This window comes from Jiangella asiatica, from assembly GCF_004349065.1.
GTDB classification, from domain to species: domain Bacteria; phylum Actinomycetota; class Actinomycetes; order Jiangellales; family Jiangellaceae; genus Jiangella; species Jiangella asiatica.
Map to the genome: position 1 here is coordinate 1 of NZ_SMKZ01000051.1, position 48,433 is coordinate 48,433.

A 48,433-nucleotide genomic window follows, 5' to 3' on the forward strand; every position below is an offset into this window, starting at 1 on the left:
GGGTCGGGGTCGGGGTCGGCTGCCCGGTCGGCGTCGGCTCGGGCGTGGGTTCGGGCGTGGGTTCGACGGTGACCGTGGGGTCGTCGGCGACCGGCTGCTCGGGCTGCTGCGCCTCCTGCTCGGCTTCGAGACCCTCCTGACGCTGCCGCTCCAGCTCCACCGTCGTGCCGCGGGCGGCGGCGAGCTGCGCCAGCGCCGTCGACCGCTCGGCCTCGACCGCCGCGAGCGCCTGCTCCTGCCCGGCGACGGCGGCCTCCGCGGCGTCGCGGGCGGCCTCGGCCTCCTGGGCGGCCCCCTCCCGGACGGCTCGCGCCTGCGCCGCGTCGGCGGCCGCCTCGTCCGCGGCAGCTGTAGCGTCCTTGGCGCGCTCGACGATGGTGGCCTGGGAGCGGGTCACCGCGCGCAGAGCGCCGACACCGTCGTACAGTGCCTCCCCGTCCTCGGCGCCGAGCACCAGGCCGACGGTGGCCAGCTGGCCGCCCTGGCTGTACGACTCCGCCGCCATCCGGCCGAGGTCGATCCGGGCCCGCTCGGCCTCGGCGGCCCTCCGGTCGGCGCTCTCCTGTGCCGCCTGCTCGGCCGCCTGGGCCTCCTCGAGCAGGACTCGGGCGCCGTTGTAGGCCTCGACGGCCTTGGCGGCCTGGATGTAGAGCGCGTCGACCTCGGCCGCGAGGCTCGCGAGCCGGGCCTCCAGCGCCGCGACACTGCCGGCGGCGGCCGCCTCGGCGTCGCGAGCCTCCTCGATGTCACTCTCACTGGGATAGGTCGGGTCGGCGAACGCCGGCCCGACCACGCCCCCGGCTGCCAAGGCGGTGGCCATCACACTCGCGACGATCCCCGTTCGCACTCCTGGCAACCTCCCCCGTATCAGGCGTCCCAATGAGCAGACTAGCCACGAAAATCACGCTGAGGAACAGGAATCACAGGAATTTCAGGAGTCACACGGCGTGTCGCCTTGACCAACCACATTGTTGTAATTTTGCAAGGATCCTGGTCACACCGGCGTGTTGGCCCCGGGCTCCGGTTCGGTCCGCGGCGACTGGATGCGTCGCAGGAGGGGCGACAGGACCAGCACGCTCCGGGTGCGCGCCACGAACGGCTCCGCCGAGATCTCGGTCAGCACCCGCTCGAAGTGCTGCATGCTCCCGGCGAACACGTGCAGCAGGGCGTCGGCGTCGCCGGTGACCATGAACGCCTCCACCACCTCCGGATACGTGCGAATGCGGCGGGCGATATCGGCGCCGGAGGTGCGTGGGTTGCAGAACACCTCGACGTAGGCCTCGGTGCCCCAGCCGACCTCCGCCGGCTCCACCCGCACGGTGAACCCCGTCACCACGCCGCGGGCGCGCAGCCGGTCCACCCGGCGCTTCACCGCCGGCGCCGACAGGTTGACCTTCGCACCGATGGAGCCGTAGCTGGCCCGGCCGTCGGCCATCAGCGCCCGGATGATCTGTTCGTCGATGGCGTCGAGAGTCATGTGAGGGATCGTCCCGGCTGGACCGTGTCTGACGCAACGAATCGCCGAGCATACGAGATACGACGCAACGTTTCGCACACATACGCGCAATGGAACGGTCTGGATCGCCACTCATCGCCGGCCCTACCTTCTGAGATGTGACCGTGAACGACGCCACGGAGCTCACCCGGCTCCCTCCCACCGGCCCCCGCGCCGCGACGACCCGCGACTACGTGATGTGCCGGCCCGATCACTTCGCCGTGCGCTACTCCATCAACGTCTGGATGGACCCGGACCAACCCGTCGACCGCGACCTGGCTCTCGCGCAGTGGGAGACCCTGCGCGCCACCTACGAACGGCTCGGCCACCGCGTGCACCTGCTGCACCCGCTCACCGGCCTGCCGGACATGGTCTTCGCGGCGAACGGCGCGTTCGTCGTCGGCGACCACGCCCTCGGCGCACGGTTCCGCGAGCGGGTTCGCGCCGACGAGGCGCCCGCCCATCGCGCCTGGCTGGAAGGCGTCGGCATCGGCGTCCACGAGCCCAGCGCCGTCAACGAGGGCGAGGGCGACTTCGCGTGGGCCGGCGGCCGCATCCTGGCCGGCGCCGGCTTTCGGTCCGACCCGGCCGCGCACGACGAGCTGGCCGCTGTCTTCGACGCTCCGGTGGTGCCGTTGGAGCTGGTCGACCCACGCTTCTACCACCTCGACACGGCACTGGCCGTGCTTGACCGCGACACCATCGCCTACTACCCGCCCGCGTTCGCGCCGGCCAGCCGGGACCTGCTGGCCCGGATGTACCCGGAGGCGATCGTGGCCACCGAGGCCGACGCACTGGTACTCGGCCTCAACGCCGTCAGCGACGGCCGGCACGTAGTGCTCGCCGCGCAGGCGGTCGAGCTCGCGGTCGCCGTCGCGCGCGCCGGGTTCGAGCCGATCCCCGTCGACGTCTGCGAGCTGTTGAAGGCCGGCGGCGGCGTCAAGTGCGCCACTCTTGAACTGCACCACCCGAACACTGCCGAGGAGCAGCCGTGACCACCCACGCCACTCGAACCGACGACGCGATCGCGCTCGCCGAGCGCAGCACCGCGCACAACTACCATCCGCTCCCCGTCGTCGTCACCGAGGCCGAGGGCGCGTGGGTGACCGACGTCGAAGGCCGCCGGTACCTCGACTTCCTCGCCGCCTACTCCGCGGTCAACTTCGGTCACCGCAACCCGGAGATCGTGGCCGCGGTCAAGGCGCAGCTCGACCGCGTGACGCTGACCAGCCGGGCGTTCCACCATGACCTGCTCGGGCCGTTCGCGCGCGAGCTCGCCGACCTGGCCGGGAAGCACCTGGTGCTGCCGATGAACACCGGCGCCGAGGCCGTCGAGACCGGGCTGAAGGTCGCCCGCAAGTGGGGCTACGAGGTCAAGGGCGTCCCCGCGGACCGGGCCACCGTCATCGTGGCCGAGGGCAACTTCCACGGCCGCACCATCAGCGTCGTCAGCTTCTCCACCGACCCGGTCGCGCGCACCCACTTCGGGCCGTTCACACCCGGCTTCGAGGTCGTCCCCTACGGCGACGCCACCGCGATCGCCGACGCCATCGACGAGACGACGGTCGCGGTGCTCGTCGAGCCGATCCAGGGCGAGTCCGGCGTCGTCGTACCGCCGGCCGGCTACCTGTCGCAGGTGCGTCAGCTGTGCGACGCGCGGCAGGTGCTGTTCGTCGCCGACGAGATCCAGTCCGGGCTGGGCCGCACCGGCACCACGTTCGCGTGCGAGCACGAGGGTGTCGTGCCGGACCTCTATCTGCTCGGCAAGGCGCTGGGCGGCGGCGTCGTGCCGGTGTCGGCCGTGGTGGGCAACCGCGACGTCCTCGGTGTCATCCACCCGGGCGAGCACGGCAGCACCTTCGGCGGCAACCCGCTGGCCTGCGCGGCCGGTCGCGCCGTCGTGGCCATGCTGTCCACCGGCCACTGGCAGCGGGCCGCCGCCGAGCTCGGCGAGCACCTGCACAGCCGGCTGTCGGAGCTGGTCGGACGGGGCGTCGTCGGCGTCCGCGGCCGCGGGTTGTGGGCCGGTGTCGATATCGACCCGGCCCTGATGACCGGCCGGGAGGCCTCCGAGGCGCTGATCGGCGAAGGCATCCTGGTCAAGGACACCCACGGGTCGACGATCCGGCTGGCGCCGCCGCTCGTGGTCACCCGCGACGAGATCGATCTCGCGGTCGACGCTCTGGGCCGGGTGCTGTCAGCGCGTGGCGCGTGACCTTCCGGACATCTGGCGGGCGTACGGTGACCGGGTGGCCAACAAGTCCGATGACGACGTCACCGTCCTGCGCGTCGACCCGACCGTCTGGGCCCACGCCCTGAAAGCGGCCGACGGCGACGCCAGGCGCATCGAGATCCGCGGCGAATTCGACGTCGTCGTGCACAACGACCCACTACCGCCGGGCCAGCGGGTCAACGTGACCTAAGTCTGACCCCCGGCCCACATGAGGCCCCAAATGATCACGTTCGGCACGATATTTCGTGTCACACCATGCCTGTACGCCTCGTGATGCACGAGCAGTCCTGGTGATGTGCGTGTCACAGCGTGGCCGCGTGCCCCACCTTCATCGTCGGGGACGACGGCGAAGGGTGCGGCCATGGTGGTGAGCGACGGCGGCCGGGCCGACGCCGGCGCTGGGGCGCGAGCGGCCGGAGCGGGCGGCGCGGGCGGAATCCGCCGCGCGGTGGAAGAGCTGCTTCGGGTCGAGGCGGAGGTGTCGCGCCTGGTCGACGGGGCCGCCCGAGACGCCGGCCGGCAAGGCGCCCGGGTCGCCGACGTGCTACGCCAGGCTCGGCACCCGCCCGTACGAAACACCGCCGACGAGGTCGCCGGCCTCTCCGCCACGCTGCCCGGCGCGATCGAGCCGATCGCGCAGACGAGCTCGGCTGCGCTGGCGACCGAGGTCCACGCACTCCTGGGTCTGCTCGCCGTCGACCACCACCACCTCGACCCGCTTCCGCCGCTGAACACCGGCGCGCCGAGGACGTCTGGCGGGATGGCCGGCGCCTTCCCGGAGGGCTTCGCCCGCGACTACGTCCAGACCGTCCTCGACGACCTCCGTCGCGGCCGCGCCACCACCAAGGACCAAGCCGGCGCCCACCCTGACGCGGACCAAGCGCTCGTCGACGCCGCCCGCGGCGCCATCGTCGCCGCCGTGTCGCCGCAGCACCGGCGGCAGGTGGACGACTGGCTGAGCCACCCCGACTGTCACGCGGTCGAGCTGCACGGGCCCCAGGTCAGTGACCGCGAGCTGGAACTGCGGGCCGGCTGGACCCGCCCACCCGACCGCGGAATCGGCAACGCCGACCCGTGGCGCCTCCGCGACGACGGCAAGGTCGTCTCCAAACACAGGGCCGGCACCGAGGCAACCCGCTTCACCTCAGCCGAAGCCTTCGCCCGTCCCCTGGAGATGTTCCTCGACATCGCCGACCGCCACCCGGGCGGCCTGGAGCATCTCCTCGACGAGAACTTCCCTGCCGGGATTGCGCCGGTCTTCATCGATGCGGCGTCCGCCGGAGTCAGACCTGATGACCTGACCGGGTTCCGCGGTACTGGCACCGGGACGGCCGCGGCGGCCAAGGACTGGCGCAAGATGCGCACCGCCGCGATGAAGAAGGAAGGGGAATGCCTGCCACCGGTACGCACGGTTGCCTACGATCCGACCGTGGAAGGATCGGTTCCGGGCGTGCGGCTGATCTTCACCAGGAACGCCGAGGGCTGGGTCATGACCACGTACTATCCGGCCGGCGAGCCCTCGTACGACAACGTTCGGTTGGAGGAGTTGACGTGATCCCGCGCTCCAAGAACTTCCGGAGCTGGTTCGCCTGGTTCAGCGATACCTCTCAGGAGCCGCGCCACTACATCGATGGCTGTGAGCGGGTTCTGCAATGGCTCGCCGAGGACGCCGAGGGTTTTTCCCAGTTTCGCGAGGAGCTGGCTGCGCACATCCGCGACTCCTCGTTGCCCCCGCCACGCCGCGAGACGCAATGGACGACGGATGAGTGGCTGCGCGGCGTCTGGTTCGACGCGTTCGGGCCCGAGCCGCCGCCGGACGACCCGTATCCCGTGCCGGCTGAGCAGTGGGGCCGAGTCCGCTTCACCGACTACATGCTGCACGCCGTCGACGAGGACGAAGAGGGAAGCAGCGACGGCGCCGCGGAGTGGCTGGCGCGACACGGGCTGACAGCACAGGGAATCCACGACGCCCCGACCGACGGCATGATGAACGTCCGGCCGCAGCCGGAGGACTACCTGGACCGTCTGAAGCGGCTCACCGAGGCCGGGTTACGCGAGCCGCAGCCCGGCGAGCCCTGGTACTCATCGCCCGCCTGAGCGTTACGGCGCCACGGCCTCCAGGTAGCGCGACGCGATCAGGTCGGCCACCAGCGGGTGCGGCCCGATCGGGGGCGCCACGACGTCCGCGCCCACCGACGCCAGGCGCTCCTGGAACAGCCCGGGCGCCAGCAGGTACGACGCCACGGCGATCCGGGAGTGTCCGGCCGCCCGCAGGCCCGCGACGGCATCGGGCACGGCGGGGGCGGCCGTCGTCACGTACGCCGGCACCACCTCGACGCCCAGCTCCGCGGCCAGCCGGCCGGCCGCCACGGCGACCTCGCCCAGCGCGGCCTGGTCCGACGACCCGGCGGCGGCGATCACGACGGCGTCGGCCACCGGCACGGCGTCGGTCGCCGCGCGCAGCCGCGATGCCACGGCCGCCACCACCGCCGGGTCCGGGCCGAGTGCGGGCGTCACCGTCACCGCTGCGCCGGTCGCCGCGACGGCGGCCGGCACGTCCACCCGCACGTGGTAGCCGGAGGCGAGGAACATCGGCACCACGACCGCCCGTCCGTCGAGCTCGGCCAGCACCTCCTCCAGCGTCGGGCCGATCACGTCGACGTAGGCGATCCGCACCTGCACGCCGGGCAGCCGCTCCCGGACCAGATCCAGCAGCTCCTCCAGCACCACAGGGCCCGCGGGCGCCCGGGTGCCGTGCGCCACCGCCACCAGCACATCGTGATCGCTCATGGCACCCATCTTGCTCGACGTGACGACGCCCACGTCCGTACTGTCGAAACGTGACGAGCCCAGTCGATCCCGACCAGCCGGCTCCGCGGCCAGAACGGCCCGAGCGGCCCGAACGGCAGCTGCGTCAGCGGGCCCGCCGGGTCGTCCGCCCGGAAGGTCCGCCGACGGTGCCGATCGCCATCCGCGGCAGCCTGAGCGGCCTCACCGCGGACGAGGAGCGCCGCGTACTCGACATGGTGCTGCGCACCGGCGAGGCGATGGTGGCCACCGGCGCTCCTGTCGCGGACGTCACGGCCGCGCTGCTGCGTCTCGCCGCCGGTTTCGGCGTCACCCGCTGCCAGGTCGACATCACGTTCATCTCGATCATCGCCTCGATCGATCGCGACGACGACCCCATCACGAAGGTCCGCGTCATCAATGTCCGGACCTCCGACTACAGCCGTCTCGCCGATCTGTTCGACCTGGTGGACGCGGCCCACGAGCGCAAGGTCACGCTGGAGGAGGCGGAGCGGCGGCTGGACGAGGTACTCGATGCGCCGCACCCGTACCGGCGGTGGATCGTCACGCTCGCGCTCGGCCTGATGGCCGCCGGGGTGGCGCTGCTGCTCAACGGCGGCTGGCTGGTGGCGCTGGTGGCCGCCGCGACCACCATGCTCATCGACCGGATCCTGCGGATGCTGCGGCGCAAGGGCCTGCCGTACCTGTTCCAGCAGGTCATCGGCGCCGCCATCGCCACCGTCGTCGGGCTGGCGGCGCTGTGGGCGGCGGACCGGTTCGGATGGTCGCCGACGCTGCTGCCGCCGTCGCTGATCGTCGCCTCCGGCATCGTGGTGCTGCTGGCCGGGCTGTCGTTGGTCGGCTCGGCGGAGGACGCGATCGCGGGGTATCCGCTGACCGCGGCCGCCCGCACCTACGAGGTCGTGCTGCACACCATCGGCCTGGTGGTCGGCATCGGTGTCATGCTCGACCTCGGCCAGCGCGTCGGCATCCCGCTTACCATCGCTGACCCGGACACCCTCAGCATCCCGACCACCATCCAGATCATCAGCGGCGGCATGATCGCCGGCGCGTGGGGCCTGGCGTCGTACACCCGGGCGCGGACCGTGCCGGTGGTCGTCGTTGCGGGGATGGTGGCCGCGGGCGTGCTGCTGCTCGCGCGCGACCTGCTCGAGCTCGGGACGGTGGCGTCGTCGTTCCTGGCCGCACTGGTGGTCGGCCTGTTCGCCGGTGGGATCAGCGAGCGGCTGCGCACGCCCAACCTGGTCATCTCGGTGTGCGGCATCACGCCGCTGCTGCCCGGCCTGGCGATCTACAAAGCGATGTTCGCCATGGTGGACTCCGACGACATCGTCGGCGGCACCGGGATGCTCATCGGCGCGTTCGCCACCGCGCTCGCGCTGGCCGCCGGCGTGACGCTCGGCGAGTACCTGGCCACGCCGCTGCGCTCGGAGATGGACCGCTGGCAGCGTCGCGTCAACCGGCGCGCCCGCGGTGCCCGCACCTGACCCCCGTCCCACCACCCCTCTCCCCCTCGCGTGTCATCCGGCCAGCAGCTGATCGCGGAGGGCGACCACCTCGCCGACGACGGTGACAGCGGGCGGCCGCACGTCCCGGGCCGCCGACGCCACCGTCGCCAGGGTCGCCGTCACCACCCGCGCCGCCGGGCCCGCGCCGTCCTGGATCACCGCAACCGGTGTCGTGTCCGGGCGGCCGCCGCGCATCAGCCGCGCCGCGATGGCCCCGAGGTGCGTCACGCCCATCAACACGACGACGGTGCCGGTGCCGGCGCCGAGGCGTTCCCAGTCGACGGTGCTCGCGGGGTCGTCGGGGTGCGCGTGGCCGCTGACGATCGACGCCTCCTGCGTCACGCCGCGGTGGGTCACCGGGATGCCGGCCAGCGCCGGTACGGAGACCGCGCTGGTCACTCCCGGCACGACCGCGTAGGGTACGCCGGCCGCGGCGCACGCCAGCGCCTCTTCGCCGCCGCGGCCGAAGACGTAGGGGTCGCCGCCCTTCAGCCGGACCACGCGCAGGCCGCGCCGGGCCCGGTCGATCATCAGCTCCTCGATCTCACGCTGGCCGCGGCGGTGCCGGTGTGGCTCCTTCCCGACGTCGACGACTTCGACGTCCGGCCGCAGCCCGTCCAGCAGGGCGTGCGGGGCGAGCCGGTCCACCAGCACCACGTCGGCCTGCTTCAGCAGCTCGAAGCCGCGCAGCGTCAGCAGCCCCGGGTCGCCCGGGCCGCCGCCGACGATGGCCACGTGTCCGGTCATGTCGGCCCCCCGTACTTCACCGCACCGGCCGCCTCCGGCTCGTAGGCCAGCCGGTAGCCGCGCTTCACGACGGTCTGCACCACCCTGGCGCCGACCGCGCCGCGCAGCCGGGTCACCGCCATCTCGACGGCGTGCTCGTCGCTGCCGCCGCCGGGCAGTACCGCCAGCAGCTCCGCCCGCGGCACCACCACGCCCGGGCGCCGGGCCAGCTCCGTCATCACCGCCATCGGACCGGGTGCGAGCTCTCGTGCGATGCCGTCGACCACCACCGCGTGCCCACGCACCTGGATCGTGTGACCGGCCACCCGCAGGGTGCGGCACCGCGCCGGCAGCTCGGCGACGATCTCGCGCACGAGCGCTCCCAGCCGCGACCGCGCCGGCTGCACCGTCGCCACCCCGAGACGCTCCAGCCGGGCCGCCGTCACCGGACCCACGCACGCCGGGACGACGGGACCCCGGAACGCGGCCTCCACCTCCGCCGTGAAGCCCGCCGACGCCGCGAGCCGCAGCAGGCTCACGACGGCCGGAGCGCTGGTGAACACGACGCAGTCGACCTGCCGTGTGACGATGGCCTCGACCAGCCGGCTCAGCGGGGCCACGTCCTGCGGCGGCACCCAGCGATAGACCGGGACGATCACCACCTCGGCACCGGCCGCGGTCAGCGCGTCGGTGAAGTCCGGCAGCGCCTCGCCGTGCAGCTGCACCGCCACCCGTTGGCCGGACAGGTCCTGAGCCAGCAGGTGCTCCAGGACCTCTGCGGACGACTCCGACGGCGGCGACCAGTGATCGGTCAGCCCGGCCGCCCGGATGGCACCGCGCGCCTTGGGGCCGCGAGCCAGCAGGGTGGCCGCGCCGAGCCGGTCCAGCAAGGGCTCGCCGAGCCCCCAGCCGTCGGCGGCCTCCATCCAGCCGCGGAAGCCGATCCCCGTCGTCGCCACCGCGATGTCCAGCGGCTGCTCGACACAGGCGCGGGTCGCGGCCAGCAGCTCGGCGTCGTCGTCGAGCGGGACGATCCGGATGGCCGGGGCGTAGACGACCCGGGCGCCGCGGCGCTCGAGCAGCGCGCCGAGCTCCTCCCGGCGGCGCGCCGCCGTCACCCCGACGGTGAACCCCGCCAGCGGCAGCATGCCGTTCGCGGCAGACACAGCCGGGCCGGCCTGCTGGACCGCCGTCACGGGCTCGACACCTCGACGACGCCGTCGCGCACCCGGACGCCGAACACCGCGACCGCTGTGTCCGGCTCGTCCAGGCACACCCCGGTACGCAGGTCGAACACCTGCTTGTGCATCGGTGACGCGACCGTGGGCACGTCGCCCCGGGTGCCGACGATGCCGCGGGAGAGCACCTGGGCACCGGAGAACGGGTCGCGGTTGGACAGCGCGTGCACCGCACCGTCGTGGGTGCGGAACAGTGCCACCTGCACGTCGCCGACGAGCGCCGCCGCGCCGCGCTCGGGCTGCAGCAGGTCGTACCGGCACACCGCGGTCCAGGTGCGGACATCGAGCATGGTCATCAGCGAACCACCTCCAGAGTCGGCCCGGCGACGACGGGCGGCCCGTCGCCGGAGACGGGTGTCGCGGGCCGGATCTGGCCGCGCTCGGTGACGAATCGGATACTCGGGTCGGGAGCGTCCGGTGCGTTGACGAAGGAGACGAACCGGCCCAGCTTCTCCTCGTCGGCGAGGACCGCGGCCCACTCGTCGGTGTAGGAGCCGACGTGCCGTTCCAGCGCCGCATCCAGATCGGCGCAGATGCCCAGCTCGTCGTCGACCAGCACGCGGCGCAGGTACGCCAGCCCGTCGCCGTGCTCGTCGGTCAGCGCCTCGATCCACGCCGCGGTGCGCTGTAGCCGGTCGGCGGTGCGGACGTAGAACATCATGAACCGATCGACCAGCCGCACGAGCTCCTGGGTCGACAGGTCCGACGCGAACAGCTCGGCGTGGCGCGGCCGGAACCCGCCGTTGCCTCCGACGTAGAGATTCCACCCGTTCTCCGAGGCGATGACGCCGAAATCCTTGCCGCGGGCCTCGGCGCACTCGCGGGCGCAGCCGGAAACCCCGCACTTGATCTTGTGGGGCGCGCGCAGGCCGCGGTAGCGCAGCTCCATCATGATGGCCAACGACGTCGAGTCCTGGACGCCGTAGCGGCACCACGTCGAGCCGACGCACGACTTCACCGTCCGCAGCGCCTTGCCGTAGGCGTGGCCCGACTCGAACCCGGCGTCCACCAGCCGTCGCCAGATGGCCGGCAGCTGCTCCACCCGGGCGCCGAGCAGGTCGATGCGCTGCCCGCCGGTGATCTTCGTGTAGAGGCCGAAGTCGCGCGCCACCTCGCCGATCACGATCAGCTTCTCCGGGGTCAGCTCGCCGCCCGGCACCCGCGGCACCACCGAGTACGTGCCGTCGCGCTGGATGTTGGCCAGGAACTGGTCGTTGGTGTCCTGCAGCGTGGCCTGCTCGCCGTCCAGGATGTGGCCAGCGCCGAGGCTGGCCAGGATGGACGCGATGGCCGGCTTGCAGATGTCGCAGCCGCGGCCCCGACCGTGCCCGGCGATGATCTCGCTGAACGTCCGCAGCTCGGTGGCGCGGACGACGTCGAAGAGCTCGGCTCGGCTCAGGTCGAAGTGCTCGCACAGCGCGGTGCTGGCGACCACGCCCGACTGGGTCAGCAGCGTCTTGATCAGGGGCACGCAGCTGCCGCAGACGGTGCCGGCCCGGGTGCATGCCTTGATCCCGGCGACGTCGGCGCACCCCTGGTCGCGGATCGCGCCGCGGATCGACCCGGCGGTGACGTTCTGGCAGGAGCAGACCTGCGCGTCGTCGCCGAGATCCGACGTCGCGGGACCGGCCATCAGCAGCCGCTCCGGGGTGTCGGTGAGCGGCCGGCCCACCATCGTGCGCAGCGCCGCGTAGGCCGACGCGTCGCCCACCAGGACGCCACCGAGCAGCTCGGCGGCGTCGTCGGTGACCACGAGCTTCTTGTAGACGCCTGCCACCGGGTCGGCGTACACCACCTCAAGCGCGTCCGGCGTGGCGCCGTGCGCGTCGCCGAAGCTGGCGACGTCGACGCCGAGCAGCTTGAGCTTCGTGGAGGTGTCGGCCTCGGCGAACACCGCGTCGCCGCCGACCAGCCGGTCCGCCACCACCTCGGCCATGTCGTAGCCGGGTGCCACCAGCCCGTACACCCGGCCGCGGACGAGTGCGCACTCGCCGATCGCCCAGATCGCCGGGTCCGCCGTCCGGCAGCCGTCGTCGACGACGATGCCACCGCGCTCGCCGACCTCCAGGCCACTCGATCGCGCCAGCTCGTCGCGCGGGCGGATGCCGGCCGAGAACACCACCAGCCCGGTGTCCAGCGACGATCCGTCGGCGAACACCATCCGCAGCCCGCCGTCGGCTGCCTCGATCCGCTCGGTCGCGGTGGCGAGCCGCGCCTCCAGGCCCAGCTCCTGGATCTTCCGGCGCAGCACCTCACCGCCACCCTGGTCGACCTGGGCCGGCATCAGGCGCGGCGCGAACTCCACCACGCTGGTCCGCACGCCCAGCGAGAGCAGCGCGTTAGCCGCCTCCAGGCCGAGCAGCCCGCCACCGACCACGACGCCGCTGCCGGTGTCCGCGGCCCGGTCCCGGATCGCGTCCAGGTCCTCGATGGTGCGGTAGACGAAGCAGCCATCCAGGTCCGCGCCCGGCACCGGCGGGACGAACGGTACCGACCCGGTGGCCACCACTAGCGCGTCGTAGGCGACGACCCGTCCGGACGCGGTGGTGACGGTGCGCGCATCGCGGTCGAGGTGGTCGACCGGGTCGGCCAGGTGCAGCACGCAGTCGTCGTCGTAGCAGCCGTCCGGCACGACGCTCAGGTCCGCGGCGCTGGTGCCGGTGAGGTACGACGTGAGAGCGACGCGGTCGTAGGCGGGGCGCGGCTCCTCGGCCAGGACGGTGATGCGCCACCGCCGCTGCGGGTCGCGCTGCCGGAGCGCCTCGACGAGCCGCTGCCCGACCATGCCGTTGCCGACGACGACGAGGGTGCGCTGGTGGTTGGTGCTCATGCGGGAACCTCCACGGTTGCCTCGACGGCACGGTCGGCGGGCCGAGCCGCGGCGAGCACTGCGGCGACGTCGGCTCGGCAGCCGCCGCAGCCGGTGGTGGCACGGGTGGTGGCGGCGACGTCGGCGACGGAGCGCGCGCCGGCCTCGGCGGCCTCACGGACCCGGCCACAGCTGACGCCGTTGCAGCGACAGACGGTGTGGTCGTCGGGGAGGTCGGCGGGGTCCGATGGACCGCCGGCATCCGACACACCGGGGAAGATCAGCGCCCGGCGGTCCAGCGGCACCAGCGCCGCCCGGTCGAACAGCTGGGTGACCGTGCCGACCGTCTCCGGGCCGCCGAGCATGATGGCGCCGGTCACGCGCTCGTCGCGGATGACGATCTTCTGGTAGGTCCCGCGCGCCGGGTCGGCGAACCGCAGCACCTCCAGCTCCTCGTCCAGATCGTCCACGTCGGTGTCGCCCATCGCGGCCAGGTCGACGTCGGCGGCCTTCAACCGGGTGACCACCTGCGACCCGGCGTACCGCGCCGTCCCGTCCGTCAGCACGTCGGCCAGCACCGCCGCCTGTTCCCATGCCGGTGCTACCAGCCCGTACACCTGCTCGGCGTGCTGGGCGCACTCGCCGATCGCGTGGATGAGCGGATCGGTGACCGACGTGAGACGGTCGTCGACGACGATGGCCCGGCCGATCTTCAGCCGGGCCGCCGCGGCAAGCCCCGTGTTGGGCCGGACGCCGCAGGCGACCACCAGCAGGTCCGCCGGAACCCTGGCGCCGTCGTCCAGCACCAGCCCGCGGCCGCAGGGGCCTTCGTCGTAGCTGACCGCCTGGGCGCCGAGCCGGACCCGTACGCCCAGCGAGCGCAGCGTGCGCGCCAGCACCCGGCCCGCGTCGAGGTCCAGCTGCCGCTCCATCAGCCGGTCGGCGGGATGCACGACCTCCACCTCGACGCCCCGGCCGGCCAGCCCGCGGGCCGCCTCCAGCCCGAGCAGACCGCCGCCGAGCACCACCGCCCGGCGCACCCGACCGAGCCGGGCCAGCATCGCGCGGCAGTCGCTCAGCGTCCGGAAGACGACGACGTCCTCGTCCAGCTCGCCGTCATCGCGGACCAGCCCGTCGATCGGTGGGACCCAGGCCCGGCTGCCGGTCGCCAACACCAGCCGGTCGTAGCCGATGTGCTCGCCGCCGCTGGTCAGCACGCGGCGACGGCGACGGTCGACCATCGCAACCTCGATGCCGGTGCGCAGCTCGACGTCCTCGGCGGCGTACCAGGCCGACGGGACCGTCTCGATCTCCGCCGGCGTCAGCGACCCCGCGAGCACCGACGAGAGCAGCACCCGGTTGTACGCGGCCTCCCGCTCCGCACCCAGCACTGTGATCTCGAACCGGCGGCGCGGGTCCCGCGCCCGCAGCTCCTGGACGAACCGGGCGCCAGCCATGCCATGGCCCACCACGACGACACGCGTCACGACACCACCCTCTCCAGCCGGACAGCACAGACCTTGAACTCGGGCATCCGCGACACGGGGTCCAGCGCCGGGTTGGTCACCCTGTTGACCGCCTGCTCGCCGCCCCAGTGGAACGGCATGAAGACGGTGTCGGCGCGGATGGCGGTGGTGAGCCGGACCCGCCCGACGGCGTCGCCGCGCCGGCTGACCACCCGGACCAGGTCGCCGTCGGAGAGACCGCTGCGCCCGGCCAGGTCGGGGTGGATCTCGACGTGCGGCTCGGCGGCCGCCGCGGCCAGCGACGGGACCCGGCGGGTCTGCGCGCCGCTCTGGTACTGCTGGAGCACGCGGCCGGTGGTCAGGTAGACGGGGTGGTCGGCGTCGACGTCCTCCGCGACCGGCCGGTGGTCGACAGTGACGAAACGGGCCCGCCCGTCCGGGGTCGGGAAGCCGTCGGCGAACAACCGCGGCGTCCCGGGGTGCCCCGGCCCCGGGCAGGGCCAGAACACGCCACCGTCGGCGTCGATGCGCTCCCAGGTGATGCCGGAGTAGTCGGCGACGCCGCCGGCACTGGCCCGGCGCAGCTCGTCGAAGACCTGCTCCGGGTCGGTGCCGAACCTCTCGCCGTGGCCGAGCCGCTCGGCCAGTCCGGCCAGCACCTCCAGCTCGGTGCGGACCCCGGGCGGCGGCTCGACGGCCTTGCGGCGGCGGATCACCCGGCCCTCGAGGTTGGTCATGGTGCCGTCCTCCTCGGCCCACTGGGTGACCGGAAGGACGACGTCGGCCAGCTCAGCGGTCTCCGACGGCACGAGGTCGCAGACGACCACCAGGTCGAGCGCCGCCAGCCGTTCCATGACTCTGCGCCCGCGCGGCGAGGACACCACGACGTTCGTCCCGTGCACCAGCAGCGCCCGCGGCCCGCCGTCGGTGCCCAAGCTCTCGATCAGCTCGTACGCCGACGGACCCGGCCCGGGGAGGTCGTCGGCGTCCACGCCCCAGACGCTTGCCACGTGCGCGCGGGATGCTGGGTCGTCGATCCTCCGGTAGCCCGGCAGCTGGTCGGCCTTCTGGCCGTGCTCGCGCCCGCCCTGGCCGTTGCCCTGGCCGGTGATGCAGCCGAACCCGCTGTTCGGCCGCCCGGGCAGCCCGAGCGCCAGCGCCAGGTTGATCAGCGCGGTGACGGTGTCGGTGCCCTTGCTCTGCTGCTCGGCGCCGCGGGCGGTGAGGATGACGGCGCCGTCGCCGCGGGCGCCGTCGGCCAGCGCCCGGACCGCGGCTCGCTGCGCCGTCACGGGGACGCCGGTCACCCGCTCCACGCGCTCCGGCCACCACTGGGCGGCCGCCCGCCAGGCCGCCTCGAACCCCGTCGTGCGGTCGGCGACGTAGGCCCTGTCGACGTGGCCGTCGGTCACCGCAAGGTGGAACAGGCCGAGCGCCAGCGCCAGGTCCGTGCCGGGCATGACCGGCAGGTGCAGCGTCGCCTGGTCGACGGTGGCGGTCCGGCGCGGGTCCGCGACCACGAGGGCTCCGCCGCGGTCGCGGACGGCGGCCAGGTGCTGCATGAACGGCGGCATCGTCTCGGCCACGTTGCCGCCGGCGATGAGCACGGCGCCGGTGCGGGCCAGGTCGGTTAGCGGGAACGGCAGGCCGCGGTCGATGCCGAACGCGCGGTTCGACGCGGCCGCCGCCGACGACATGCAGTACCGGCCGTTGTAGTCGATGTTCTTCGTGCGCAGCGCGACGCGGGCGAACTTGCCCAGCTGGTAGGCCTTCTCGTTCGTGAGCCCTCCGCCGCCGAGGACGGCGACCGCGTCGGCCCCGTGTGCGCGCCGCGTGGCGCGGACGCCGTCGGCGACGATGTCCAGCGCCTCGTCCCAGCTCGCCGGGCGGAGATCCTTGGCGCGGCCGTCGCGCACCAGCGGCGTGGTCAGCCGCTGCGGCGAGGTCAGCAGGTCCGCGGCCGTCCAGCCCTTCTGGCACAGGCCGCCACGGTTGGTCGGGAAGTCCCGCGGCCGCACCGTCACCGTCCCGTCGACCGACGGCGACAGCGTCATCCCGCACTGCAGCGCGCAGTAGGAGCAGTGCGTGGCGGTCGCGACCATGCCAGCTACGGTGTGAACCTGTGGTTTCCCAACCACCTCAGCCGTGTTACGGCCCGAATAAATGAGTCGCACCGGTCATCTCCTCGACCCGTGAACCCACCGCCTCCGCCCATGATCATCAACCGTTGGCGACGCCATGGCGTCGCCAACGGTTGATGATCATGGGATGGGGCGGTGCGTCAGATGTCGACGGCGGCCAGTGCGGAGCCACGGCGGGCGTAGTTCCACCAGGTCAGCGCCGCGCAGGTCACGTAGAACGCCAAGAAGATCATGAACGCGGTGGCGATCGCGCTGGCGGGCACCCGGCCGTCGTTGAGCAGGCCCAGCACGCCGAACGTCGCCACCATGACGAAACCCCCGAACGCGCCCACCGCCGAGGACAGCCCGATGACGGCGGCGGCCTCGGTGCGGCCGCGGGCGAGCGCCGCCTCCCGGTCACCGTCCGGCGCCATCCGCAGCGCCCGCTTCTGAAAGATCATCGGGATCATACGGAACGTGGAGCCGTTGCCGATCCCGGTGGTGACGAAGACGATCAGAAACGCGCCGAGGAACAGCGGCCACACCTCGACGTTCACCGCGACGATCACCACGACCGTGCCGGCCGCCATGGCCGCGAAGTTCCACAGGGTGACCCGCGAGCCGCCGAGCCGGTCGGACAGCCAACCGCCGAACGGCCTGGCAACCGAGCCGACCAGCGCCCCGAGGAACGCGTAGCTCGACGCCGTCACCTCCGGGAACTGCAGCTGGATCAGCAGCGGAAACGCTGAGGAGTACCCGATGAACGACCCGAACGTGCCGATGTAGAGCCACGACATGACCCAGGTGTGCCGGTACCGGACGACCTTGATCTGTTCGCTGAACTTCGCCAGCGACACCGACAGGTTGTCCATGAACAGCCAGGCGCAGACCGCGGCCACCAGGCCCAACAGCGCCCAGACCCAACCGGCCCGGGCCAAGTCGACCCCGGCCGCGCTCGCGCCGACCAGCCCGAACAGGCCGCCGGCGCCGACGAGCAGCGGCAGCCCGAGCTGGATCAGCGCCACCCCGATGTTGCCACCGGCGGCGTTCAGCCCCAGCGCCAAGCCCTTGCGCCGGTCCGGGTAGAAGAAGCTGATATTCGTCATGCTGGAGGCGAAGTTGCCGCCGCCGAACCCGGCCGTCGCGGCGATCAGCAGGAACGCCCAGTACGGCGTGCCCGGGTTGTCGACCGCTACGGCCAGCAGCACTGTCGGGATCAGCAGGAGCAGCCCGCTGACCAGCGTCCAGTTGCGGCCTCCGAACTTCGGCACCGCGAACGTGTAGGGAATGCGCAGCACGGCCCCCACGAAGTTCGGCACCGCCACCAGGAAGAACATCTGCGCGGCGCTGAAACCGAAGCCGTAGTGCGCGACCAGCAGCGCCGCGGAGATGCTCCACAACGTCCAGACCGAGAACGCGATGTTCTCCGCGAGGATCGAGAACACGAGGTTCCGGCGGGCGACGGACTTGCCGGTGCTCTCCCAGAACCGCTCGTCCTCCGGTTCCCAGTGGTCGATCCAGCGTCCGCGGCGCCGCGGAGCGGGCGCGGCCTCGCGGACCGCGGCGATGGTAGGCGTCTCGGTCATGGCGGCCTCCGGTGAGGGATCGTGATGGCCGCCGACGCTATGAAGCCGCCGTTACGCTCGCGTCGCCCGGGTGACGCCGAGATGTCAACGTCTCCTCACGCGCCACCGCACGCCGCCGTGAGGCATGGCGGACGTGGGGGTTCCTGGTTAACGTTGGGGTGATGGACGACGACGGGTCTCAGTCCGCGGCGGCGCGTACCGCCGCAGTCGTCGGCGCCGGCCCCGCCGGGCTCTACGCCTTGGCAGCCCTGTTGCGCAGCGAGGCGTTCGATCGCGTCGACGTCTACGAGGCCGCGCCCGCGCCGTACGGGCTGGTTCGCTACGGCGTCGCGCCGGACCACCCGAAGACCCGCAACATCTCCCGCGTGCTGGCGCAAGGGCTCCAGCAGCGCCAGCGGGTCCGGTTCCTCGGCAACGTGGTCGTCGGCAGCGACCTCAGCGTCGACGAGCTCCGCGCGGCCTACGACACGGTCATCGTCTCCACCGGCATGCTCGGCGACCGGCGGCTCGGCATCCCGGGCGAGGACCTCGAGGGCTCCCTCGGCGCGTCGGAGATGGTGGCCTGGTACACCGGGCACCCGCAGGCGCGGCAGTTGGCGTTCCCCGACGACCTGCGCTCGGCCACGGTCATCGGTGCGGGCAACGTGGCGCTCGACATCGCCCGCATCCTGGCCAAGGATCCGGCTACCCTGCGCACGACGTCGATGCCGCGGCACGTGGTCGACGTGCTGGCCGCGAGCACGCTGACCGACGTCCACCTGGTCGCGCGGCGCGGGCCGGCGCAGGCCAAGTTCACCTCGCCGGAGCTTCACGAGATGGGCGCACTGGAGGGTGTCGACCTCGTCGTGCACCCGGACGACCTCGTCCTCGGGCCCGCCGACGAGGAGGCGGTCGCGAACGACCGGCACTCCCGAGTGACGGTCGACGTGTGCCGGGAATGGTCCGAGCGGCCGCCCGCCGGCGCCGGCCGACGCATCCACCTGCACTTCTGGCGCCGGCCGGTGCGCATCGAGGGCACCGACCGCGTCACCGGAATCGAGCTCGAAACCACCCGCTCCGGCGACCGCCCCACGCTGCGGCTACCGACCGAGCTGGTGGTCCGCGCCATCGGCTACCACGGCACGGCACTGGAAGGTCTGCCGTTCGACGAGCCCTCCGGCACCGTCCCGTCGCAGGACGGCCGCGTCGTCGTGGACGGTGCGGTGGTGCCGGGCGTCTATGTCACCGGCTGGCTGCGCCGCGGCCCGACCGGGGTCATCGCCACGAACCGCGGCGACGCCAACGAGGTGGTCGCGTCGGTGGTCGCCGACGCTCCGACACTGCCGGCCCGGCGTTCCGATCCGGAAGCGGTCGACCGGCTCCTCGCCGAGCGCGAGGTCCGGGTCGTCAGCTGGGACGACTGGCTGCGACTGGAAGCTCACGAGAAGGCCGCCGGCGACGCCGCGGGGGGCGACCCGATCGTCGTCCATGACCTCAAGACCGTCATCGAGGTGATCGAGGCCGCCGCCGGCTGAGCACAGGTCCGCGCCGAGCCGGCCCGGCCGCTTCGACCGGCTCAGACGGTCGGGCGGCGGCGCAGGCCGCCGACGGTGACCAGAGCGCCCGCCCCCACCAGCGCGGCCGCGGTCCGGCCGGTGTCGCCGCCGCTCCATTCGCTGCCGGTGTCGGTGCCGCCGTCGGTACCCGTCTCCGTCCCGGTGTCGGTGCCACCGTCGGTACCCGTCTCCGTCCCGGTGTCGGTGCCACCGTCCGTTCCCGTCTCCGTCCCGGTGTCGGTGCCACCCTCGGTACCCGTCTCCGTCCCGGTGTCGGTGCCACCCTCGGTACCCGTCTCCGTCCCGGTGTCGGTGCCACCCTCGGTACCCGTCTCCGTCCCGGTGTCGGTGCCACCCTCGGTACCCGTCTCCGTCCCGGCGTCGGTGCCGCCGGACTCGTCGCCGCCGGACTCGTCACCGCCGGACTCGTCACCGCCGGACTCGTCGCCGCCGCCGTTCTCGTCTCCGCCTTCGTCCCCGTTCTCGTCGCCGCCGCCTTCGTCGCCGTTCTCGTCGCCGTTCTCGTCGGACGGGCGGTCGTCGTCGTTCTGGCCGCCGTCACCGTTGCCGTTGTCGTTGCCGTTGTCGTTGTCGCCGCCCTGGTCGTCGTCTCCGACGTTGGCAGGCTCGGGAAACTCCTCCTCCGGCAGGCCCTCCACGGCGGCTTCCATGAACGCCGTCCAGGTGCGGCCCGGGTAGGCGCCGCCGCTGAAGTGGTCCATGCCGCCGACGCCGTCGAGCGACTCGGTGCCCGCCGCGGTGCCGTCGCCGCGGAAGTAGACGACGGACGCGGCCAGCTGCGGCGTGTACCCGCTGAACCAGGCCGTCTTGTCGTCATGGGTGCCGGTCTTGGCGGCCACCGGGCGGTCGAGATCCTGCGCGACATCCGCGGTGCCTTGGTCGACGGTCTCGGTGAGCGAGTAGGTGACGTCGGCCATGACGTCGGGCTCGAACACCCGCTCGGTCGTGGCCTCGTGCGCGTAGTCGACCTGGCCGTCGCGGTCGAGCACCTCCGCCACGACGTACGGGTCGGCGTGCATGCCCTGGGCGGCGAGGGTGGCGTAGGAGTTCGCCATGTTCAGCGCCGACACTCCGCCGATGCCGATGGTGACTCGAGGGTTGGCCTGCAGTTGATCGTCCTGGGGGAACCCGGCTCGCACCAGGGCGTCGATGACGGTCTCCGCGCCGATCTCCATGGTGAGGTCGACGAACGCGGTGTTGATGGAGTTCTCCATGGACCGTTCCAGCGACACCTGGCGGCCGTAGTCCTCCTCACCCTGGTTGTTGACCGGTGGGCCGAGTTCGGGCGGATCGAACGGTGAGTTGCCCCAGAACCGGCTGTCCAGGGAGTAGCCGTTCTCCAACGCTGCGGCCAGGGTGAACGGCTTCACCGTCGAACCGGCCTGCGGCACGGCGTCGACGGCGTCGTTGAAGCTCTGCTGGACGGCGTCGGGCCCGCCGTAGACGGCGACGACGGCGCCGTCGTCCGGGCGCACGGCGGCCAGCCCGACGTGCACCCGATCGGCGTCCTCGGTGGGTCGCTCCTCGGTGACGGCGGCGACGGCCGCGGCTTGCGCCTGCGCGTTGAACGACGTGGTCACCCGCAGGCCGCCGGTCTCGACCTCCGGCTCGTCGTAGCCCATCGCCAGGAGCTCGTCGCGCACCATCATCAGCAGGTAGCCGTTGGGCCCGCCGTAACGGTTGACCTGCTGCTCGGGCAGGACCTCGGGCGGTGCCGTCGCGTCGGCGGTGGCCTGGTCGGTTGCGCCGGTGGTCACCATGCCGTCGAGCACGTACTGGAAGCGCTGGGCGAACCGCTCGGCGTTCTCCGGCCCCAGTGTCGGGTCGTAGAGGGTGGGCGAGCGGAGGATCGCCGCGAGCGCGACACTCTGCGCGAGGTCGAGCTGCTCGACGTCGACGCCGAAGTACGACCGCGACGCCGTCTGGACGCCGTAGTTGCCGCGGCCGAACCAGATCGTGTTCAGGTAATCGGCGAGTATCTGGTCCTTGTCGACCTCCTGGTCGATTTTCACCGAGATGACAAGCTCGCGCAGCTTGCGGGTGTAGGAGCGGTCCTGGGTCAGGTAGTAGTTCTTGACGTACTGCTGAGTGATCGTGGAGCCGCCGCCGGCGCTGGGGTTGCCGCGCAGAGTGTCCCACGCGGCCCGGGCCATGCCGGTGACGGAGAAGCCGGAGTTCTCGTAGAAGCTGCGGTCCTCCGCCGCCACCACGGCCTGCTTCAGGGTCTCCGGGATCTGCGCCGAGTCGACGATCTCGCGGTTCTCCGCGCTGAACCGGCCCAGCTCGGTCTCGCCGTCGTCGAAGTAGACGATGGTGGCCTCGGAGGTGGAGAAGTCGTTGGGTTCGGGCACGTCGATGACCGCGAACGCGATGCCGATACCGGCCGCACCCAGCAGGAACAGCCCAAGCACCGAAAAACCGAACGTCTTCCAGTTGACGACGCGTCGCCACCCGGTCCGCTTGGGCCGGGTGGCTCGGTACCGGGGGCCTTTGTCTCCCCGGGCAGGCTCGTCAGGTTCAGGTTCGATGCTCATAGGCATATCGATGGTAAGTTGCGCTGCTTTGCTCCGACGTCGGTCACAAGAAGGACGCCTGGAGATACCAGCTTAGTTCCGCGCCGCCGGCCGTCGTGCCAGCCCTACCACCGGCCGTCCGGCCCGCCGCCCTGCGGGCACGGCGCAGCGACGTTTCTCCGCCACCCCCGCGAGCGGAGATCTCGAACCGCCGCGCCCTGCCCGCCGACCCCATATACCCGGCCGGCACATCGGTTGAAACCGCGACGAGCGTCACGAATCGCCGGTGTCACTCAGACCCAGCCGCTTCAGCGCCTCGTCGGCGATCTCGTCCGGCGTGCCGTCGATGGGCACGCGCACGCCGTCCTCGTCCGGCTCCAGCGGCTCCAGGGTGTCCAGTTGCGAGCGCAGCAGCGAGGGCGGCATGAAGTGGCCCTGGCGCTTGCGCATGCGCTCCGCGATCACTTCCGGGTCGCCGTCGAGATGGACGAAGCGCACGTGTCCGTCGGCCCCACGCAAGATGTCGCGGTAGGAACGACGCAGCGCCGAGCAGGTGATGACGCCGCACCGGCCGGCCTTGGTCTGCTCGGACAGCCAGTCACGCACGAGCTCCAACCAGGGCCAGCGGTCCGCGTCGGTGAGCGGCGTGCCGGCGGCCATCTTGGCCACGTTGGCCGGTGGATGCATGTCGTCGGCCTCGACGAACGGGCGGCCCAGGCGATCGGCCAGTCGCTTGGCGACCGTCGTCTTGCCCGAGCCGGAGACACCCATCACGACCAGATGCGCCACTGTGTTCACGCGGACCAGGATCACACACGCGATCTCCTGGAAGGACTCACCCATGACCGAGACCCCGAGGGTGCGCGAGCTGCGCCTCGTCGTCACCGCCAGCGACTGGGACGCAGCGGTGCGGTTCTACCGCGACGTGCTCGGCCTGCCGCAGGCGGCGGACTTCTCCTCCCCCGACGGACGCGTCGTGCTGCTGGAGGCAGGCCGCGCGACGCTGGAGATCGTCGACCCGGACCAGGCGGAGTTCATCGACCGGGTCGAGGTCGGCCGCAGGGTGGCCGGCCATGTCCGGGTCGCCCTGGAGGTGGACGACGCAGCAAGGGTCGCCGGCGAGCTGGCGGCGGGCGGTGCCGACGTCGTCGCGGAGCCGACCCGCACGCCGTGGAACTCGCTGAACGCACGGCTCGACACGCCAGCCGGGCTGCACCTCACACTGTTCACGGAGTTGGACGCCTGACGCCGCTCACCTTCGTGCGGGCGTAGTGCCGGCGGGCCTTCGCGCGATTCCCGCCGGTGTGCTCTCGTAGAGGCCTCGGTCCGCGTCGGTCAGTAGGGTCGCTGTGTGTCCGTGCCCGAGGTTCGTGAGGCTTACGCTGCTCGGGCAGCGGAGTACATCAGCCTGTTCGGCAGCATCGGGGCCGCGGCGGAGCACGATCGCGAACACATACTCGGGTGGGCGCGAGGTATCAACGGGCAGATCATCGATGTCGGCTGCGGTCCGGGTCAGTGGACGAACTATCTGTCCAAGCGAGGCGTGGACATCGATGGTGTCGATCCCGTGCCGGAGTTCACAAGGCCGCTCGGCAGCGATATCCCGGCGTCGCCTACCGGATCGGTCATGCGCATCGCCTCGGCGTCGAGGACGCTAGCTTGGGAGGAGTCCTCGCCTGGTACTCACTGATCCACACCGACCCGGACCAGATCGGCGCGCTTCTCGCCGAGTTCGCGCGGTGCACACGGCCTGGCGGTGGCATGGCCATCGGCTTCTTCGAAGGGCCCGAGCTCGTGCCCTTCGACCATGCCGTGACCACGGCATACTTCTGGCCCATCGGGGTGCTGTCTTCGCAGGTCGAGCGGGCAGGATTCGCGGTGACTGACACTCATGCCCGCACCGATCCCGGCGTACGTCGGCAGGGGACGATCATCGCTCAGCGATGCGCATGACGCCTGGTTCGTGCGTCGGATGTCGGCGATAGATCACCGCTCGAACCCCAGGTGGACGTGGTCGCGGTGGAGGTCGTCGGCGAAATGGTCCCCACCTGGGCCGTCCGGGTCGATCGGGCCGCCGATCTCGTCGCTTCCGGTCGCGCGCACGGCGGCGAGGAACTCGCTCAACCGCGGGTCGTGGCGGGCCATGCTCGCGACCGGAGCACCGTCGACGGCCCAGATGTCGACCGCCCGCCCACGGGTGTGGTTGCTGGTCCGGTCGGTCCCGAAGACGTTCTCCGGATGGCCGGAGCGGAAGACCGACACCGACAGCTCGTACGTCCGTGACAGCGTCGTCAACGCCGCCACGACCCGGCTGTCGACCCTGCCGGCGGCCAGGTCCGCCACCGCCGCGTCAGGCAGATGGACGCGGCCGCCGCCGGCCAGCTCCGCGGCCGGACCGGTCAGGGGCAGAGCGGCGCGATCGACGGCGGCGACCGGGCGGAGCTCCTTGACCGTCCACCCGTCCGGGCCCTTGGTCAGGCGGACGTCGACGGTGACGCTGCGGCTGTCCAGCTCGCGGTCGGCGATCCACGTCTGCTCGGCCACCGCCATGACGCAGGCGGTGGCCCGCTCCAGCCCGCCGTACTGCGGATAGACGACGGTGACGACGGACGGCGTCGCCGTCGGCACCAGCGGACCGGCGGAGGCGACGAGACTCGGCGCCGCGCCGAGGTCGGCCAGCCGCCGGGACGCTTCCGCGGGGTCGGGAGCCGCACCCAGGGCCTCGATGACCTGGACCGCGGCCAGCTTGATCTCCGGGGAGATCTCGCCGGCCGCCGGCGTCCACGGCTGGGGCGCCGGCAGGTCCGGCACCGGCGCCAGGTGGTCTGAGCCGGCCAGGACACCACCAGGCTGCTTGGGTGCGGTCTCCGGGGACCGGACCGCACGGGACTCCAGCGGCTCCTCCGTCCCGCAGGCCGCCATCAGGATCGTGCCGGCGGTGAGGCCGCCGCCCAGGGTGGCGCGCAGGAACGCGCGCCGGTCCAGCTGTCGCGTCATCGAGCTCGCACGAATCGTGGGTCGATCCGGAAGGTCAGCACGCGGTCGCCGTCGCGGTCGACGTGGCTGCCGACCTGATGCCATCCCGCCCGCTCGTAGAAGCCGGCCGCGCCGCTGGCGCCGGCCTTCGTGACCAGCTCCGTCCGCTCCACGCCGGCCGCGGCGACGATGCCGAGGAACGCCTCGACCAGGGTGGTGCCGACGCCCTCGCCGCGGCCCTCGGGCGCGACGACGACGGCCTCCAGCACGGCGATCGGGGCGAACCCCGCCTCGGGCACGTCGCCCTTGCCGGCCACCCGAGCCGGTGCGGCGCCGCGTCCGAACAGCCGGCGGACATACCGCAGCCCGCGGGTCCGGAGGAACCCGAAGGCCACCCTCGGGCGCGTGAGCAGGCGGCCCAGCGCCGTCGCCATCAGCTCCCACCGGCGGTGGCTGATGATCCAGGCCACGTTGGCCGGCCGGTCGGTGGTGCCGAGCACGAAGCCGATCACCTCGTCGCCACGGGTCGCGACGAGGACCACGCCGTACGGCGACGCCACGTGCGCACGGTGCCACCGCCGGACGAAACCCTCGCCGAGTCGAGGGAACAGCCCGTGTGGCAGCTCCGTCACGTGCAGCGACGCCGTCATTCGCAGCTGGTCGTCGCCCGCGGGCACGATGCCGGTCTCGCGACCTGTGCTCATGTCAGTCTCCTACCCATCGATGCCTCGTTGGCAACCGACCCCGCACTGGTAGACGCCCGGCGCGACCGCGACGATGTCGCCCAGCAGCAACCACCTGCCGACCCGCCGCGAGCGCGCCGGGAGCCACCAGCACGGTCCATCGTCGAGCGCGAATCTCAGAGGAACCTCAGAGCGCACGTGCCACCATCGACGCATGACAGCGGACCGTGGCAACCGGCTCCTGCTGGTCGAGGACGACGGCAAGCTGTCGGACCTGCTGAGCCGGCTCTTCACCGCCGAGGGCTACGAGGTGGGCGTCGCCCGTGACGGCCATAACGGCCTGCACCAGGCGCTGACCAGCCGGTTCGACGTCATGGTCATCGACCGCGGCCTGCCGGCCATCGAGGGGGTCGACCTCGTCCGGAAGCTGCGCGCCCAGGGCATCACCACGCCGATCCTCGTGCTGACCGCGCGCGGCACCACCGAGGACCGCGTGGAGGGCCTGGACGCCGGCGCCGAGGACTACGTCGTCAAGCCGTTCGAGATCGACGAGCTGCTGGCCCGGCTGCGGGCCCTGCTGCGGCGGCACACCGACACGTCGACCCGGCTGAACCTCGGCGAGCGGTACCTGGACATCTCGTCGCGGCGGGTGGTCGGCGGCGCGGCGCCGATCGAACTGTCCGGCCGCGAGAGCCAGCTGCTGCAGCTGTTCGCATCACACCCCACGCAGATCTTCACCCGCGACGACCTGCGCCGCCTCGTGTTCCAGGACGCGGACAGCCCGGGCGCTGTCGACACCTACGTCTACTATCTGCGCAGGAAACTCGGCCGTGACGTCATCCGGACCGTGCACGGCCTCGGCTATCAGATGGGGGCGGCTTGACCTGGCGCCGCGACGGACCGAACCGTCGCCGTCCACAACCCGCGCTGAGCGACCGCCGGCTGCTGCGACGGGCGTCGCTCGTCGTCGCCGTCCAGACCGGCGTCGCCGCCGCGCTCGTCGTCGCCGCCGTCATCGGACTCGTCTATACGATCAGCCTGCAGGAACGGCACGAGTCCACCGAGCACAAGATGCAGGACAAGATCGACAACTCCGCCGAGTACGACCTGCCGGCCGGGTCGCCGATGATCCTCGACGGCGTCCCGGAGGGCTGCGCCGAGTCCGACGTGGAGGCGGTCGTCGACGAGCTGCCGCTCGGCGCCAGCGAGTTCGAGGCCTGTGACGCGCCGTTCTTCGCCTACGTGGCCGAGGTGAACGGCGAGCGGCTGGCGGCCGTCACCAGCTTCGTCGAGCAGCAAGAGGAGACCGAGCGGCTGGCCCGGCTGTCCATCCTGGTCGGCGCGATCGGAGTGCTGGCGGCGGCCGGACTCGGATGGCTGGTGGCGCGGCGGGCGGTGCGGCCGCTGGGCGACGCACTGGCCCTGCAGCGCCGCTTCGTCGCCGACACGAGCCATGAGCTGCGCACGCCGCTGGCGATCCTGCACACCCGCGCTCAGCTGCTGCAGCGCGGTCCGGCCACCGACGACGACCAGCGCCAGGAGATCGCGCAGCTGGTCGATGACGCCAGGGTCCTCAACGACATCGTCAACGACCTGCTGCTTTCCGCCGAGATGCAGTACCGGCCCGAGTCACGGCAGCCGGTCGACCTCGCCCGGGTGGCGACCGAGATCAAGGACTCCTTCTCCGCGACCGCCGACGAAGCCGGTGTCGACATCGTCGTCGACGCGGAGCCCGACGGCCGGCACGTCGTCACCGGAGTGCCGAGCGCGCTGCGCCGCGCGGTGGCCGCGCTCGTCGACAACGCCCTGGACCACGTGCAGCGCGGCGGCACCGTCACCATCGGCCTGACCAGCGACGACCGCTCGGTCCGCATCAGCGTGATCGACGACGGCGTCGGCCTCGACCCGCAGCTGGCGGCAGAGCTGACCAAGCGCTTCCGCCGCGGCCACGAGGGGAACGGCAACGGCAACGGTCACCGCGTCGGTCTCGGCTTGGCGCTGGTCGACGAGGTGGTCCACGCCCACGACGGCGCCATGGCCATCGACGGCCGCCCCGGCGACGGCGCCACCGTCACGCTGACCTTCCCCGCCGCCCGTTGAGCCCGGCCACCGGATTTCCCCCACCGCGCACGGCGCCGCACAGCCGGGCTGGTCATGGTTGTCGCAATGGGATGGGCGCCAACCCGTGTAACCTTGGGCTACCAGGGTTATGTCAATGGTGAGGCAGAGATACGCGGCCTCCGTATGGTTCTGGTTCACGACAATCCGGCCCGATGGGCCGAGATAGGCCAGGATCATGCGACAAGCCCCATATCCGACCCCGAGGGCGGCACGGCTGCTCCGCCTCTTCCAGCGCCCGGCCCGTTCGAGGTTCTGATCTGCCGGATCGCCCGCGAGCAGTCGTGCCCCTCGACACGAGAAACGGTGCCCACCGATGACACAAACCGACATCGCACGCGCGAAACCGCTCAGCAAGACCGGCGGCGAAGCATCCCCTCGTGAGCGCCACGTCAGCGCGTATGCCGAGCTCTCGAAGACCATCCAGGCTGCCGGCCTGCTGAAGCGCCGCTACGGCTTCTACTGGACCCTGATGATCGGCTCGGTGGCCGCGTTCGCCGGCATCTGGGTGGGTTTCGCGTACATCGGCGACTCGTGGTACCAGTTGCTCCTGGCTGCCGCGCTCGCCGTCGTGCTGGCCCAATTCGGCTTCATCGGGCACGAGGGCTCGCACCGGCAGATCTTCGCCTCGCACCGCTGGAACGAGTGGACCGGGCGGGTGATCTCCGGCCTGTTCACGGGCCTGAGCTACGGCTGGTGGATGAGCAAGCACACCCGCCACCACCTAAATCCCAACAAGGAGGGCGCGGACCCGGACATCGCACCGGGCGTGCTGGCGTTCAGCCCGGCAGCGCTGGAACGCCGACGCGGGCTCTCGGCGCGGCTCGCCCGCCGGCAGGGCTACTTCTTCTTCCCGCTGCTGCTCCTCGAGGGTCTTGCCCTGCACGTCGCGAGCATCCAGACGATCACGCGACGGGAACGGCTCAAGCACCGCTGGGTCGAGGCCGTGTTCGTCAGCACTCGGCTCGGTGGCTACCTCACGGCGCTGTTCGTCGTGCTGCCGCCGGGGAAGGCTGCCGCGTTCATCGGCGTCCAGATGGCGCTCTTCGGGCTGCTGCTGGGCGGCACCTTCGCCCCCAACCACAAGGGCATGCCGGTGGTCCCGGCGACGATGAAGATCGATTTCCTGCGCCGGCAGGTGCTGATGTCGCGCAACATCCGCGGCGGCGCGCTCACCGATCTCGCGATGGGTGGCCTGAACTACCAGATCGAGCACCACCTGTTCCCCAACATGCCGCGGCCGAACCTGCGCCGGGCCCAGCCGATCGTCCGCGAGTTCTGCGCCCGGCACAAGATCACCTACACCGAGACCAGCCTGTTCGGGTCATACCGAGAGGTGGTCAGGTACCTCAACGACGTGGGGCTGCGCGCCCGCGATCCGTTCCAATGTCCGTTGACCGCGCAGTACCGCACCTGAGCTCGTTTGGTCATCTCCGGCTCCGTCGGGCACACTTGGTGGCGACGGGGCACGATGACACGCCCCCGAGGTCGACTGCGACGCGCCGGTAGCAGGCGCAGGTTCCCCTTCCAGATGAGTGGGCGTCCGTTCGTGACCGGCCGATCTCTTCTCGTCCTGGAAGGACGCTTCTTGCCTACTGACGCCCGCACGGCGCGGAGCGGCTCTGCCCGCCGCCGCGCCCGTAACCGTCGCGCTCCGCAGCCCGTTGCGGCTGTCCGCGAGTCCACCTCCACCGTGGCCACGGCCCCCGCCGCCCGCGTCGTGCCGGCCGGCGATGACGCTCGCTCGTTCGCCGAGCTCGGCGTGCCGACGGCCGTCGTCGTCGCCCTCGCGGCCGACGGCGTCACCACTCCGTTCCCGATCCAGGCGGCCACGCTCCCGGACACCCTCGCAGGTCAGGACGTGCTCGGCCGCGGCCAGACCGGCTCCGGCAAAACCATCGCTTTCGCCGTGCCTACCGTGGTCCGGCTGACGGGGTCCGGTCGGCCTCGCCGGGCCGGCCGACCCCGCGCACTCGTCCTCGTGCCCACCCGCGAGCTGGCCAACCAGGTGGCGGCCACGCTCGCACCGCTGGCGGCCGCGATGAACCTGCGCACCAGCACGGTGTTCGGCGGCGTCGGCCAGATGCCGCAGATCCGCGCGCTGCGCAACGGCATCGACATCCTGATCGCCTGCCCCGGCCGGCTCGAGGACCTCATCGCGCAGGGCCACTGTGACCTGGGCTCGGTCGAGGTCACCGTGCTCGACGAGGCCGACCACATGGCCGACCTCGGATTCCTGCCGGCGGTCCGGCGGCTCCTGGACGCCACCCCGCGAAGCGGCCAGCGGTTGCTGTTCTCGGCGACCCTCGACAACGACGTGGACACGCTGGTGCGCCGTTACCTGACCGACCCGGTCATGCACTCGACGGCGCCAGCTGTCGCGCCGGTCACGACCATGACGCACCACGTCCTGTCCGTGGCCGCCGGCGAGAAGGGCCAGGTCGTTCGCGAGCTGGCCGCCGGGCAGTCGCGCACGCTCCTGTTCGCCCGGACCAAGCACGGTGCGAAGAAACTGGCGAGGAGTCTCACCGCGTCCGGCATCCCCGCGGTCGACCTGCACGGCAACCTCAGCCAGGGCGCGCGCGAGCGCAACCTCGCCGCGTTCTCGGCCGGCACCGCTCGGGTGCTGGTGGCCACCGACATCGCCGCACGCGGCATCCATGTCGACGACATCGCCCTCGTGGTGCATGTCGACCCGCCAGCCGAGCACAAGGCATACCTGCACCGCTCGGGCCGGACGGCGCGAGCCGGTGCCGACGGCGCCGTCGTCACCGTGATGACGCCGGACCAGGCAGGCGACGTTCGCACGCTGTGCCGGCAGGCCGGCATCAGGCCGATCATCTCCAGGGTGTCCGCGGGCGATCCGGCGATCGAGGCGCTGACCGGGCCGAGGGCGGCGTGGGTGGAGCCAGTCGCCCACGTGCCCGCACCGCAGCGGACGCGCGGACAGCGCGCCGGCGGCGGGGACGGCCGGCGACGGCGCCGCCGCCCCGGCCGCTCTACCCAGGCCGCGGTCGCCTCCACCGGGTCGGCCGGCACCGAGCCGGCCGCCTCCGCGCGGACGTCGCGACGCCCGAAGCCAGGCGCTGCCGCCGGAACCGCCAAGACGACCGCCGGCGCGTTCTCCGCTTCCTTCTCCGGCCGCCGCCGGTAATCCCATCGGCCAGGTCGTCACGCGGATCGTGCCGATCGACGAGATCCTTGGTCTGCCACGAAATCGGCTCGACGGTCCCGTGGCCGGGCGGGCAGGGTGTGGCTATGACGTCCCGCATCTCGCACACGAGCATCGACTGCGCCAACGCCTACGAGCTGTCCGAGTGGTGGAAGCAGGTCCTCGACTACGTCGACATCGCCGACGACCCCAACGAGCCCGGCCACGAGGAGTGCGTGATCCAGACGCCCGACGGCAGCCACCAGGTGCTGTTCATCGAGGTGCCGGAGGGCAAGACGGTGAAAAACCGGCTGCACTTCGACCTGCGGCCGACCGACCGCACCCGGGACGAGGAGATCGAGCGGCTGCGCGGCATCGGCGCCACCGACGTCGCCGACCACCGCGGCAAATACGGCCCCGGCACCGGCTGGCTCACCATGGCCGACCCCGAAGGCAACGAGTTCTGCGTCCTCCGCAGCGACGCCGAGGTGGCGGCCCGCAGCGCCCGCACCTGACCCCCTTCCTGTTGATCATGATCAAGCCCATGATCAACAGGGGGTGAGACCGGGGCGAGCGGGATGTTCATCCGGGGTTCACGCGGGCGACGATCCGAGGCGACGTGGTGCGCGCCGAGCCACGGTTTGCTGTGACGGGGTTCCGTCGCAGCAGAGGAGGCTCGGTGACCACCGTTCGCCCAGGACGCCCACTCGGCCGGCTGGCTCGGTTGAGCATCGCGGCGGCCGGGGCCGCTGTCGTCGCGATCCTCCCGAGCCTGCTCATCGCCCCGGCAGCTACGGCGCACCCCTTCGGTCCGCCGCTGAACGCCCGGGTCGACGTGAACGCGAACGAGGTCTCCGTCCAGTGGCTCGCCGCCGAGGACGACTGGGTGATCCTCGGCGAGCACCTGGACGCCTTCGCCGCCCAGACCGACGCCGACGGCGGCCAGCTCACCGGCGCCGACCTGCTGGCCCGGTCGGACAACCTGCCCAGCTATCTGCTCTCACACATCTCGGTGTCGCAGCGGGGTGAGGTCTGCGCGGGCCGCGTGGACCAGCTCGACGACCTGCTGGCGCACGGCGCCCTGCTGGTGTTCGAGTGCCCCGCGGAGGTCACGGCGGTGGAGCTGAGCGTCACCGCCCTGACCGACGTCAACGAGAACTACCGCACCGTCGTCACGTCCGAGGTGCCATCGGAGCCGGGACAGTCGCTCTTCACGGCGGGCACGTCCACCCAGATGTGGCGGTTCGACCCCGACGGCGGGTCGAGCATCGCCACCCAGTCGCTGGTCGCGGCCGGTGCTCTGGTCGTGGTCGCCGTCGGCGGCGGGGTGGTCTGGTGGCGCCGCGCCGCGAGCACGCCACCGGCCGAGGTCGCCAGGTGAACGGGCTGAGCGGTATCGAGGACCGGCTCGTCGAGCTCTTCGACACCCCCGGGGTGTGGTGGGCGGGCCTGGCGGTCGCGCTCGTCGTCGGCTGCGCACACGCCGTCGCGCCCGGGCACGGCAAGACGATCGCGGCCGCGTACCTGGTGGGTTCGCGTGGCCGATACCGCGACGCGCTCCTGCTGGGCGCCATCGTCGCGGGGATGCACACGTTCTCGGTGCTCGTGCTGGCGCTGGCCTGGGTGGGCCTGACCGCGTCGGGCACGACGGGCACGGAACGGATCACGTCGTGGTTGCAGGTGATCGCCGCGGTGGTGGTGATCGCCGTCGGGGTCGGGCTGCTCCGCCGGTACATCAGCGCCCGCCGGGCCGAGCCGGCTCTCGTCGGCTCGGCGACCCGATCCGCCGCGCACGGCCACGGGCACGGGCACGGCCACGGGCACGGGCACGGACCGCCGCCGGGGGTCGCGCCGTGGTCGCGTCACGGACTGGTCGCGCTGGGGCTGTCCGGCGGCCTGCTGCCGTCGCCGTCGGCCTTCCTGGTCCTGGTCAGCGGCATCCTGACCGGCCGGACCACGTACGCGCTCATCCTCGTGGCCTGCTTCGCCGTCGGCCTGGCGCTGACCCTGACGCTGGTGGGAGTCGTGACCATCAAGGGCGGCACGCTGCTGATGGCGTCGGCACACCGCTCGCCCCGGCTGGCGCGGTTGTCGCGCGGCATTCCGCTGCTCGCGGCCGGCGGCGTGACGCTCGGCGGGGTGGTCTACCTGGTGGTCGGGCTGGCCGCGGTGGCCGGCGCCGCCTGACGTCGACAGCCGCGACACAGGCGTCGAAACCGCGTCACGAACACAGGCAACCGGGTCATGGACGCAGGAAACCGTCGCGGACCAGGTCACGTACCCGCGGCAGCAGGTCGGCCCGCAGTTCCCCGGCGTCCACGGACAGCACGGTCGCCAGCGCGTCGATGATCGCGCCGACCGTGAGGGTGCCGTCGCAGGCGCCGACGAACCCGGCCTCGGCCGTGCCGGCGTCGACCGCTCGCAGCAGGCCGCGGCGCTGCCGCAGCACGATGTGCTCCGGATCCTCCTCGCCCGGCCGGCCGACCTGCTCCTGCGCGAGGTGGTCGGCGACCACCAGGCGGCTGGCGAGCAGGGCGGCATCGTCGACCCGCAGCGCCCGCGCGCGGTCGAACCAGGCCGCGACCTCCGGCCCCAACGGCTGCTCGACGGCGTGCGGCCACTCCTCGATCCGCACCGCCGGGTCCGACGTACCGGACCGTCGCAGCGCCACCCAGCCGAACCCGACGCCGTCGACGTCGTTGTCGTCGAACCAGCGCAGCCAGGTCTCGTACCGCTCGCGGTACCCGGGGCTGCCGGCCTCGCCGGAGTCGCGCAACCAGAGCTCGACGTACTCGGCGGGGTCCTCGACCTCGCGCTGGATCACCCACGCGTCGCAGCCGGTGGCGGCGACCCACGCACCGACCCGCTCCTGCCAGCTCTGCCCGCGCACGTGCATCCAGTTCGCCAGCGACTGCAGGATGCCGCCGTCGGCCAGCCGGGCGGCGCCATCGACGACCACCCGGCGGGAGATCTCGTCACCGGACCGGCCGCCGTCGCGGTACACGTGGCTGCCGCCGGGCGAGACGACGAACGGCGGGTTGGTGGCGATCAGGTCGAACCGCTCGCCGGCGACCGGCTGGAACAGGCTGCCGAGACGAAAGTCGACGTCGATGCCATTGAGGCGGGCCGTCAGCGACGCCAGCGCGAGCGCCCGCGGGCTCACGTCCGTCGACACGATGTGGTCGCAGTGCCGGGCCAGGTGCAGCGCCTGGACGCCGCAGCCGGTGCCGAGGTCGAGCGCCCGCCCGGCCGGGCGCCGCACCGTGAGCTGTGCCAGCGTGCTGGAGGCGGCGTTGAGTCCGAGCACGTGGTCCTCGGGCACCGGCGCGCGGTGACCGTCCATGCCCGGTGTGAGGTCGGCGACCACCCACCAGTCGCCGACGTCGTCCGCGTAGGGCCGCACGTCGACCACTGCCCGCAACTGCGCGCCGTCGACGGCGACGACCCCGCCGGCCAGCAACGTGTCGACCGGCAGGACCGGCTCCAGCTCTGCCCGGCGCACCGGCGCCTGCAGCGACCACAGCCGGGTCAGGGCCGCGAGCGCGGAGCCGTCGCCGTCGGTGACCAGCCGCCCCGGCGTCGTCTCGTTGCGGTCCAGGGCCGCGGCCGCCCGGGCGCCGAGCAGGTCACGGACCCCGTCGACGGTGTAGCCGGCGGCGGCGAGCGCCTCGCGCAGCCGCACGACGTCGTCGTCGGACAGCCCGGGGTGTGGTGTCGTCACGCCGGTATTCTGTCGTGGTGACCGAGACCCGTTCCGCCCGGAGGGCACTGTCGGGGCGCTCGGGGTCACGCCGCGCTCCGGCGGGCGGAGCTGATCCATGCCGGTGATTCCGCGTGCCGTCGGGGTTCGCCTGCCCTACGCCGACATCCCCGACCGGGTGCGCCGATGGGTCGAGACGACGCTCGGCGCCTCCGTCGTCAGTGCCGAGGGTCAGTCCGGCGGCATGTCGCCCGGCTGCGCGACCCGGCTGCGCACGTCCGCGGGCACGACGGCGTTCGTCAAGGCCGTCGGTGCCTCACTGAACCCGGAGACGCCGGCACTGTTCCGGCACGAGGCCGCGGTGCTGCGAGCGCTGCGACCGGCGCCGTACCGACCCGGCCGGCTCGGCGACTACGACGACGGCGACTGGGTCGCCCTGCTGCTGGCGGACGTGGACGGGCGCTACCCGGACCTGGCCGACCCGCACGGGCCCGACGCCGTCGCCGTCCGGGCGACGCTCGAGCGGCAGGCGAGGGAGCTGACGCCGTCGCCGCCGGGCCTGCACGTGCGGACGCTGCCGGAGATGGCGGGGCGCTGGCTGAGCCGCTGGCAGGAGATCGCCGCCGACCCCGCGCGGTTCCTGCCGGAGTGGGCGGTGGCGCGGGCCGGCGTTCTGCACGACCGCGTCGCCACCCTGCCCACGCGGCTGGCCACGGAGACGCTGTGCCACTGGGATGTCCGCGACGACAACCTGCTGATCCGGCCGGACGGCGGCGTGGTGATCGTCGACTGGGGGATGGCCTGTATCGGTCCGGCCTGGGGCGACGCGTTCGCGCTAGCCCTGACCTGGGCTGACTCGCCGGTCTTCGACGAGCTCATGCGGCCCGCGGACCCGGAGACGGTGACCGACCTGCTCCTGCTCTTCGGCGGTTCTCAGGCGCGGCGAGCGGCCATGCCGGCGCCGCCCGGCCTGCCGGCCTTCCCGGCCTTCTGCCGCCGCGACGCCGACCGGCAGTTCGCCGGCGCCGCCCGCCGGTTGTGCGTCGCGACGGACGGTGAGGCCTCGTTCGAAACTCCTGGAGGTGCGTGATGGCCGCGCTGCTGTACTCGATGATCACGTCGCTCGACGGCTACGTCGCCGACACGAACGGCACGTTCGACTGGAGCGCCCCGGACGAGGAGGTGCACACGTTCGTCAACGAACTTGCGGGCCCGATCGGCACGTTCCTCTACGGGCGCCGGATGTACGAGACCATGGTCTACTGGGAGACCGCGCACACCATCCCTGACCAGCCCGACTTCATCCTCGACTGGGCACGGAAGTGGCAGGCCGCCGACAAGGTCGTCTACTCCCGCACGCTACCGGAGGTGTCCAGCGAGCGCACCAGGTTGCAGCGGACCTTCGACCCCGACGCCGTCCGCCGCCTCAAGGAGACCGCCGACGGCGACCTCACCGTCGAGGGTCCGGGCCTGGCCGCCGCGGCGCTGCGGGCCGGCCTGGTCGACGAGATCCACCAGCTCGTCTCTCCGGTCGTGGTCGGCGGTGGGACGCCGTTCCATCCCGACGGCGTCCGCCTCGACCTCGAGCTGCTCGACGAGCGCCGGTTCGGCAACGGCGTCGTCTTCCTGCGCTACAGCGTGCGCGACTGACCTGCCCGCGGGCTCGCGCCGCGGTCGCGGGCGGACTAGGTGGCCGCGGCCGCCGGCCTCGACCGGTCGGTGAGCATGTGCACGGCGAGCGCGGCGAGGACCGAGCCCATCACGAACCGCTGCGCCCGCAACCAGACCGGCCGCCGGCTCAGGAACGACGCCAGGGATCCGGCCGTGAGCACGATCAGGGCGTTCACCGTCAGAGCCACCACGATCTGGACAAGCCCGAGCACGACGCTCTGGGTTGCGACGCTACCCCGCGAGGGGTCGACGAACTGCGGCAGGAGCGAGACGTACAGGATCGCGATCTTCGGGTTGAGCAGGTTGGTCACCAGGCCCATCGTGAACAGCCGGCGCGGCCCGTCCGGCGGCAGCGGTTTCGGCGAGAACACGGAATCGCCTCCGGGCCGCAATGCCTTCCACGCCAGCCACAGCAGGTAGACCGCTCCAGCCACCTTGAGCGCCGTGTACAGCGCCGGCACCAGGGTGAACACCGCCGCGATGCCGACCGCGGCGGCCAGCAGGTACACGAAGAAGCCGGCAGCCACACCGGTCAGCGAGATCAGGCCCGCCCGCCGGCCCTGGGTCACCGATCGCGACACAAGGTAGATCATGTTCGGCCCGGGCGTGAGTACCAGCCCGAGGGCGACGGCCGCGATGCCGAGGAGAGCATTCGTGGTGACCATGACGGCTCCAACCTCGCGGCGACGCCGTGCATTCCAGTCCCCGTTGATCGGCAGGCGAGTGCCTACGCGCGGCGGCGACGGTCGAGCAGCGGCACCGCGACACCGCCGGCGAGCAGCGCGAGCCCGATCGCCAGCAGCGGGCCCGGCCCCGCACCGGTGTCGGGCAGGTCCCCGTCGCCGGTGCCACCGGCCCCGGCGCCGCCATCGTCGGACCCGCTACCGTCCTCGGATCCGTCGTCGATGTCGCCGCCGTCCTCCGAACCACCGTCTTCGGAGCCGCCTGGGGCCGCGGTGATGGTGCAGTCCGCCGACACGGTCCGGCCGGACGCGAACTCGTCGCTGGCGGCGACCGTGAGCTCGACGTCGAACGAACCGATGCCGTCGACCTCCTCGAACGGCTGCGCGAGCCCTTCGCCGTACGACGGTGGGTTCGACGAGATCCAGACCGACGAGCCGGTGCTGCCTTCCATGTCCGCGCCGCCGAGGCACGGCGTGGGCTGCTGACCGGGGCCGGTGTTGACGCACACGACGACGTAGATGCCCGTGGCGAGGTCGAAACCCTCGCCACGGATCGTGACGGTTTCGCCCGCGGGGTCCAAGCCGTCCACCGTCGACACGGTGATCGTCTGACCCTCCGGGCCGCTGGCGGTCGCGGCCCCTCGCGGTCTCCGCGACGCTCAGCGAGCCCCCGACCGCCAGAACCACCCCACAGCCATGACCAATCGACGGCGACGTCTGCGCCGCCCGGTCCCGATCGACATGTCCTACCTTTTCAGCGTGATGTCGGATTCAGCGGATCACGGGTGACACTATCGTGATAGGTAAGGCATACCTAGATTGGGGTAGGCAATCCTAAGCAGGCATACTGAAGGTAGCAAGACCCGCGACCGGAGGAGAATCCGTGCCAGCGATCAGCAGCCACGCCGATGCCGAGTACCGAACGTTCTCCCAGACGCTGCGCGAACGCAGCTGGCCGTTGCACGACGAGGCCAACGGGACAGGATTCATCTCCGCGCTGATGGGCGGCCGGATGAGCCGCGACGGCTACGCGGCCATGGTCACCCAGCACCTGTTCGTCTACGAGGCGCTCGAGTCGGTCGCCGCCGGGATGCGCGACGACCTGATCGCCGGGCCGTTCGTCACCGACGACCTCACCCGCGTGCCGGCGCTGCGGACCGACCTGGCCCACCTGCTCGGGCCGGACGCCCTCGACAGCCTCGAGCCGCTCGCGTCGACCCGCAGATACGCCGAGCGCATCCGCGAGACCGCCCAGTGGCCGGGCGGGTTCGTCGCCCACCACTACACCCGCTACCTGGGCGACCTGTCCGGCGGCCTGGCCGTCGGCACGATCGTCTCGCGCACGTACGGCTTCGCCCCCGGCGGCGACGGGGTCAGGTTCTACAGCTTCGAGCGGATCCCGAAGCCGCGGCCGTTCAAGGACGCCTACCGGGCCCGGCTCGACGCCGCACCGTGGAACCCCGAGGAGCGCGAGCGCGTCCTCGACGAGGTGCTCACGGCCTATCGGTTGAACATCGAGGTCTTCGCCGAGCTCGCCAGGGCCTACCCCGCGGCCCGCTGACGTGGCCCGGGTCCGCTCCTCGGCGCCGTCGCCGTCGTGGTCGCCTTGGCTGGGTGCGCCGTGCCGGCCGACGACGACGGCGCCCGCTCGGCCACCGCGGTGGTGGACGACCCGCGCCGCTGACCGGTGCGGTGGCAGGATGATGCGATGCCGCCGCTGCGCATCGCCGTCACCCAGCCCGCCATCGCCGCCGACGTCGCCGAGAACGGCCGCCGGGTGCGCTCGCTGCTCCGGTCCGCGGCCGGTGCCGGAGCCCGACTGGTGCAGTTCCCAGAGGGCATGCTCTCCGGCTACGCGAAGGCACAGGTGCGCGACTGGGCGGACGTCGATTGGGAGCTGGTGCGCGCCGAGCTGTCGCTGACCATGGAGGTGGCCGCGGAGCTGCGGGTGTGGGTGGTGCTCGGATCCGCGCACCAGCTGACGCCGCCGAACCGGCCGCACAACAGCCTGTACGTCATCTCCGATCAGGGCCGCCTGGTCGACCGCTACGACAAGCGGCTGTGCTCCAACACCGAGATCACCCGCTTCTACTCACCCGGCTTCCGGCCGGTCGTCTTCGACGTCGACGGGTTCAGGTTCGGCTGCGCGATCTGCATCGAGGTCAACTTCCCGGATCTCTTCGCCGAGTACGAACGGCTGGGCGTCGACTGCGTGCTGCTGTCGGCCTATCCCATCGACGCGATCTTCGCGACGAAGGCCCGGGCTCACGCGGCGATCGAGAGCTACTGGCTGGGGGTCTCAGTGCCGGCACAGTGCGCCGGCCTGATGGCCTCGGAGCTGATCGGCCCGGACGGCGGCACCCTGACCCGGGTGTCGGACCCCGACGCCGGCGGCCTGGCCATCGCCGACCTGGACCGTTCGGCGCCGGACCTGCACATCCCGCTGAACCTGGCCCGGCCCTGGCGCGCGACCGCCCGCGACGGCGAGATCTACCGCTCCCGCCGCGTCGACGACCCACGCAGCACGGACCGCACCTGCGTGTGACAGCGGGCCGATGCGTCCCCACGACCCACCCCACCGCGGGAACGAGCTCAGGCGATTGTCGGCGTCACAAGGCAGACGTGATCGGCAGGTCGCCCGGAAACCGCGAAGGGAGGTACACGGAGATGGCGCTGCACGCCTACGTCGACGAATCGAAGAAGGGCGACGACATCGTCGCGGCAGCTGTGATCACCGACGACGAGGTCGGTGCGGCGCTCTGACCACCACCGCTCAGCGGACCGAGCGCAGCCAGAGCCGCTGCAGTGGCGTCTCCACGGCGTGCGGGTTGTAGTTCGCCCGGATCCAGCCGACGGCCTCCGTGGCCGGCACCCCGTCCAGGATGGCCATCGCGGCGAGCGCGGTGCCGGTGCGCCCGCGCCCGCCCTTGCAGGTGACCTCGACCCGCTCACCGTCACACGCCCGGCGGTACGCCCCGCGCAGAGCGTCCAGCGCGTCGGCGCGGTCCTTGGGGATCCAGAAGTCCGGCCAGTCGATCCGGCGGTGCGGCCACGCCGGGATCGGTCCACTCGCCAACACGAGCGCGAAGTCGGCCGGACTGACGGCGTCGCCGATCCGACGGCCACGGAGGATCACCCCCGACGGCAGCGTGACGAGTCCGTGTTTGTCGAGCCAGCCATCGGTCATGCCGCCGATTCTGCGGGAACGGCCTGCGGCGCGGAGGGGTCGACGCGTCCGCCGTCCGCGAACTCGCCCGCTCGCGGCGCGCGCCGCAGCCCGACGACGATGCCGGCACCGCACAGCAACGCACCGCCCAGCACCGTCGGCGACCAACCGGACGTCCCGGCGACGACGCCGGCCAGCACCCCGGCGATCGGCATCACGCCTGCGAACAGCCCGGCCCGGTCCGCACCCAGGCGCACCACGCCGCCGTACCAGAGCAGGAACGCGATCGCGGTCGTGCAGACCGCGAGGAAGGCCAGCGTGGCCGCCTCGGACACCGTCGGCACGACGAGGTCGGCGCCGGGTTCCAGGACGGCGAGCCCGGCCAGGAGCGGCACCGCCACCAGGCACACCGCACCGGAGACCTGCAACGGGCTCAGCTCGCGTAGCAGCGGGACGGCCAGCAGCGTGAACGCGGCCTCGCACAGCAGGAACCCGACGGCGTAGGGGACCGCGCCCAGCGGGGCCGTCGTCGCGCCCTGGACGACGAGGATGCCGGCCACCACGACGACGCTGCCCGCCACGGTGCGGCCGTGGATTCGTCCGCCGTCGAACAGCGGGCCGGCCAGCGCCAGCACCAGCGGCGTAGCGCCGATCACAGCGGCGAGGAAGGCAGGGTCGGACCGGGCGGAGCCCTCGATCAGGAGCCAGTTGAACGCGGCCAGCCCGGTCCCGGCCAACAACACCAACCGGCCGAGCTGCGCCAGCCGTGGCCGCGGGACGGGCACGCCGCGCGCGTGCATGACGCCGAGCAGGACCAGCCCGGCCAGCAGGTAGCGCCACGCCTGGCCGGCCAGCACCGGGTAGTCCACCAGCAACGGCGCCAGTGCGATGGACGTGCCCACGACCGTCATCCCGACGGTGCAGGCCAACGCCCCGCCGGTGGTCGGGTGCAGGCTCGCGGATCGGATCATGGCGACGATCCTGACCCAGTGACTGGCCTATGGACAGGGCCAGTTCCGAGCTGATTCACTGGGCCAGTGGCATCCGACAGCGCTGCCGAGCTGGTCGCCTCCTGGGGGCCGGCCCCGGCCACCGGCAAGGCGTCCTGGCTGCGCGCGCGGCTCATCGACGCGGTCCTGGGCGGTCGCCTGCTGCCCGGGACCGTCCTACCCGGCGCCCGCGACCTCGCCCACGCGGTGGGTGTCGCCCGCGGGACCGCCGACACGGTCTACGCCCAGCTCGTCGACGAGGGGTTCATCGACTCCCGGCCGCGACGGCGACCGGTGGTGGCCGGCGGCCCGGGCCGCGACGCACCGGCCCTCGCACCGCCCGTGTCGGCCGCGCCGCCGCCGACACCCGGGGTTCCCGACAGCGCGCTGTTCCCGCATCGCGCCTGGTCCGCGGCGTCCCGGGCAGCACTGGCCGGGCTGTCGGCGGGCGATCTCGGCTACCCCGACCCGGCCGGACACCCGCGGCTGCGAGCCCGGCTCGCGGAGTGGCTGGGCCGCACCCGCGGCGTCTCGGCCACGCCGGACCAGGTGCACGTCACCGCCGGCGTCTCCCATGCCCTGTGGCTCCTGACGACGACGCTGTCGGCCAGCTCCTGGGCCGTCGAGCTGCCGTGCTCACCGGGCACCACGCACCACCTGCTCCGTCGCCCGGTGAACGTCGAGTACATCCCCGTCGACGGCGATGGGCTCGACCCGGCGCTGATCCCGGCCAACGTCGGCGCCGTGCTGGTGACACCCAGCCACCAGTACCCCACCGGAGTCCAGCTGTCACCATCCCGCCGGCGCACGCTGGTCGACTCGTGCCGCGCCGCCGGCCGGTGGATCGTCGAGGACGACTACGACTCGCACCTGGCCGCCCCCGGCGTCGTCCCGGCTGCCGTCCAGGCGCTGGCGCCCGACCTCGTCGTGCTGACCGGGTCGCTGTCGAAGCTGCTGGCACCCGGATTGCGGATGGGCTGGATCGTCGCGCCGCCGATGGTCGCGGCTCGGCTGCGCCAGCAGCGACAGGAATCCGACCTCGGGGTGTCGACGGTGCTGCAGCTGACGGTGGCCGAGCTCATCGCGTCCGGAGGGATGGACCAGCACCTGCGCCGGGCCCGGCGCGAGTACGATCGGCGCCGGGAGCTGCTGGCCGGCCGGACGGCGCGGTCCGGGCTGCCGCTGGAGGGCGCGCCGGTCGGGGTGCACGCCTTCGCCCGGACCAGACGGGGCGACAGCGGCCAGGCGGCGTTGATGCGAAAGATGACGAACGCCGGAGTGCCGGCCGTCGCAATTGACGACGACCGGCACTCCGGCGTGGTGATCTCGGTGGCGGCCGCCCGGTAGGTCAGACCCACCGGGCGGCACACCGGTCAGACGGCTGCCTGCTCCCGAGCGGGCTCCTCGTCGCCGATGACGGTGGAACGACGCTTCGAGAACCAGACCGCCGCGACGATGATCACGACGGCGACGATGGCGATCGTGTACCGCAGCGCGTCGTTCTCGTCAGCCCCGACGCTCATCGACACGATGGCCGGTGCGATCAGCACGGAGACCAGGTTCATGACCTTGATCAGCGGGTTGATCGCCGGGCCGGCGGTGTCTTTGAACGGGTCGCCCACGGTGTCGCCGATGACGGTTGCGTCGTGCGCGGCCGACCCCTTGCCGCCGTGCCGGCCGTCCTCGACCAGCTTCTTCGAGTTGTCCCACGCACCACCGGAGTTGGCCAGGAACACGGCCATCAGCACACCGGTCGCGATGGCGCCGGCCAGGTAACCGGCCAGCGGGCCGGTGCCCAGACCGAAGCCGACGGCGATCGGGGCCATCGCCGCGAGCAGGCCGGGCGTGGCCAGCTCGCGCAGGGAGTCCCGGGTGACGATGTCGACGACGCGGCCGTAGGCCGGAGTGGTGGTGCCGGCCATGATGCCTGGGTCCTCGCGGAACTGGCGACGGACCTCGAACACGACCGCACCGGCCGCCCGGCCGACGGCGTTGATCGCCAGGCCCGAGAACAGGAACACTACGGCGGCACCAATGATCACACCGACCAGCACGTTCGGTGAGACGATCGCCAGCAGGAACGAGTCGTCTCCGGAGATGTCGCCGGCGACGTTGCGGATCTCCCGCTCGATGGCATCCATGTACGAGCCGAACAGCGCGGTCGCGGCCAGCACCGCCGTCGCGATCGCGATGCCCTTGGTGATGGCCTTCGTGGTGTTGCCGACCGCGTCCAGCTCGGTGAGGATCTGCGCGCCCTCGCCGTCGACGTCGCCGGACATCTCGGCGATGCCCTGGGCGTTGTCGGAGACCGGACCGAAGGTGTCCATCGCGACGATGACGCCTACCGTGGTCAGTAGGCCGGTGCCAGCTACCGCGATGAGGAACAGCGACAGCACGACCGAGCCGGCACCCAGCAGGAACGCGCCGTAGACGGCGGCGCCGATCACCAGGGCGGTGTACACGGCCGACTCCAACCCCAACGCGAAGCCGGACAGGATGACGGTCGCCGGACCGGTCAGCGACGTACGGCCGACGTCCTGCGTCGGCTTCTTGTCGGTGCCGGTGAAGTAGCCGGTCAGCCACAGGATGATGCCGGCAAGCACGATGCCGAGCAGCACCGCTACCGAGGCGAGCACGCGCGGGTCGCCGTCGTGGTCGCCGAGGCCACCGTCGAGCTGGGCGAACGTGTCGGGCAGGTAGGCGAACGCCGCGATGGCGCACAACACCGCCGATACCACGGCCGAGATGTAGAACGACCGGTTGATCGTGGTCAGGCCGTTCTCGCCGGGCCGCGGCCGAGTCAGGTAGATGCCCAGCACCGCGGTGAGCGCTCCGATGGCGGGCACGATCAGCGGAAAGACGAGCCCCTCCTGGCCGAACGCCGCCTGGCCGAGGATCAGGGCGGCCACCAGCATCACGGCGTACGACTCGAACAGGTCCGCGGCCATGCCGGCACAGTCACCGACGTTGTCGCCCACGTTGTCGGCGATGGTCGCGGCGTTGCGGGGGTCGTCCTCGGGAATGCCCTGCTCCACCTTGCCGACGAGGTCCGCGCCGACGTCGGCGGCCTTGGTGAAGATCCCGCCGCCGACCCGCATGAACATGGCCAGCAGCGCCGCGCCGAAGCCGAAGCCCTCGAGCACGGTTGGTGCGTCCTCCTGGTAGGTCAGGACGACGACGGCCGCGCCGAGCAGGCCCAGGCCGACGGTGGCCATACCGACCACACCGCCGGTCCGGAACGCCACTCGCATGGCCGGGTCGCGCCCCTCGTCGCGGGCAGCGGCAGCCACCCGGACGTTCGCGCGCGTCGACAGCCACATGCCGAGATAACCAATGGCGGCAGAGAAAGCGGCACCGACGAGGAAGAACAGGGACCGCCCGAAGCGGACATCAGCGTCCCCGGGCAGCAGGAAGAGCAGCCCGAACACCAGCACCACGAAGATGCTCAGCGTCCGGAACTGGCGGTTGAGGTAGGCCGCGGCGCCCTCCTGCACGGCGCGCGCGATCGTCTTCATGTTCTCGGTGCCCTCACTGGCAGCGAGAACCTCCCGGCGAAACAGCGCCGCCATCGCCAGGGCTGCCACCGCGATCAACGCGACGACAACCACGTAGGAGAGGTTGAGCCCGGTCATTCGTCCTCCTTGACGTAGCCCTCGGGCAGGGCTTGTGAAACACCCATCCGCGCTGCGGCCTTCTCGGCCGAGCGCTGACAGTTGACTCGTTCGGGACCGGATGCCAGAAAGTCGGCCCTCGACATCCGGCTGACTCGCGGAGTCTAAAGGGCCGACAGCCCAAAGGTCACGCCGGTGTGCCCCACCAGTGCCTATGGCGCCGTGTGACAGTACCCACACGGCGCCGGTTCACGACGGCCCGCTCAGGACCCGTCGGTGGCGGCGACAGCCTCCTCCAGGCGCTCGTGGATCGGGAAGACCTTCGTGAGTCCGGTGATCCGGAAGATCTTGAGGATGCGCTCTTGGTTGCATACCAGGCGCAGCGACCCGTCGTGCTGGCCGACCCGTTTCAGGCCCCCGACGAGCACGCCCAGGCCGGTGGAGTCGAGGAACTCGACCGCCCGCATGTCGACGACGATGTGGTAGTGCCCTGAGTCGACGAGCTCGACGAGCTGATCGCGCAGTCTCGGCGCCGTGTAGACGTCGATCTCACCCCCGACCGCGACCACACTGCGGCCGCTCTCGGTACGGGTCGACAACGACAGGTCCACGCAGATCCTCCATGCCTCATCGGTCACTGCTCTGGCGCTCTCCGCATGCCGGGCTCATCCGCATTCAACCATGATGCGAGACTCACGAGGTGCCCCGCCCGAACGACCTGCTCGATGTCCTCCTGTCCGGTCCGCACCGGTCCGGACGTGTCACGCACATCGAATCGATCCCTGCCCGAGCCGCGAGTCCCGCCGCCTGGCCGGGATGGGTGGACCCGGTGGTACGCGAGCGCTTCATGACCGCTGGCATCGTAGCGCCCTGGACGCACCAGGCACAGGCCGCGTCGCTGGCCTGGTCCGGAAGGTCGGTCGTAGTGGCCACCGGGACGGCGTCCGGCAAGTCGCTGGCCTACCAGCTCCCGGCGCTGACGGCGGCCCGGTCGGGGCGGCGCACGGGCGGCACCACCCTGTACATCTCGCCGACCAAGGCGCTGGCCGCGGACCAGCTGCGCTCCCTCGACGAGCTGGGCGTCCCGGACGTCATCGCCACCACCTACGACGGCGACACCCTGGTCGAGCTGCGCGACGTCGCCCGGGCCCACGCGACGTACCTGCTGACCAACCCGGACATGCTGCATCACTCGATGCTGCCCGCACACCACCGCTGGGCCGGGTTCCTGCGGTCGCTGCGCTTCGTGGTCGTCGACGAATGCCACGGCTACCGCGGCGTCTTCGGCTCGCACGTCGCCCAGGTGCTGCGCCGACTGCGACGGGTCTGCGAGCTCTACGGCGCCGCGCCGACGTTCGTCCTCGCCTCGGCGACGACGGCGGACCCGGCGCGCACCGCCGAGCTGCTCACCGGCCTCCCGGTCGAGCCGGTGACCGCCGACGGCTCCCCCAGCGGCTCGAAGACGTTCCTGCTCTGGGAGCCGCCGTTGTCGGCCGACAACGGGACACGGCGGCGCAGCGTGCTGGCCGAGACCGCGGACCTGCTCGCCGACCTCGTCGTCGCAGACGCCCGGACCGTCGCGTTCGTGCGGTCGCGGCGGGCCGCTGAGACCGTCGCCGGCCTGGCCCGCGACGCCCTCGAGCCGGTGGACGGGTCGCTGCCCGGCCGGGTGGCGTCGTACCGGGCCGGCTACCTCGCGTACGAGCGCCGCGGCTTGGAGACCGCCCTGAACGACGGCTCGCTCGTCGGCCTGGCCGCGACGACGGCGTTGGAGCTGGGCGTGGACGTCAGTGGCCTGGACGCGGTGCTGATCGCCGGCTGGCCGGGTACCCGCGCGTCGCTGTGGCAGCAGTCCGGCCGCGCCGGGCGGGCCGGGCAGGACTGCCTCGCGGTGCTCCTGGCCAGCGACGACCCGCTCGACTCGTACCTCGTCCAGCACCCGGAAGCGATCTTCGGGCAGCCGGTCGAGGCGACCGTTCTGGACCCGGACAACCCGTACGTGCTCGCGCCGCACTTGTGCGCCGCGGCGGCCGAGCGGCCGCTTTCCAGCGCAGACGCCGCGATCTTCGGACCATCCACCGACGACGTCATGGCCACGCTGGAGCATCGGCGCCTCCTGCGCCGGCGGGTCAAAGCCGAGACCACCTGGCATTGGACCAAGCGCGAGCGTCCGACCGAGCTGGCCGACCTGCGCGGCTCCGGCGGCCTGGTCAGCCTGGTCGAGCTCGGCACCGGGCGGGTCCTCGGCACCGTCGACGAAGTCCGGGCCCACTCCACCGCCCACCCCGGTGCCGTCTACGTCCACCAGGGCGAGACCTACCTGATCGACGGCCTCGACCTCGACGACGGCGTCGCGATGGCCATCGCCGGCGCCCCCGAGTACACGACGACGGCGCGAACCGTCAGCACGCTGCACGTCCTCGAGGAGTCGACGTCGGTCGACTGGGGCGACGCGCGCCTCAGCCTCGGCTCCGTGGAAGTCAGCAGCCAGGTGGTGAGCTATCTCAAGCGGGCGCTGCGCAGCGGCGAGGTGCTCGGCGAGGTCCCACTCGACTTGCCTGAGCGCCGCCTGCGCACCCGTTCGGTCTGGTGGACCCTGCCCGCCTCGGCGATCACGGCGGCCGGCGTGTCCGAGGCCGACGCGCCCGGAGCGGCCCACGCCGCCGAGCACGCCTCGATCGGGATGCTCCCGCTCGTCGCCAGCTGCGACCGGTGGGACATCGGCGGCCTCTCGACCGTGCTGCACCCCGACACCGGCCTGCTCACCGTCTTCGTCCACGACGGCCACCCCGGCGGGGCCGGCTTCGCCGAGCGTGGTTATCACGCCGCACACGAGTGGCTGGCGGCAACACGCACGGCGGTGGCGACCTGCCCGTGCCGCGACGGCTGCCCGTCGTGCGTCCAGTCGCCCAAGTGCGGCAACGGCAACGAGCCGCTGCAGAAGGCCGGGGCGGTCCGCCTGCTGGACGCGCTGCTGGCCCAGGCGCGCTGAAAGCGGGCACACCGCGGCTCGAGAGTGGCGGGTCGCGGGTCACCGGCCCGGGTCGCGGGCACCCTCGCAACCCGAACCCGCCGAACCCGCGCGCCACCGGCCAGGAGATCGCTACGGTGGGAGGGAGGTCCCGATGAAGAGGTGGTCGTCGTGGTCGCTGTCGCACTGATCGTTCTGCTCCTTGCCCTGCTGCTCACCATCGGCGTCATCGCGGGGGGCGGCGAGTCGCTCTCGCTGGACCTCCTCGGCTCCGATGTCACGACGTCCGGCTCGGCCCTCTACTTCGCCGGACTCGTCACCGGTCTGGCAACCCTCGCCGCGCTCTGGCTGCTCCGGATCGGCCTGCGGAAGGGATGGCGCCAGCACAAGCGCATCAAGGACCTCGAGCGCCGCGCCGAGCACGCCCCGGACCGCAAACCCGACTCCACGCCGCCGGCGGAGACCACCTCTGCTGAGCACTCGCGGGAGCCCGAGCACTCATCGACCGAGAAGCCCTGACACCCGTCCCGCTCCAGGTGCGATACGCGTGATCATCAACAGTTGGCGACGCCTGGAAGGCTGGCGCGCATATCAAGAGCCCAGGATCGGCGGTACTGATGGGTGGCGCGCGCCTGAGCGACCCCCTGCCAACCACC

The 48,433-nt window shown here is 72.2% G+C and carries 44 protein-coding genes and 1 pseudogene; 24 read left to right on the plus strand and 21 right to left on the minus strand.

Annotation, left to right across the window (positions count from 1 at the left end; all coding sequences use genetic code 11):
• Together E1269_RS25660 and E1269_RS25665 are read right to left on the minus strand one after the other, a co-directional pair.
• Positions 1–820 (minus strand): annotated as a pseudogene (locus E1269_RS25660) (hypothetical protein); the annotation flags it as partial.
• Between the two features lie 174 nt (positions 821–994).
• A complete protein-coding gene (locus E1269_RS25665) occupies positions 995–1,477 on the minus strand; it encodes an Lrp/AsnC family transcriptional regulator (RefSeq protein WP_131899941.1) in 483 nt (160 codons plus the stop codon).
• A 215-nt stretch (positions 1,478–1,692) separates the two neighbouring features.
• Here E1269_RS25665 and ddaH point away from each other — a divergent pair, with 215 nt between their 5' ends.
• The 5 genes from ddaH (at position 1,693) to E1269_RS25690 (ending at position 5,825) form a co-directional block, all read left to right on the plus strand.
• Positions 1,693–2,490: a dimethylargininase gene (ddaH, locus tag E1269_RS25670; protein WP_131900010.1), complete on the plus strand. Its 798-nt coding sequence runs from the start codon at positions 1,693–1,695 to the stop codon at positions 2,488–2,490.
• Positions 2,487–3,710, plus strand: a complete 1,224-nt coding sequence (gene rocD / locus E1269_RS25675; protein ID WP_131899942.1) for an ornithine--oxo-acid transaminase — start codon at positions 2,487–2,489, stop codon at positions 3,708–3,710. Before ddaH ends, rocD begins: the two co-directional genes overlap by 4 nt.
• Complete coding sequence (locus E1269_RS25680) at positions 3,700–3,918, plus strand: hypothetical protein (protein ID WP_131899944.1); 219 nt, start codon at positions 3,700–3,702, stop codon at positions 3,916–3,918. Before rocD ends, E1269_RS25680 begins: the two co-directional genes overlap by 11 nt.
• 171 nt (positions 3,919–4,089) lie before the next feature.
• On the plus strand, positions 4,090–5,283 hold the full coding sequence (locus tag E1269_RS25685) for a hypothetical protein (RefSeq protein WP_131899946.1): 1,194 nt from the start codon (positions 4,090–4,092) through the stop codon (positions 5,281–5,283).
• Positions 5,280–5,825, plus strand: a complete 546-nt coding sequence (locus E1269_RS25690) for a ubiquitin family protein (protein ID WP_131899948.1) — start codon at positions 5,280–5,282, stop codon at positions 5,823–5,825. Before E1269_RS25685 ends, E1269_RS25690 begins: the two co-directional genes overlap by 4 nt.
• A gap of 3 nt (positions 5,826–5,828) precedes the next feature.
• On the opposite strand, the gene E1269_RS25695 is transcribed toward E1269_RS25690, so the two are convergent.
• Positions 5,829–6,518 carry a sirohydrochlorin chelatase gene (locus tag E1269_RS25695; RefSeq protein WP_203434071.1) on the minus strand — a complete coding sequence of 230 codons (690 nt, stop codon included), beginning with the start codon at positions 6,516–6,518 and terminating at the stop codon, positions 5,829–5,831.
• Positions 6,519–6,568: 50 nt separating this feature from the next.
• On the opposite strand from E1269_RS25695, the gene E1269_RS25700 reads away from it, so the two are divergent.
• Positions 6,569–8,023 (plus strand): threonine/serine exporter family protein, encoded by a 1,455-nt coding sequence (locus E1269_RS25700; protein WP_131899950.1) that lies wholly within the window; start codon positions 6,569–6,571, stop codon positions 8,021–8,023.
• Positions 8,024–8,056: 33 nt separating this feature from the next.
• Here the strand turns inward: E1269_RS25700 and cobA are convergent, their stop codons facing one another.
• From cobA to E1269_RS25735, 7 genes are all read right to left on the minus strand, one after another.
• Positions 8,057–8,791 carry a uroporphyrinogen-III C-methyltransferase gene (cobA, locus tag E1269_RS25705; protein ID WP_131899952.1) on the minus strand — a complete coding sequence of 245 codons (735 nt, stop codon included), beginning with the start codon at positions 8,789–8,791 and terminating at the stop codon, positions 8,057–8,059.
• Positions 8,788–9,918, minus strand: coding sequence for a uroporphyrinogen-III synthase (locus tag E1269_RS25710; protein ID WP_131900014.1), 1,131 nt, complete (start codon positions 9,916–9,918; stop codon positions 8,788–8,790). Before E1269_RS25710 ends, cobA begins: the two co-directional genes overlap by 4 nt.
• A gap of 44 nt (positions 9,919–9,962) precedes the next feature.
• A complete protein-coding gene (nirD, locus tag E1269_RS25715; RefSeq protein WP_131899954.1) occupies positions 9,963–10,304 on the minus strand; it encodes a nitrite reductase small subunit NirD in 342 nt (113 codons plus the stop codon).
• On the minus strand, positions 10,304–12,838 hold the full coding sequence (gene nirB, locus E1269_RS25720) for a nitrite reductase large subunit NirB (RefSeq protein WP_131899956.1): 2,535 nt from the start codon (positions 12,836–12,838) through the stop codon (positions 10,304–10,306). The genes nirD and nirB overlap by 1 nt, the downstream gene beginning before the upstream one ends.
• A complete protein-coding gene (locus tag E1269_RS25725) occupies positions 12,835–14,304 on the minus strand; it encodes an FAD-dependent oxidoreductase (protein WP_239001031.1) in 1,470 nt (489 codons plus the stop codon). Before E1269_RS25725 ends, nirB begins: the two co-directional genes overlap by 4 nt.
• A complete protein-coding gene (locus E1269_RS25730; RefSeq protein ID WP_131899958.1) occupies positions 14,301–16,385 on the minus strand; it encodes a molybdopterin oxidoreductase family protein in 2,085 nt (694 codons plus the stop codon). The genes E1269_RS25725 and E1269_RS25730 overlap by 4 nt, the downstream gene beginning before the upstream one ends.
• Before the next feature lie 179 nt (positions 16,386–16,564).
• A complete protein-coding gene (locus E1269_RS25735) occupies positions 16,565–17,989 on the minus strand; it encodes an MFS transporter (protein ID WP_131899960.1) in 1,425 nt (474 codons plus the stop codon).
• Positions 17,990–18,150: 161 nt separating this feature from the next.
• Between E1269_RS25735 and E1269_RS25740 the strand changes: the two genes are divergently transcribed.
• Entirely contained in the window at positions 18,151–19,503 is a 1,353-nt protein-coding gene (locus E1269_RS25740) for an FAD-dependent oxidoreductase (RefSeq protein WP_131899962.1), read from the plus strand.
• Between the two features lie 41 nt (positions 19,504–19,544).
• Here the strand turns inward: E1269_RS25740 and E1269_RS25745 are convergent, their stop codons facing one another.
• A complete protein-coding gene (locus E1269_RS25745; RefSeq protein ID WP_162606630.1) occupies positions 19,545–22,079 on the minus strand; it encodes a transglycosylase domain-containing protein in 2,535 nt (844 codons plus the stop codon).
• A 252-nt stretch (positions 22,080–22,331) separates the two neighbouring features.
• Complete coding sequence (locus E1269_RS25750; protein ID WP_131899966.1) at positions 22,332–22,901, minus strand: gluconokinase; 570 nt, start codon at positions 22,899–22,901, stop codon at positions 22,332–22,334.
• Between E1269_RS25750 and E1269_RS25755 the strand changes: the two genes are divergently transcribed.
• The 3 genes from E1269_RS25755 to E1269_RS34400 all read left to right on the plus strand — a co-directional run bounded on the left by E1269_RS25755 (position 22,900) and on the right by E1269_RS34400 (position 24,011).
• On the plus strand, positions 22,900–23,304 hold the full coding sequence (locus E1269_RS25755) for a VOC family protein (RefSeq protein ID WP_131899968.1): 405 nt from the start codon (positions 22,900–22,902) through the stop codon (positions 23,302–23,304). The two genes, E1269_RS25750 and E1269_RS25755, sit on opposite strands and share 2 nt — an antisense overlap.
• A gap of 105 nt (positions 23,305–23,409) precedes the next feature.
• Complete coding sequence (locus E1269_RS33075) at positions 23,410–23,748, plus strand: methyltransferase domain-containing protein (protein ID WP_203434072.1); 339 nt, start codon at positions 23,410–23,412, stop codon at positions 23,746–23,748.
• On the plus strand, positions 23,679–24,011 hold the full coding sequence (locus tag E1269_RS34400) for a class I SAM-dependent methyltransferase (RefSeq protein ID WP_420810671.1): 333 nt from the start codon (positions 23,679–23,681) through the stop codon (positions 24,009–24,011). Before E1269_RS33075 ends, E1269_RS34400 begins: the two co-directional genes overlap by 70 nt.
• A gap of 33 nt (positions 24,012–24,044) precedes the next feature.
• On the opposite strand, the gene E1269_RS25765 is transcribed toward E1269_RS34400, so the two are convergent.
• Positions 24,045–25,055: a hypothetical protein gene (locus E1269_RS25765; protein ID WP_131899970.1), complete on the minus strand. Its 1,011-nt coding sequence runs from the start codon at positions 25,053–25,055 to the stop codon at positions 24,045–24,047.
• The gene (locus E1269_RS25770; protein ID WP_203434073.1) at positions 25,052–25,738 is read right to left on the minus strand and encodes a GNAT family N-acetyltransferase; all 687 of its coding nucleotides are present in this window, start codon (positions 25,736–25,738) and stop codon (positions 25,052–25,054) included. Before E1269_RS25770 ends, E1269_RS25765 begins: the two co-directional genes overlap by 4 nt.
• A 193-nt stretch (positions 25,739–25,931) precedes the next feature.
• Here E1269_RS25770 and E1269_RS25775 point away from each other — a divergent pair, with 193 nt between their 5' ends.
• From E1269_RS25775 to E1269_RS25805, 7 genes are all read left to right on the plus strand, one after another.
• Positions 25,932–26,600: a response regulator transcription factor gene (locus tag E1269_RS25775; RefSeq protein ID WP_131899972.1), complete on the plus strand. Its 669-nt coding sequence runs from the start codon at positions 25,932–25,934 to the stop codon at positions 26,598–26,600.
• The gene (locus tag E1269_RS25780; protein WP_131899974.1) at positions 26,597–27,817 is read left to right on the plus strand and encodes a sensor histidine kinase; all 1,221 of its coding nucleotides are present in this window, start codon (positions 26,597–26,599) and stop codon (positions 27,815–27,817) included. Before E1269_RS25775 ends, E1269_RS25780 begins: the two co-directional genes overlap by 4 nt.
• A gap of 334 nt (positions 27,818–28,151) precedes the next feature.
• Entirely contained in the window at positions 28,152–29,252 is a 1,101-nt protein-coding gene (locus E1269_RS25785) for a fatty acid desaturase family protein (protein WP_131899976.1), read from the plus strand.
• A 276-nt stretch (positions 29,253–29,528) separates the two neighbouring features.
• Positions 29,529–30,989: a DEAD/DEAH box helicase gene (locus E1269_RS25790; RefSeq protein WP_239001032.1), complete on the plus strand. Its 1,461-nt coding sequence runs from the start codon at positions 29,529–29,531 to the stop codon at positions 30,987–30,989.
• 104 nt (positions 30,990–31,093) lie between these two features.
• On the plus strand, positions 31,094–31,501 hold the full coding sequence (locus tag E1269_RS25795) for a VOC family protein (RefSeq protein WP_131899980.1): 408 nt from the start codon (positions 31,094–31,096) through the stop codon (positions 31,499–31,501).
• Between the two features lie 164 nt (positions 31,502–31,665).
• Positions 31,666–32,367: a hypothetical protein gene (locus E1269_RS25800; RefSeq protein ID WP_131899982.1), complete on the plus strand. Its 702-nt coding sequence runs from the start codon at positions 31,666–31,668 to the stop codon at positions 32,365–32,367.
• Positions 32,364–33,173 carry a HoxN/HupN/NixA family nickel/cobalt transporter gene (locus E1269_RS25805; RefSeq protein ID WP_131899984.1) on the plus strand — a complete coding sequence of 270 codons (810 nt, stop codon included), beginning with the start codon at positions 32,364–32,366 and terminating at the stop codon, positions 33,171–33,173. Before E1269_RS25800 ends, E1269_RS25805 begins: the two co-directional genes overlap by 4 nt.
• 55 nt (positions 33,174–33,228) lie before the next feature.
• On the opposite strand, the gene E1269_RS25810 is transcribed toward E1269_RS25805, so the two are convergent.
• Entirely contained in the window at positions 33,229–34,707 is a 1,479-nt protein-coding gene (locus tag E1269_RS25810) for a DUF7059 domain-containing protein (protein WP_203434074.1), read from the minus strand.
• A 97-nt stretch (positions 34,708–34,804) separates the two neighbouring features.
• Between E1269_RS25810 and E1269_RS25815 the strand changes: the two genes are divergently transcribed.
• Together E1269_RS25815 and E1269_RS25820 are read left to right on the plus strand one after the other, a co-directional pair.
• Entirely contained in the window at positions 34,805–35,776 is a 972-nt protein-coding gene (locus E1269_RS25815; protein ID WP_131899988.1) for a phosphotransferase family protein, read from the plus strand.
• Positions 35,776–36,336: a dihydrofolate reductase family protein gene (locus E1269_RS25820; RefSeq protein ID WP_131899990.1), complete on the plus strand. Its 561-nt coding sequence runs from the start codon at positions 35,776–35,778 to the stop codon at positions 36,334–36,336. Before E1269_RS25815 ends, E1269_RS25820 begins: the two co-directional genes overlap by 1 nt.
• A gap of 35 nt (positions 36,337–36,371) precedes the next feature.
• On the opposite strand, the gene E1269_RS25825 is transcribed toward E1269_RS25820, so the two are convergent.
• Together E1269_RS25825 and E1269_RS25830 are read right to left on the minus strand one after the other, a co-directional pair.
• The gene (locus E1269_RS25825) at positions 36,372–37,022 is read right to left on the minus strand and encodes a LysE family translocator (RefSeq protein WP_131899992.1); all 651 of its coding nucleotides are present in this window, start codon (positions 37,020–37,022) and stop codon (positions 36,372–36,374) included.
• Positions 37,023–37,084: 62 nt separating this feature from the next.
• Entirely contained in the window at positions 37,085–37,630 is a 546-nt protein-coding gene (locus E1269_RS25830; protein ID WP_131899994.1) for an LPXTG cell wall anchor domain-containing protein, read from the minus strand.
• Between the two features lie 293 nt (positions 37,631–37,923).
• Here E1269_RS25830 and E1269_RS25835 point away from each other — a divergent pair, with 293 nt between their 5' ends.
• Together E1269_RS25835 and E1269_RS25840 are read left to right on the plus strand one after the other, a co-directional pair.
• On the plus strand, positions 37,924–38,601 hold the full coding sequence (locus tag E1269_RS25835) for a biliverdin-producing heme oxygenase (protein WP_203434075.1): 678 nt from the start codon (positions 37,924–37,926) through the stop codon (positions 38,599–38,601).
• Positions 38,602–38,748: 147 nt separating this feature from the next.
• Positions 38,749–39,585 (plus strand): carbon-nitrogen hydrolase family protein, encoded by an 837-nt coding sequence (locus tag E1269_RS25840; protein ID WP_131899996.1) that lies wholly within the window; start codon positions 38,749–38,751, stop codon positions 39,583–39,585.
• A gap of 228 nt (positions 39,586–39,813) precedes the next feature.
• On the opposite strand, the gene E1269_RS25845 is transcribed toward E1269_RS25840, so the two are convergent.
• Positions 39,814–40,227 carry a protein-tyrosine phosphatase family protein gene (locus E1269_RS25845; RefSeq protein ID WP_131899998.1) on the minus strand — a complete coding sequence of 138 codons (414 nt, stop codon included), beginning with the start codon at positions 40,225–40,227 and terminating at the stop codon, positions 39,814–39,816.
• Positions 40,224–41,177, minus strand: a complete 954-nt coding sequence (locus E1269_RS25850) for a DMT family transporter (RefSeq protein WP_131900000.1) — start codon at positions 41,175–41,177, stop codon at positions 40,224–40,226. Before E1269_RS25850 ends, E1269_RS25845 begins: the two co-directional genes overlap by 4 nt.
• A 66-nt stretch (positions 41,178–41,243) precedes the next feature.
• Between E1269_RS25850 and E1269_RS25855 the strand changes: the two genes are divergently transcribed.
• Complete coding sequence (locus E1269_RS25855; RefSeq protein WP_131900002.1) at positions 41,244–42,542, plus strand: aminotransferase-like domain-containing protein; 1,299 nt, start codon at positions 41,244–41,246, stop codon at positions 42,540–42,542.
• A 26-nt stretch (positions 42,543–42,568) separates the two neighbouring features.
• On the opposite strand, the gene E1269_RS25860 is transcribed toward E1269_RS25855, so the two are convergent.
• Together E1269_RS25860 and E1269_RS25865 are read right to left on the minus strand one after the other, a co-directional pair.
• Positions 42,569–44,827, minus strand: a complete 2,259-nt coding sequence (locus E1269_RS25860) for a sodium-translocating pyrophosphatase (RefSeq protein WP_131900022.1) — start codon at positions 44,825–44,827, stop codon at positions 42,569–42,571.
• 242 nt (positions 44,828–45,069) lie between these two features.
• A complete protein-coding gene (locus E1269_RS25865) occupies positions 45,070–45,417 on the minus strand; it encodes an STAS domain-containing protein (RefSeq protein ID WP_131900004.1) in 348 nt (115 codons plus the stop codon).
• An 89-nt stretch (positions 45,418–45,506) separates the two neighbouring features.
• Between E1269_RS25865 and E1269_RS25870 the strand changes: the two genes are divergently transcribed.
• Positions 45,507–47,798, plus strand: coding sequence for a DEAD/DEAH box helicase (locus E1269_RS25870; RefSeq protein WP_131900006.1), 2,292 nt, complete (start codon positions 45,507–45,509; stop codon positions 47,796–47,798).
• A gap of 150 nt (positions 47,799–47,948) precedes the next feature.
• Positions 47,949–48,296, plus strand: coding sequence for a hypothetical protein (locus E1269_RS25875; RefSeq protein ID WP_131900008.1), 348 nt, complete (start codon positions 47,949–47,951; stop codon positions 48,294–48,296).
• Positions 48,297–48,433 lie beyond the last annotated feature (137 nt).

Excerpts from the sequence above, each read along its gene's own strand:
- E1269_RS25730 (WP_131899958.1), bottom strand. The coding sequence starts at position 16,385 with ATGGTCGCGACCGCCACGCACTGCTCCTACTGCGCGCTGCAGTGCGGG.
- E1269_RS25685 (WP_131899946.1), top strand. The coding sequence starts at position 4,090 with ATGGTGGTGAGCGACGGCGGCCGGGCCGACGCCGGCGCTGGGGCGCGA.
- E1269_RS25815 (WP_131899988.1), top strand. The coding sequence starts at position 34,805 with ATGCCGGTGATTCCGCGTGCCGTCGGGGTTCGCCTGCCCTACGCCGAC.
- E1269_RS25850 (WP_131900000.1), bottom strand. The coding sequence starts at position 41,177 with ATGATCCGATCCGCGAGCCTGCACCCGACCACCGGCGGGGCGTTGGCC.
- E1269_RS25795 (WP_131899980.1), top strand. The coding sequence starts at position 31,094 with ATGACGTCCCGCATCTCGCACACGAGCATCGACTGCGCCAACGCCTAC.
- ddaH (WP_131900010.1), top strand. The coding sequence starts at position 1,693 with ATGTGCCGGCCCGATCACTTCGCCGTGCGCTACTCCATCAACGTCTGG.
- E1269_RS25820 (WP_131899990.1), top strand. The coding sequence starts at position 35,776 with ATGGCCGCGCTGCTGTACTCGATGATCACGTCGCTCGACGGCTACGTC.
- E1269_RS25750 (WP_131899966.1), bottom strand. The coding sequence starts at position 22,901 with ATGGGTGAGTCCTTCCAGGAGATCGCGTGTGTGATCCTGGTCCGCGTG.
- E1269_RS25785 (WP_131899976.1), top strand. The coding sequence starts at position 28,152 with ATGACACAAACCGACATCGCACGCGCGAAACCGCTCAGCAAGACCGGC.
- nirD (WP_131899954.1), bottom strand. The coding sequence starts at position 10,304 with ATGACCATGCTCGATGTCCGCACCTGGACCGCGGTGTGCCGGTACGAC.
- E1269_RS25695 (WP_203434071.1), bottom strand. The coding sequence starts at position 6,518 with ATGAGCGATCACGATGTGCTGGTGGCGGTGGCGCACGGCACCCGGGCG.
- E1269_RS25665 (WP_131899941.1), bottom strand. The coding sequence starts at position 1,477 with ATGACTCTCGACGCCATCGACGAACAGATCATCCGGGCGCTGATGGCC.
- E1269_RS25765 (WP_131899970.1), bottom strand. The coding sequence starts at position 25,055 with ATGACGCGACAGCTGGACCGGCGCGCGTTCCTGCGCGCCACCCTGGGC.
- E1269_RS25740 (WP_131899962.1), top strand. The coding sequence starts at position 18,151 with ATGGACGACGACGGGTCTCAGTCCGCGGCGGCGCGTACCGCCGCAGTC.
- E1269_RS25770 (WP_203434073.1), bottom strand. The coding sequence starts at position 25,738 with ATGAGCACAGGTCGCGAGACCGGCATCGTGCCCGCGGGCGACGACCAG.
- E1269_RS25775 (WP_131899972.1), top strand. The coding sequence starts at position 25,932 with ATGACAGCGGACCGTGGCAACCGGCTCCTGCTGGTCGAGGACGACGGC.
- E1269_RS25745 (WP_162606630.1), bottom strand. The coding sequence starts at position 22,079 with ATGAGCATCGAACCTGAACCTGACGAGCCTGCCCGGGGAGACAAAGGC.
- E1269_RS25840 (WP_131899996.1), top strand. The coding sequence starts at position 38,749 with ATGCCGCCGCTGCGCATCGCCGTCACCCAGCCCGCCATCGCCGCCGAC.
- E1269_RS25755 (WP_131899968.1), top strand. The coding sequence starts at position 22,900 with ATGACCGAGACCCCGAGGGTGCGCGAGCTGCGCCTCGTCGTCACCGCC.
- E1269_RS25845 (WP_131899998.1), bottom strand. The coding sequence starts at position 40,227 with ATGACCGATGGCTGGCTCGACAAACACGGACTCGTCACGCTGCCGTCG.
- nirB (WP_131899956.1), bottom strand. The coding sequence starts at position 12,838 with ATGAGCACCAACCACCAGCGCACCCTCGTCGTCGTCGGCAACGGCATG.
- E1269_RS25860 (WP_131900022.1), bottom strand. The coding sequence starts at position 44,827 with ATGACCGGGCTCAACCTCTCCTACGTGGTTGTCGTCGCGTTGATCGCG.
- E1269_RS25735 (WP_131899960.1), bottom strand. The coding sequence starts at position 17,989 with ATGACCGAGACGCCTACCATCGCCGCGGTCCGCGAGGCCGCGCCCGCT.
- cobA (WP_131899952.1), bottom strand. The coding sequence starts at position 8,791 with ATGACCGGACACGTGGCCATCGTCGGCGGCGGCCCGGGCGACCCGGGG.
- E1269_RS25710 (WP_131900014.1), bottom strand. The coding sequence starts at position 9,918 with ATGCTGCCGCTGGCGGGGTTCACCGTCGGGGTGACGGCGGCGCGCCGC.
- E1269_RS25825 (WP_131899992.1), bottom strand. The coding sequence starts at position 37,022 with ATGGTCACCACGAATGCTCTCCTCGGCATCGCGGCCGTCGCCCTCGGG.